Annotated in this window: 32 protein-coding genes, 2 tRNA genes and 1 pseudogene; 20 read left to right on the top strand and 15 right to left on the bottom strand. The window is 75.0% G+C overall.

What is annotated here, in order from left to right; translation table 11 throughout:
- Positions 1 to 179: 179 nt before the first annotated feature.
- From ACIPYS_RS32920 to ACIPYS_RS32905, 4 genes are all read right to left on the bottom strand, one after another.
- The gene (locus tag ACIPYS_RS32920; protein WP_093862030.1) at positions 180 to 896 is read right to left on the bottom strand and encodes a nucleoside/nucleotide kinase family protein; all 717 of its coding nucleotides are present in this window, start codon (positions 894 to 896) and stop codon (positions 180 to 182) included.
- Positions 897 to 905: 9 nt separating this feature from the next.
- On the bottom strand, positions 906 to 1,901 hold the full coding sequence (locus tag ACIPYS_RS32915) for an LD-carboxypeptidase (protein WP_400753111.1): 996 nt from the start codon (positions 1,899 to 1,901) through the stop codon (positions 906 to 908).
- Between the two features lie 123 nt (positions 1,902 to 2,024).
- The gene (trpS, locus tag ACIPYS_RS32910; RefSeq protein ID WP_400753108.1) at positions 2,025 to 3,131 is read right to left on the bottom strand and encodes a tryptophan--tRNA ligase; all 1,107 of its coding nucleotides are present in this window, start codon (positions 3,129 to 3,131) and stop codon (positions 2,025 to 2,027) included.
- 247 nt (positions 3,132 to 3,378) lie between these two features.
- Complete coding sequence (locus tag ACIPYS_RS32905) at positions 3,379 to 4,893, bottom strand: APC family permease (protein ID WP_400753105.1); 1,515 nt, start codon at positions 4,891 to 4,893, stop codon at positions 3,379 to 3,381.
- 404 nt (positions 4,894 to 5,297) lie between these two features.
- On the opposite strand from ACIPYS_RS32905, the gene ACIPYS_RS32900 reads away from it, so the two are divergent.
- Both ACIPYS_RS32900 and ACIPYS_RS32895 read left to right on the top strand, forming a co-directional pair.
- Complete coding sequence (locus ACIPYS_RS32900) at positions 5,298 to 6,416, top strand: ABC transporter substrate-binding protein (RefSeq protein ID WP_231977781.1); 1,119 nt, start codon at positions 5,298 to 5,300, stop codon at positions 6,414 to 6,416.
- A 270-nt stretch (positions 6,417 to 6,686) separates the two neighbouring features.
- A complete protein-coding gene (locus ACIPYS_RS32895) occupies positions 6,687 to 7,670 on the top strand; it encodes a hypothetical protein (protein ID WP_400753101.1) in 984 nt (327 codons plus the stop codon).
- On the opposite strand, the gene ACIPYS_RS32890 is transcribed toward ACIPYS_RS32895, so the two are convergent.
- Positions 7,637 to 8,173, bottom strand: coding sequence for an NUDIX hydrolase (locus ACIPYS_RS32890; RefSeq protein WP_030394120.1), 537 nt, complete (start codon positions 8,171 to 8,173; stop codon positions 7,637 to 7,639). The two genes, ACIPYS_RS32895 and ACIPYS_RS32890, sit on opposite strands and share 34 nt — an antisense overlap.
- Positions 8,174 to 8,392: 219 nt before the next feature.
- Here ACIPYS_RS32890 and ACIPYS_RS32885 point away from each other — a divergent pair, with 219 nt between their 5' ends.
- Positions 8,393 to 9,451: an ATP-grasp domain-containing protein gene (locus ACIPYS_RS32885; protein ID WP_400753097.1), complete on the top strand. Its 1,059-nt coding sequence runs from the start codon at positions 8,393 to 8,395 to the stop codon at positions 9,449 to 9,451.
- Positions 9,452 to 9,578: 127 nt separating this feature from the next.
- Here the strand turns inward: ACIPYS_RS32885 and ACIPYS_RS32880 are convergent, their stop codons facing one another.
- Positions 9,579 to 13,526, bottom strand: coding sequence for an ABC transporter ATP-binding protein (locus ACIPYS_RS32880; RefSeq protein ID WP_400753120.1), 3,948 nt, complete (start codon positions 13,524 to 13,526; stop codon positions 9,579 to 9,581).
- A gap of 536 nt (positions 13,527 to 14,062) precedes the next feature.
- A complete protein-coding gene (locus tag ACIPYS_RS32875) occupies positions 14,063 to 14,797 on the bottom strand; it encodes a TetR/AcrR family transcriptional regulator (RefSeq protein WP_400753094.1) in 735 nt (244 codons plus the stop codon).
- Between the two features lie 134 nt (positions 14,798 to 14,931).
- Between ACIPYS_RS32875 and ACIPYS_RS32870 the strand changes: the two genes are divergently transcribed.
- The 4 genes from ACIPYS_RS32870 (at position 14,932) to ACIPYS_RS32855 (ending at position 21,476) form a co-directional block, all read left to right on the top strand.
- Positions 14,932 to 16,653 (top strand): carboxyl transferase domain-containing protein, encoded by a 1,722-nt coding sequence (locus ACIPYS_RS32870; RefSeq protein WP_400753091.1) that lies wholly within the window; start codon positions 14,932 to 14,934, stop codon positions 16,651 to 16,653.
- Between the two features lie 114 nt (positions 16,654 to 16,767).
- Positions 16,768 to 19,038 carry an acetyl/propionyl/methylcrotonyl-CoA carboxylase subunit alpha gene (locus tag ACIPYS_RS32865; RefSeq protein ID WP_400753088.1) on the top strand — a complete coding sequence of 757 codons (2,271 nt, stop codon included), beginning with the start codon at positions 16,768 to 16,770 and terminating at the stop codon, positions 19,036 to 19,038.
- A gap of 77 nt (positions 19,039 to 19,115) precedes the next feature.
- Positions 19,116 to 20,078, top strand: a complete 963-nt coding sequence (locus ACIPYS_RS32860; protein WP_400753117.1) for a hydroxymethylglutaryl-CoA lyase — start codon at positions 19,116 to 19,118, stop codon at positions 20,076 to 20,078.
- 210 nt (positions 20,079 to 20,288) lie between these two features.
- Positions 20,289 to 21,476, top strand: coding sequence for an acyl-CoA dehydrogenase family protein (locus ACIPYS_RS32855; protein WP_320436393.1), 1,188 nt, complete (start codon positions 20,289 to 20,291; stop codon positions 21,474 to 21,476).
- An 82-nt stretch (positions 21,477 to 21,558) separates the two neighbouring features.
- Here ACIPYS_RS32855 and ACIPYS_RS32850 read toward each other — a convergent pair whose 3' ends face one another.
- From ACIPYS_RS32850 to ACIPYS_RS32840, 3 genes are read right to left on the bottom strand one after another with little or no spacing between them, the layout of a single operon-like run.
- Positions 21,559 to 21,768 carry a hypothetical protein gene (locus tag ACIPYS_RS32850; RefSeq protein ID WP_400753084.1) on the bottom strand — a complete coding sequence of 70 codons (210 nt, stop codon included), beginning with the start codon at positions 21,766 to 21,768 and terminating at the stop codon, positions 21,559 to 21,561.
- A gap of 5 nt (positions 21,769 to 21,773) precedes the next feature.
- Complete coding sequence (locus ACIPYS_RS32845) at positions 21,774 to 22,169, bottom strand: hypothetical protein (protein ID WP_400753081.1); 396 nt, start codon at positions 22,167 to 22,169, stop codon at positions 21,774 to 21,776.
- Positions 22,170 to 22,223: 54 nt separating this feature from the next.
- A complete protein-coding gene (locus ACIPYS_RS32840; protein WP_093865116.1) occupies positions 22,224 to 22,712 on the bottom strand; it encodes a universal stress protein in 489 nt (162 codons plus the stop codon).
- A gap of 705 nt (positions 22,713 to 23,417) precedes the next feature.
- Between ACIPYS_RS32840 and ACIPYS_RS32835 the strand changes: the two genes are divergently transcribed.
- The 6 genes and pseudogenes from ACIPYS_RS32835 (at position 23,418) to ACIPYS_RS32810 (ending at position 30,613) form a co-directional block, all read left to right on the top strand.
- A complete protein-coding gene (locus ACIPYS_RS32835; protein WP_093865115.1) occupies positions 23,418 to 24,572 on the top strand; it encodes an HAD family hydrolase in 1,155 nt (384 codons plus the stop codon).
- Positions 24,573 to 26,019: 1,447 nt separating this feature from the next.
- Positions 26,020 to 27,186, top strand: a pseudogene (locus ACIPYS_RS32830) (helix-turn-helix domain-containing protein); the annotation flags it as partial.
- A gap of 680 nt (positions 27,187 to 27,866) precedes the next feature.
- Positions 27,867 to 28,469: an oligoribonuclease gene (orn, locus tag ACIPYS_RS32825; protein WP_078880011.1), complete on the top strand. Its 603-nt coding sequence runs from the start codon at positions 27,867 to 27,869 to the stop codon at positions 28,467 to 28,469.
- 158 nt (positions 28,470 to 28,627) lie between these two features.
- Positions 28,628 to 28,703, top strand: a tRNA-His gene (locus ACIPYS_RS32820).
- A 175-nt stretch (positions 28,704 to 28,878) separates the two neighbouring features.
- Positions 28,879 to 29,325 carry a DUF4442 domain-containing protein gene (locus tag ACIPYS_RS32815; RefSeq protein WP_030394133.1) on the top strand — a complete coding sequence of 149 codons (447 nt, stop codon included), beginning with the start codon at positions 28,879 to 28,881 and terminating at the stop codon, positions 29,323 to 29,325.
- A gap of 271 nt (positions 29,326 to 29,596) precedes the next feature.
- On the top strand, positions 29,597 to 30,613 hold the full coding sequence (locus tag ACIPYS_RS32810; protein ID WP_400753075.1) for a hypothetical protein: 1,017 nt from the start codon (positions 29,597 to 29,599) through the stop codon (positions 30,611 to 30,613).
- Between the two features lie 82 nt (positions 30,614 to 30,695).
- On the opposite strand, the gene ACIPYS_RS32805 is transcribed toward ACIPYS_RS32810, so the two are convergent.
- The 3 genes from ACIPYS_RS32805 to ACIPYS_RS32795 form a co-directional block, all read right to left on the bottom strand.
- On the bottom strand, positions 30,696 to 31,166 hold the full coding sequence (locus ACIPYS_RS32805; RefSeq protein ID WP_093862018.1) for a GNAT family N-acetyltransferase: 471 nt from the start codon (positions 31,164 to 31,166) through the stop codon (positions 30,696 to 30,698).
- Positions 31,167 to 31,459: 293 nt separating this feature from the next.
- Entirely contained in the window at positions 31,460 to 32,389 is a 930-nt protein-coding gene (locus ACIPYS_RS32800) for a spermidine synthase (protein ID WP_400753071.1), read from the bottom strand.
- Positions 32,390 to 32,564: 175 nt separating this feature from the next.
- Positions 32,565 to 33,065 carry a hypothetical protein gene (locus ACIPYS_RS32795; protein WP_400753068.1) on the bottom strand — a complete coding sequence of 167 codons (501 nt, stop codon included), beginning with the start codon at positions 33,063 to 33,065 and terminating at the stop codon, positions 32,565 to 32,567.
- Between the two features lie 397 nt (positions 33,066 to 33,462).
- On the opposite strand from ACIPYS_RS32795, the gene ACIPYS_RS32790 reads away from it, so the two are divergent.
- Positions 33,463 to 35,196, top strand: coding sequence for a hypothetical protein (locus ACIPYS_RS32790; protein ID WP_400753065.1), 1,734 nt, complete (start codon positions 33,463 to 33,465; stop codon positions 35,194 to 35,196).
- A 173-nt stretch (positions 35,197 to 35,369) separates the two neighbouring features.
- Here ACIPYS_RS32790 and ACIPYS_RS32785 read toward each other — a convergent pair whose 3' ends face one another.
- Positions 35,370 to 36,026, bottom strand: coding sequence for a histidine phosphatase family protein (locus ACIPYS_RS32785; RefSeq protein ID WP_093862016.1), 657 nt, complete (start codon positions 36,024 to 36,026; stop codon positions 35,370 to 35,372).
- A 322-nt stretch (positions 36,027 to 36,348) separates the two neighbouring features.
- Between ACIPYS_RS32785 and ACIPYS_RS32780 the strand changes: the two genes are divergently transcribed.
- The 6 genes from ACIPYS_RS32780 to ACIPYS_RS32755 all read left to right on the top strand — a co-directional run bounded on the left by ACIPYS_RS32780 (position 36,349) and on the right by ACIPYS_RS32755 (position 42,517).
- A complete protein-coding gene (locus ACIPYS_RS32780) occupies positions 36,349 to 37,674 on the top strand; it encodes a hypothetical protein (RefSeq protein ID WP_400753062.1) in 1,326 nt (441 codons plus the stop codon).
- On the top strand, positions 37,671 to 39,332 hold the full coding sequence (locus tag ACIPYS_RS32775) for a hypothetical protein (RefSeq protein WP_400753060.1): 1,662 nt from the start codon (positions 37,671 to 37,673) through the stop codon (positions 39,330 to 39,332). Before ACIPYS_RS32780 ends, ACIPYS_RS32775 begins: the two co-directional genes overlap by 4 nt.
- Positions 39,333 to 39,340: 8 nt before the next feature.
- The gene (locus ACIPYS_RS32770; protein WP_093865113.1) at positions 39,341 to 40,786 is read left to right on the top strand and encodes an AAA family ATPase; all 1,446 of its coding nucleotides are present in this window, start codon (positions 39,341 to 39,343) and stop codon (positions 40,784 to 40,786) included.
- 324 nt (positions 40,787 to 41,110) lie between these two features.
- Positions 41,111 to 41,518, top strand: coding sequence for a hypothetical protein (locus tag ACIPYS_RS32765; protein ID WP_400753057.1), 408 nt, complete (start codon positions 41,111 to 41,113; stop codon positions 41,516 to 41,518).
- A 213-nt stretch (positions 41,519 to 41,731) separates the two neighbouring features.
- Entirely contained in the window at positions 41,732 to 42,259 is a 528-nt protein-coding gene (locus ACIPYS_RS32760) for a bifunctional DNA primase/polymerase (RefSeq protein ID WP_231977775.1), read from the top strand.
- Positions 42,260 to 42,443: 184 nt separating this feature from the next.
- Positions 42,444 to 42,517 (top strand) — tRNA-Lys (locus tag ACIPYS_RS32755).
- 167 nt (positions 42,518 to 42,684) lie between these two features.
- Here the strand turns inward: ACIPYS_RS32755 and pgi are convergent.
- Positions 42,685 to 44,346 carry a glucose-6-phosphate isomerase gene (gene pgi / locus ACIPYS_RS32750; protein ID WP_093862013.1) on the bottom strand — a complete coding sequence of 554 codons (1,662 nt, stop codon included), beginning with the start codon at positions 44,344 to 44,346 and terminating at the stop codon, positions 42,685 to 42,687.
- Positions 44,347 to 44,546: the final 200 nt, after the last annotated feature.

Below are 44,546 nucleotides of genomic sequence, written 5' to 3'. Positions count from 1 at the left end.
GAAAAGCGAATCCGGCCGCAATCCCCGAAAACAGGCACACCGAATAGACCCTGAGCCGGAACGTATCGAAAGAAATAACGACACGCCTCGGCCCGAAACGGGAAGAGGTGGTGTTTCAGAGGATTGGCCGCCCCGGGACCGTCCGCGCCGATGCGTGTCCGGTGCTCCCTGCCGAGCGACTACAGAACACTACGCCCATTCGGAGGCAAAGGCAAACAGTCCGTGCGAACGATGCGGGTGCAGACGGCACGGCCGGCCTTCACGTACTCGCCGTTGGGGTGGTCGTTGCCGGTGACCCAGCGGCGGGCGGTGGCCTCGTCGCGGCCGCCGGCGCGGTGGCGGTCGAGGAGACGGGCCTCGCGGACCGCGTCGTCGGCCTCGACGTACCAGAGCTCGCGCAGCAGCCGGCGGGCCTCCGGCCAGGGGCGGTCGGCGGAGGCGAGGTAGTTGCCCTCGGTCACGACCAGGCGGGCCCGCGGGTGGACGACGTGGCGGGCGGCCACCGGTTCGTCGAGGCCCCGGTCGAAGTCGGGGGCGTAGATGTCCTGGAACCGCTCGGTGGCGACCCGGCGCAGCAGGGCGACGTAACCGTGCGCGTCGAAGGTGGCGGGTGCGCCCTTGCGGTGGCCGAGGCCGAGGCGGTCGAGCTGGACGGCGGAGAGGTGGAAGCCGTCGAGGGGGAGGTAGGCGGCACTGCCCGGGCCCTCGCGGCGCTCGACCTCGGCGACGAGGTGCCGGGCCAGGGTGGACTTGCCGGCCGCGGGCGGGCCGGCGAGTCCGAGGATGGTGCGGGCCTCGCTTCCGGGGCCTCGCAGCAGGCCGAGGGCGAGGGCCGTCAGGTCGTCGGCGCCGGGGGTGTCCCCCGTGCGGTCCCCGGTGGTGCGGTCCGCGTTCATGGGCGAACCCTACTCAGCGGACCTGTCCCGGCGGACCGGCCCCGGCTGGGCGGGGGCGGCGAGGGCGGGCAGGTCCAGGGTGAGGGTGCCGGCGTCGGCGTCGAGCAGGGCCGGGACGCCGAGCGGGACGGTGAGGGTGGACGGGCAGTGGCCGAAGCCGAGCTCCCAGACGACGGGGACGCCGAGCGGTCCCAGCCGGTCGAGCATGACGTCCCGGACCCGGTCGAGCGGACCGCAGCCCTCCCAGGAGCCGAGGGCGATCCCGGTGACGCCGTCGAAGGCCCCGGAGCGCAGGAACTGCGTCAGGAGGCGGTCGAGCTGGTACGGGTGCTCGTTGACGTCCTCGAGGATCAGGATGCTGCCGGCGTAGGAGGGGCGGGCCGCGGGGGTGCCGCGCTCGGCGGCGAGGACGTGGGTGCAGCCGCCCGCGGTGACGCCGCGGGCCCGGCCGGGGACGAGGGCGGTGGCGGTGGGCGAGGTGATGACGGTGGTCGCGGCGGGGTCGAAGAGGGTGCTGCGCAGGTGTTCGGCGGTGCGCACGTCGCCGATGAAGCCGGCGGTGGCGCTCATCGGTCCGTAGAGGGTGGCGAGGCCGAGGCGCTGGGCGAAGGCCTCGTGCAGGGAGGAGACGTCGCTGAAGCCGATGAGGATCTTGGGCGGGACGGCGCGCATGGCGTCCCAGTCGAGGAGGTCGACCATGCGGTGGACGCCGTAGCCGCCGCGGGCGCAGATGACGGCGTCGACGGTGGGGTCGAGCCAGGCGGCCTGGAGGTCGGCGGCGCGGTCGGCGTCGGTGCCCGCGAGGTGGCCGAGGACGGGGTGGGTGTCGAGGACGTGCGGGGCGACGGTGACGCGCAGCCCCCAGGAGCGGAGGACGGCGGTGCCCGCGTCGAGCCGCTGCGGGTCGATGGGACCGCTGGTGGCGACCACGGCGATGTGGTCCCCGGGGCGGAGGTGCGGCGGGCGGGTCAGCCCTCGGCCGGGGGTGGTCGGGTGCTGGTCCATGGCCGGGTTCCTTCCGGGTCGGGGTGTTCGCGGGGCGCGGTGTTCGCGGGACGGCTGCTCCCGGGACGGGTGCTCCCGGGGCCGGCGCGGGACCGGCCCCGAGAGGTTATGCCCCTGCCGCGTTCACAGCGATCCCATGACGGCCCGCACTTCGGTGAGGGTGGCGTCGGCGATCGCGTTGGCGCGTTCGGAGCCGGTGCGCAGGACCTGGCGGATGTGGCCCCGGTCGGCGGCGAGTTCGGCGCGGCGGGCGCGGATCGGGCGGAGGTGTTCGTTCACGGCCTCGGTGACCGTGCGCTTGAGGGCGGCCGCGCCGCCGTCGCCGATCTCCTCGGCGAGGTCCTCGGGGGCGCGGTCCTGGCAGAGGCCGGCGAGCAGGAGGAGGTTGGCGACCTCGGGGCGGCCGACGGGGTCGTAGGTGATCCGGCGGTCGGCGTCGGTCTTCGCGCCCTTGAGCAGGCGGGCGGTGGTGTCCTCGTCGGCGGCGAGCGGGACGGAGTTGCCGCGGCTCTTGCTCATCTTGCCGCCGTCGGTGCCGAGGAGCAGCGGTGCGGCGGAGAGCAGGGCGCGGGGGCGGGGGAAGACGGGGGTGCCGTCGGGGTGCGGGTAGCGCTCGTCGAAGCGGCGGGCGACGGTGCGGGCGACTTCGAGGTGCGGCAGCTGGTCCTTGCCGACGGGGACGAGGTCGGCCTTGCAGAAGAGGATGTCGGCGGCCTGGTGGACGGGGTAGGTGAGCATCAGTCCGTTCACACTGGCCTGGCTGGAGTGGGCGATCTCGTCCTTGACGGTGGGGTTGCGGTGGAGTTCGGCGACGCTGACCAGGCTGAGGAAGGGCAGGAGCAGCTGGTTGAGGGCGGGGACGGAGCTGTGGGTGAAGATCGTGGCGCGGTCGGCGTCGATTCCGGTGGCGAGGTAGTCGACGACGAGGTTCTCGGTGTGTTCGGCGAGGCGGTCGGCGAGGTCCCGGTCGGTGATGACCTGGTAGTCGGGGATGACGAGGAACATCTCGACGCCGAGGCGCTGGAGGTGGACCCGGTTGCGCAGGCTGCCGAAGTAGTGGCCGAGGTGGAGCGGGCCGGTGGGGCGGTCGCCGGTGAGGACGCGGTGGGCGGCCGGGTCGGCGCGGACGCCCTCGTCGAGCTCGGCGAGCCCGGCCAGGTCGGCGGGGTCGTTCGGGTCGTTCGGGTCGTTCGGGGCGGTCGTGGTGTTCGCGGTGGCCAGGGTGGTCACGGGGCTTCTCCTCGGTACGGCGGTGGTCGCGGCCGTCCGGGGCTCGGGGCCCGTCCCGTCGGAGAAACGCAGCAGGGCCGTCCATCCCGGACGGCCCTGGTCAGGCGTGGCTGGTGGCCGTCCTAGGACGGCCACCAGTCGAGACCTGCGAAGCGCTTCATGGGTTCGAGGGTAGCGGTCACCGGGGCCGGTCCGCCGCCGGATTACGGCTTCCGTGCCGCGGCGTTCCGCGATGCTCCGTCGCCCGTCAGTCCTCGACAACGAGGGCGGGGGTGTCCTGGCGGAGGGTCTCGCCGCGGAAGAACGCGGGCCGGTAGGCGCTGTACACGAACATGAGCACCGCGCCGAGCAGCAGGATCCCGACGCCGATGACGAACACCGAGCCGATGCCGAGGACGGCGCCGCTGCCGTACTCCGGGTCCCAGGCGTCGGTGAGGGTCTGCAGGAAGACCCCGCTCAGCAGCAGGCCGCCCAGCAGCGGGGCGAGGCCCTTGAGCACGAGGTCGCGCAGGCTGTTGCGGAGCGAGTGGCGGAAGTACCAGACGCAGGCGAAGGCGGTCAGCGCGTAGTAGAAGCAGATCATCAGGCCGAGGGCCAGGATGGTGTCCTGGACGACGTTCTCGCTGATGACGCTCATGCCGACGTAGAACACGGCGGTGGCGGCACCGGCGGCGAGGGTGGCGAAGCCGGGGGTGCGGTGGCGCGGGTGGACGGTGCCGAAGCGGGGCGGCACCGCCCGGTAGGCGCTCATCGCGAGCAGGGTCCGGGCGACCGGGATGAAGGTGGTCTGCAGGCTGGCGGCGGCGCTGGCGACGACGGCCAGGAAGAGCAGGATGCTCCACGGCGAGCCGAGGACCGGCCGGGCCAGGGCGGAGAAGACGTTGTCGGCGGTGTCCGGGTTGCCGAGGCCGTTGCCGGTGCTGCCGACGCCGGCGAACATCTGGGCGGCGACGGCGACCAGCAGGTAGGAGCCGACCAGGGTGACCATCGAGATCATCGCGGCCCGGCCCGGGGTCTTGGCGCTGCCGCTGGTCTCCTCGTTCATGGTGAGGCAGGTGTCCCAGCCCCAGTACATGAAGATCGAGAGCGAGAGGCCGGCGGTGAAGGCGCTGAACGAGCCCACTTCGAGCGGGTTGAGCCAGGAGGCGGAGAAGCCGATGGAGTCGGGCAGGTCCCCGGTGGCGGCCTTGCCGATGGCGATGCCCGCGAACAGCAGCAGGACGGCGAGCTGGAGCCCGACCAGGCTGTACTGGAACCACTTGGTGGCCGTCATGCCGCGGTAGCTCATCGCGGTGGCGGCGGCGATCAGGACGACGACGGTGGCCAGATGGACGGCCTTGTTGTCGTTGAGGTCGGCGACGGCTCCGCTGCCGGTCATCTCGCCGAGCATGAGGTACAGGAAGTCGGTGGCCACCCCGGCGAGGTTGGACAGCACGATGATGGTGGCGACCGTCAGGCCCCAGCCTGCCATCCAGCCGACGCGGGGGCCGAAGGCCTTGACCGTCCAGGTGAAGGACGTGCCGCAGTCCGGGAAGTCCTTGTTCAGTTCCTTGTACGCGAACGCGACGAGCAGCATCGGCAGGAAGCCGGCCAGGAAGACCGCGGGCATCTGGACACCGACGGCGGTGACCGTCGGTCCCAGGGTGGCGGTCAGGCAGTAGACCGGGGCGACCGTGGAGACGCCCAGGACCACGCTGCTCAGCAGGCCGACGGAGTTTCCCCGTAGACCCTTGTCCCCCGCTGCCCCCGTCGCCCCCGCCACCCCCGTGTCGGGGGCTCCACCACTGGCACCACTGACCGGGGCACCCTGCGGAGCGGCGGGCGCCGTTGCCCGGCCGCTGCTTCCGTGCTCTGAGAGCTGCTGATCAAACACCTGCGCACCCTAGGTGCGGGTACCGAAGGTTGAGTAGGCCAACCCTTGGTGATTTGAACCACTCCCTTCGATTCGCCCGAGCAAAGCTGAGCGTTGGCCGATGATGCATGGGTCATAAGGGCGTGTACCTTTATTTCAAAGGGCTGTGACGGAATCGATTCGCCCGCTGTGTCACGTTTTGAGACGTTTTGACATCGACCCCGCGGGCCCGACGGGCGCGGCGCGGGACCCTTCGGTGACGTCGGATAGGTTTGCCTTGCCTAACCGACATTCCACCCCCGAAGGAGCGCCGCGTGTCCCCCACCCCCGGCCACCCGACCACCCCCCGCCCCGGCCGACGGGCCCTGCTCACCGCGGCACTCACCGGCGGCGCCGTGCTCGGCCTCGGCGGACTCCTCACCGCCTGCGGCAGCTCGGACGGCTCCGGCGGGTCGACCGGACCGGGTGGCTCCGGCGGCACGGCGAAGCCCTCCGGCGGTTCCTCGCCGGACCAGAAGTCCGTCAAGCAGGGCGGCGACGACTACGCCACCGTGATCGAGAAGATGAAGGGCTTCGGCACCGACGCCGCCCCCGGCGTCTACCCGCGGACGATCCGGCACGCGCTGGGCGAGACCGTCGTCCCGGCGAAGCCGACCCGGGTCGTCGTCCTCGACACCGGCGAGCTCGACAACGTCGTCTCGCTCGGCATCCAGCCGGTCGGCGTGGTCCACACCGACGGCTCCAAGACCATGCCGTCCTACCTCAAGGACAGGGCCGGCAACCCCGCCGCCGTCGGCACCATCAACAGCCTCAACCTGGAAGCCATCGCCGCGCTCAAGCCCGACCTGATCCTCGGCAGCCAGCTGCGCGCCCAGGACCAGTACCAGCAGCTCTCCAAGATCGCGCCGACCGTCTTCTCGCTGCGCCCCGGCTACCCGTGGAAGCAGAACTTCGTGCTCAACGCGAGCCCGTTCGGCCTGGAGGCGGAGGCCAGGGCCCAGCTGGACGCCTACCAGGCGGCGGCATCGGCGATCGGTGCCGCGCTCGGCGACAAGCGGCCCACCATCACGCCGCTGCGCTTCATGCCCGGCAAGACCCGGCTGTACGCGGAGCTGTCCTTCATCGGCACCGTCCTCACCGACGTCCGGCTGCCACAGCCCGCGATCGAGCAGGTCAAGGAGCTCGCGGTGGAGATCGGCCCCGAGCAGATCGACAAGGCGGACGCCGACTGGATCTTCTACGGGGTCTACGGCACCCCCAGCTCCACCAACCAGGACGCGGTGCTCGGCGGGGCGCTCTGGAAGACCCTCGGCGCGGTCAAGTCCGGTCAGGCGCGGCCGGTCCCGGACGAGACCTGGTTCCTCGGGCTCGGCGTGGCCGCCGCCAACGTCGTCCTGTCCGACCTGAAGGGCTTCGTGGCGCCCGGCGCCTGACCGGCTCCCTCCCGGGGGGGGAGGGCCGGGGCCGGGGGTCGGGGCCGGGGGCCGGTGAGGCCCGTACGGGGAGCGGCCGGGCCCCGGCAGCCGGGTCGGGAACCGGGGAGCCCGATGGGACGTCAGGCTGTTGTGCAGGTGGGACCGGTGGTACGAGGGGGACTCGTGGGGCATGACGGTGTTGTGGGGCGCAGGGGGCGGAAACCCGCTTGGAGCACGTCGCCCGGTACGGAAGGATCGACGGGACCGTACCCCGAAGGGCCCGTGCCAATGACCACGCTCGACCGGACCGCCGCCGACCGGACGCCGTCCGCCCCACCCGTTCCCCCGGCGATCGACGCCGCCCCGGTGGACGGGGTGGCCCGCTGCTGCTCGGTCACGGCGGCGGTCGCCGACGGCCGGACGGGCGGTGCGACCGGCGTTCTGACGGGCGGCTCCGTGCCGCGGCCGCGCGGCGGCGAAGCCGACGGCGGGTCCGGGTCCTCCGGCTGGTCCGTGACCGCCGAGACGGGCGGAGCCGGCGGGTCGGGCAGGAGCGGCGGGTCGAACGGTTCGGGCGGTTCGGGCGAGGCGGGTGAGGCGTTCCCCGGGCTCCGGCAGCCGGCGGCCGTCCAGGAGTCGACGGTCCCGGTACTGCGGGCGTCCCAGGAGGAGTCGCGCGCCGCCTTCGGTCGACGGCCGTCACCGTCGCGCCGCCTCCGCCTGCTGCATCCGGGGACGGCCGCCGCCCCCGTCCGGCCGGACGGCGCACGCACCGCTCCGGGGCCGGTCACCGGTACGCCGGTCGTCCCCGGACCGCGCTCCGACGGCGACCGGGACGCCTCCTGGCCGGGGTCGGCAGCCGAGCCCCCGCTGGGCGTGCTGATCGGTGGCACCTCCCAGCTGCCGGAGGCCGGTGGACGCCCGGGCCGCGCCGAGGAGCGGCCCGCCGCCCGGATGACCGCCGAGATCCTCCGGCTCGGCCGGGGGACCTGTCTGGTCGTGCTGCCCGCCTGGCGGCCCGCGATCGCCGTCTCGGTACCGATCGAGCAGTTGCTGAGCGCCACCGGCCTCACCCGGGAACAGCTCGCGGAGGCCCGGCTCTCCGTCGTGATCAACCCCGGTGCCCTGCACGACCGGGAGCTGGAGCTCCGGGACTGGCAGGTCGGCCCGCCCGGGCGGCCGGGCCGACGCGGCCGGCGCCGCCCGCTCCAGGCGTTCGGGGCCGACGGGAGTACCGCTCAGGAGCGGACGGATCCGCCGTTCGGGATGTAGCCGAGATCGACGGGCCGGGGTTCGCGCCGCTCGGTGAGCCAGCCCTCGCGGACCTCGGCCAGCAGCTCCGGCAGCCGGGGCGGCCAGAGGGCGTCCGCGTTCTCGTCCGCGAGGTCCGCCGGGGTCCACCAGCGCCAGTCGAGGATCCGGTCGGCGGCGTGCACCGCGCTGACGTCGCCGACCGGACCCCGGTGCGGACCGTCGGTGAGGTAGATGTGCTCGTGCTGGCGGACCGGCGTGCCGTGCCAGGTGAAGTCGTGCTCCCAGGTGCAGAGCAGCGGGCCCGGTTCGAGGTCCGACCAGCCGGTCTCCTCCCAGAGCTCGCGGCGTGCCCCGGCCCACGGCGTCTCGTCGGCCTCGATGCCGCCGCCCGGCATGGTCCAGTGCACGCCGACCTCGCTGTTGTCCGAACGCAGGAGGAAGACGGAACCGTGCTCGTCCAGGACGACCGTCCTGGCGGCCCGGCGTGGGGTCCTTCGCGCGTTTCGCCACAGGTTTCGCATCGGGTCACTCTGCCAGCGGTGCGCTCCGGCCGTCGAACGGATTCCGCCGGCCTTCCGGCCCGCGGGCGCGACGGCCCTGCCGGTCGGCGCGACGGGCCCTGCCGGTCGGCGCAACGAGCCCGACCGGTCGGCGCAACGGGCCCGACCGGGCCGGTCAGGGCTTGTGGCGTCGGGGTTTTGACGGCTCGACGGGCTGCCCCTGGCCGTACCCTGACGCCCATGCCCGCACCCGCGTTCCTCCTCCCCTCCCATCCGCTGGACCCGCGCCGGATCGATCCCCAGTTCGTCCGGGAGGCCCGGCTGCTGCGGGACCTGGGTGGCGAGCACCACCTCGTCGACCACGACGCGCTGCTCGCAGGCGACGCCCGCGCGGCCGTCGACCGGGTGCCGGCGGGCCGTGGACCGTTCTGGTACCGGGGGTGGATGCTCCCCTCGGACCGCTACGCGGCCTTCGCCGCCGCCCTGGCCGAACGCGGCGGGCATCTGCTGACCAGCCCGCCCGGGTACGCGTCGGCGCACGAACTGCCGGGCTGGTACGGGGTGTTCGAGGGGGCGACGCCGCAGAGCGTCTGGCTGCCGTTGGCGGGGGCCGGCAGCGGCAGCGGGGCCGGGAGCAGTGGTGGGGACGGGAGCAGCGGCGGGGACGGGGCCGGCGGCGGTGGGGACGGGGCCGGGATCGCGCCGCCCGGTCCGGAGCGGTTGGCCGCGGCCGTCGCCGAGCTCGGCGGGCGGGGACCGGCGATCGTCAAGGACTACGTGAAGTCCCGCAAGGACGAGTGGGGCGAGGCCTGCTTCGTCCCGGAGCTGGCGGACCTGCCGGCCGTGGCCCGGGTGGTCGCCCGGTTCGTGGAACGGCAGGGCTCCTACCTGGCCGGGGGTGTGGTGCTGCGGCGGTTCGAGGAGTTCACCCGGGTGGTGTGGGACGCCGAGGGGACGCCGTCCGGCGGGACCGGACGGGAGCGGGCCCGGGACCCCGGGCTGCCGGACGACGGCCGGGGCGGGCGGCGGCGGGCCGTGGAGTCCCGGGTGTGGTGGCTGGACGGCGAGCCGGTGCTGGTCGGACCGCATCCGGACCTGCCCGGCTGCCCGGCCGCCCCCGACCTCTCCGGGGTGCGGCCGCCGGTGCGGACGCTCGGCTGCCGGTTCGTCACCACCGACCTGGCCGAGCGGGCGGACGGCTCCGGCTGGCGGGTGGTCGAGGTCGGTGACGGGCAGGTGAGCGAACTGCCCCGGGGGATCGATCCGTCGAGGCTGCTGATCGCACTGCTCGCGGCGTGAACGACCGGGGCAGCAGACCCCGGCGGGCGCGGCGCGGGTTGTCCTGAGGACGCCCGCGCCGCCCCGGCCGCCGACGGTCCGGCGCTCGAGCCCCGGCGGTCACGGTCCGGCCATCACGATCCGGCGGTCACGATCCGGCGATCGCGTCCGGGACCGGGGCGGACGGCGTCCCGGACCGGTGGTGACCCTCCGCCACGAACGCCTGCCAGAGCCGGGTGTACGCCCCGCCCCGCGCCAGCAGTTCCTTGTGCGTGCCGTCCTCGACCACCCGGCCGTGGTCCAGCACGACCACCCGGTCCGCACGCTCGGCCGTGGTCAGCCGGTGCGCGATGACCAGGGTGGTGCGGCCGCCGCTGAGCCGGTCCGCGGCACGGTTGACCGCCGCCTCGGTGGCCAGGTCGAGCGCCGCGGTGGCCTCGTCCAGCAGCAGGACGTCCGGATCGACCAGTTCGGCCCGGGCCAGCGCGATCAGCTGACGCTGACCCGCCGAGAGGTTCCGCCCCCGGCCGGCGACCTCGTGCTCGTAGCCGCCGGACAGCCGGAGGATCATGTCGTGCGCGCCGACGGCGCGGGCCGCCGCCTCCACCTCGGCCGGGGAGGCCCCCGGTCGGCCGTACGCGATGGCCTCGCGCACCGTCCCGGCGAACAGGTAGGCCTCCTGCGGCACCACCCCGAGCCGGTGCCGGTACTGGGCGAGGTCGTAGCGGGTCAGGTCGACGCCGTCGACCCGGACGGTGCCGGACGTCGCGTCGTAGAACCGGGCGACCAGCTTGACCAGGGTCGACTTGCCCGCCCCCGTCTCGCCGACCAGCGCCACCGTCTGCCCGGCCGGGATCCGCAGGCTGATGTCGGTGAGGACGTCCGGGGCGCCGTCCGCGCCGCCGTTGTAGGCGAAGCCGACCCGGTCGAACTCGATCTCGCCGCGGAGCCCGGCCGGGACGGGCACCGGGTCGGCCGCCTGCGCGGTGCTGGTCGGGGTGCGCAGCAGCTCGCGGATCCGGCCGAGGCCGACCGCCGCCTGCTGGTAGCCGTCGAACACCTGGGAGAGCTGGTTGACCGGCGCGAAGAACAGGTCGATGTAGAGCAGGTAGGCGACCAGCGCGCCGACGGTGAGCGTCCCGGCGTCCACCCGCGACGCACCCATGATCAGCACCAGCGCGGCGGCGACGCTGGAGAGGAACTGCACGAACGGGAAGTACAGCGAGATGTAGAGCTGGGCCCGGACCCTGGCGTCCCGGTAGGCGATGCCCCGGGCGACGAAGCGGTCCGTGTTGGCGTCCAGCCGGCGGAACGCCTGGACGATCCGCATGCCGGCCACGTTCTCCTGGAGGTCCGCGTTGACCGTGCTGATGAGGTCCCGGGAGATCTCGTACTGGGCCTTGGACTTCCGGCGGAACACCAGGGTCGCGACCGCGAGCAGCGGCAGCACCGCGAAGACCGCCAGGGCGAGTCCGGCGTCGATCACCAGCAGGGCGGCGAAGATGCCGAGGAAGGTCAGCAGGCTGACCACCGCCGTGACCACGCCGGTCTGCAGGAACGAGGTGAGCGAGTCCAGGTCGGTGGTCATCCGGGTCATGATCCGGCCGGACAGTTCACGTTCGTAGTAGTCGAGGCCGAGCCGGTTGAGGTGGGCGAAGATCTTGAGCCGGAGCGAGTAGAGCACCCGCTCGCCGGTGCGGCCGCTGACCCGGTTCTCGGCGCCCTGCACCAGCCAGTCCAGCAGGACGATCACCAGGGCGGCGAGCGAGGCGGCGACGACTCCGGTCATGACGCCCTTGCTGACGCCGTCGTCGATGCCGTGCCGGATCAGGATCGGCAGGACCAGGCCGGCGCCCGCGTCCAGGGCCACCAGGAGCAGCGCCAGGGTGAGCGGGACCCGGAAGGGGCGCAGCAGGCGGCGGAGACTGAAGTCGGGGTCGCCCCGCTCGGCCTCGGCGCGGGGGATCGCCGGGTGGTCGGTGGCCGGTGGGAGGGCGGCGACCCGGGCGAGCAGCTCGGGTGCGGCGGTGCGGGCGGCCTTGGCCAGGGCCGGGGTGGGCATGGCCGGGATGGGAATGGCGGGGGTGGGGGTGCTCGCGCCGGTGACGTCGGTGTCGGTGTCGGCGGCGTCGGCATCGGCATCGGCATCGGCGGTGGTACCGGTGTCCTGGGTGGACTCCGTACCGGTGGCCGTGGGCGGCTCGGTCGCTCCGGGTGCCGCCGGGGGTGCGGCGGGGGTGGTCCGGCCGGCCTCGGGGTCGGTGATCAGGGCCCGGTAGCGGGGACATCGGGCCTCGAGTTCCTCGTGGGTGCCGATGTCGAGCAGGCGGCCGTGGTCCAGGACGGCGATCCGGTCGGCCAGTTGGAGGGTGGAGCGGCGGTGCGCGATCAGCAGGGTGGTGCGGCCGGCCATCACCGAGCGCAGCGCGTCGTGGATCTCGGCCTCGATCTGCGGGTCCACGGCCGAGGTGGCGTCGTCGAGCAGCAGGATCCGGGGGTCGGTGAGGATCGCCCGGGCCAGGGCGATGCGCTGGCGCTGGCCTCCGGACAGGGTGAGGCCCTGCTCGCCGACCTTCGTCGCGTAGCCGTCGGGCAGCGCCCGGACGAACTCGTCGGCCTGGGCGGCGCGGGCGGCCGCGACGATCTGCTCGTCGGTGGCGTCCGGGCGGCCGTAGGCGATGTTGGTGCGGACGGTCTCGGAGAAGAGGAAGCTCTCCTCGGGCACGATGCCGACGGCCGACCGGACCGAGTCGAGGGTCAGGTCGCGCAGGTCGTGGCCGTAGAGGCGGACGGCGCCGTCCGCCGGGTCGTAGAAGCGGGGGACCAGCTGCGCGACGGTGGACTTGCCCGAACCGGAGGAGCCGACCAGGGCGAGGGTCTCGCCGGGGGCGAGGCGGAGGTTGAGTCCGTGCAGGACCGGGGCCGGGTGCTCGGGGTCGTAGCGGAACTCGACCCGGTCGAACTCCAGCGCCACCTCGGTGGTGAGCGGGCCGACCACGCGCGGACCGGTGGTCGGACCTGCGTCCGGGGTGGTCCGGGGTACGGGGGCGCCGGCGTCCGGGGTGGTCTCGGGCACGGCGGCGCCGGCCGCCGGGGTGGCGTCGGGCAGGGCGGCGTCCGGGCCGGCGGCCAGGTCGAGGACGACCGCGTCCGGGCGTTCCCGGACCAGCGGCCGCTCGTCGATCAGCTGGAGCACGCGTTCGACACCAGCCCGGGCCTGCTGGCCGACCGTGATGACCATGGTCATCATCCGGACCGGGCCGGTCATCTGCGCGACGTAGGTGGAGAAGGCGACGAAGGTGCCGAGCGAGACCCGGCCCTCGACCGCCAGCCAGCCGCCGAAGGCCAGTACCGCCACCTGGGCGAGCGCCGGGACGGCCTGCATGGCGGGGTTGTAGCGACTGTTGAGCCGGATCGAGCGCAGTCGGGCGGCGAAGAGACTGCGCGAGGCCGTCTCCAGCTTGTCCAGCTCCTGCGCCTCCTGCCCGAAGCCCTTGACCACCCGCACGCCGCCGATCGCCTCGTCGACCACTCCGGCGACGGCCGCGGCCTCCTGCTGGGCGGCCCAGGTGGAGGGGAACAGCCGCTTGCGGCTGAGCGTCGAGACCCACCACAGCACCGGGGCCATCACCAGCGCGACCAGGGTGAGCGGCGGCGAGAGCCAGACCATCACGCCGAGCGACATGACGAACATGAGCAGGTAGCCGGTCATCATCGGCAGCATCGAGAGCAGCCCGTTGACCAGCTGGAGGTCGGAGGTGGCGCGGCCGACCACCTGTCCGGTGTCGAGCCGGTCCTGGCGGTGGCCGTCGAGTCTGCCGAGCGAACGGAAGAGGTCGGCGCGCAGGTCGTGCTGGACGTCCACGGCCAGCTGCCCGCCGTAGTAGCGGCGGACCTGGGTGCAGCCGAACACGACGGCGGCGGCCAGCAGCAGGACCACGGCCCACGGGGCGAGCGGCCGGGAGTGCGCGGTGATGACGTCGTCGATGATCAGCTTGGTGACCAGGGGCACCAGGGCGGTGACGGCCATGCCGAGCAGCGAGGCGCCGAAGGCGAGCAGCACGCTGCGCCGGGAGCGCCAGCAGTAGCCGAGCAGCCGTCGGAGCCAGCCCGCGGTGTCGGGGCCGTCGGCGCCGACCGGCGTGCCGGAGTCGTCGGGGGCGGTCGTGGACGGTCCGGGCGTCCGGTCCGGTCGGTCAGGCCCGTCCCCGGGCTTGTCCGCCGAGGTGCCCGCGTCGCTCTTGGCGCCGTCCGCGCCCGCAGCGCCGGCTCGGGTGCTGCTCGGAGAAAGCTCCACCGTAGATCCGTGAGTCTCAGGCATATTTAGGGATGCTAACCATTCCGTCGGGTGACCGCCATGGATTTTTCAGGCCAGGACGTGCCGGGGCCCCGGCCCGACGGACGGGGCAACAGCCCGCAGCCTGCGGTGATTCCCGCCGGACCGGACCGGCGCTCGTTACCAGGGTCGCCGACGGAGCGGGAACCGCCCACCGCCCACCGACGCAGGGGGCGGACCTCCCTTGGTCCTAGGTCGGGCGCCTGACCCGGTCTGCCCCGAACGGAGCAACGGCCCTGCGGGAGCGGCGGGCCCGCGGGGACGGCGGGCCTGCGGGGACGGTACGGGCCCGCGGGTCAGGCCCGCGCAGTGTCGGAGGCGGCGGTGTCGGAAGGGGCGGCGTCGGAAGCGGCAGTGCCGGAGGTCGCGGTGTCGGTAGCACGGGCGTCAGCCCCGGCGGCGACGGAGGCGGCGGCCGCCGAGAACGCGCCGTGGGCGAGGTCGTGCAGCAGTGCGGCCATCGCGTCGCGGGTGAGCCCGGCCCGCTCGTCGCCCTGGGCGGGATTCGGGCCGTGACTGTGCGGGGTCGAGTTGATGAGCCCGAAGACGGCGTGCACCGCCGCCCGGGCGACCGGCTCGGCGGTCGGGGCGGCGAGCGGCGGAAAGGCCTGGCGGACCACCTCCACCCAGAGCTCCACGTAGGCGCGCTGGAGCCGGCGGACGGTCCTGCGGTCCTCGTCACGGAGGTTGAGCAGTTCGCGGTCGTGCAGCGTGATCAGGTCGCGGTCGTCGAGCGCGAAGTCGACGTGGCCGCCGATCAGCGCGTCCAGCGCGGCGGCCGGGCCCTCGCTGCCGCCCGCACGGCGGCGCCCCTCCTCCAGCAGCCGCTCGCTGATGCCGACCAGCAGGTCGGCGAGCATCGCGTCCTTGCCGGCGAAGTGCCGGTAGAGGCCGGGGCCGCTGATGCCGACGGCCTTGCCGATCTCGTCGACGCCCACGCCGAGGAAGCCCCGGGCCGCGAAGAGTCGGGCGGCCTCCCTGCGGATCTGGTCGCGGCGTGCGAGCCCGGAGGCGGATGGGACGTTCGGCATGCCGACCATCGTAGACAGTCGCGTTATCGGTGGTTAACCTGGGCGACGGAAGTTAACGTTCATTAACGTGTGGGGGTCGCGGGCTCACCGGCCCTGTCGGCCCACCTGCCGCCGAGGGCAAGGGAGCTCTTGGGATGGTCATCTCCACTGTCGGCGCACCCACCGGCATCAATGGCAGCGCGGCGGCCGGTACCCCGGCGGGCGGCGCGGCCCACGGCCGCGGCGCACCCGGTGCGGCCGCGCCGGCACCCCGGCTCGACACGGCCGCCGACCCCGGGTCCGAGGCGTTCCGGACGAACACCGCCGCCCACCGGGCCCTGGTCGCCGAACTCCGCGAGAAGCTCGGCACGGCCGCGCTCGGGGGCGGTGCCAGAGCCCGCGACCGGCACACCGCGCGCGGCAAGCTGCTCCCCCGCGACCGGGTGGACACCCTGCTCGACCCGGCCTCCCCCTTCCTCGAACTGGCCCCGCTGGCAGCCGACGGGATGTACGACGGCGCCGCCCCGGCCGCCGGGGTGATCGCCGGCATCGGCCGGGTCGCCGGGCGCGAGGTGGTGGTGGTCGCCAACGACGCCACCGTCAAGGGCGGCACCTACTACCCGATGACGGTCAAGAAGCACCTGCGCGCCCAGGAAGTGGCGCTGGAGAACCGGCTCCCCTGCGTCTACCTGGTCGACTCCGGCGGTGCCTTCCTCCCGATGCAGGACGAGGTCTTCCCGGACCGCGACCACTTCGGCCGGATCTTCTACAACCAGGCGCGCCTCTCCGCCGCGGGCATCCCGCAGATCGCCGCCGTGCTGGGCTCCTGCACGGCGGGCGGCGCGTACGTGCCGGCGATGAGCGACCAGGCCGTCATCGTCCGCAACCAGGGCACCATCTTCCTCGGCGGACCGCCGCTGGTGAAGGCGGCGACCGGCGAGGTGGTGACCGCCGAGGAGCTGGGCGGCGGCGACCTGCACTCCCGGACCTCCGGTGTCACGGACCACTTGGCCGAGGACGACGCCCACGCGCTGTCCATCGTCCGCACCATCGTCGCCGGGCTCGGCCCGCGCACCGCCCGCCCGTGGCCGCTCGCCCCGGCCGAGCCGCCGGCCGTCGACCCGGCCGGCCTGTACGGGGCCGTCCCGGTCGACCCGCGCACGCCGTACGACGTGCGCGAGGTGATCGCCCGACTGGTCGACGGCAGCCGGTTCGCCGAGTTCAAGGCCGAGTACGGCGCGACCCTGGTGACCGGCTTCGCCCGGATCCACGGCCACCCGGTCGGCATCGTCGCCAACAACGGCGTGCTGTTCGCCGAGTCCGCCCTCAAGGGCGCCCACTTCATCGAGTTGTGCGACCAGCGCGGAATCCCCCTCCTCTTCCTGCAGAACATCACCGGCTTCATGGTCGGGCGGCAGTACGAGGCGGGCGGCATCGCCAAGCACGGCGCCAAGATGGTCAACGCCGTCGCCTGCACCCGCGTCCCGAAGCTGACGGTGGTCATCGGCGGCTCCTACGGGGCCGGCAACTACTCGATGTGCGGCCGGGCCTACTCACCCCGCTTCCTGTGGATGTGGCCGAACGCCAAGATCTCGGTGATGGGCGGCGAGCAGGCCGCCTCCGTGCTGGCCACCGTCCGCCGCGACCAGTTGGAGGCCCACGGCGAGGAGTGGGCCACCGAGGCGGAGGAGGAGTTCAAGCGCCCCGTCCGCGAGCAGTACGAGCGCCAGGGCAACGCCTACTACGCCACCGCCCGGCTCTGGGACGACGGCGTGATCGACCCGATGGACACCCGGACCGTGCTCGGCCTCGCCCTCACCGCATGTGCCAACGCCCCGCTCCCGGAGCCCGGCCCCTTCGGCGTCTTCCGCATGTAGCGCTCCTCCAGGGGCGGCGGCCCACCCGCTCCGCCGCCCTCCCCGGTGCCCGGCACCCACCCGGTGCCCACCACCTCCTTCGTACGGCCCCCTCGACCCGGAGGAACGCCTCCCATGTTCGACACAGTCCTGGTCGCCAACCGCGGCGAGATCGCCGTCCGGGTGATCCGCACCCTGCGGCGGCTCGGCGTGCGCTCTGTCGCCGTGTTCAGCGACGCCGACGCCGACGCGCCGCACGTCCGCGAGGCCGACGTCGCGGTCCGGCTCGGCCCGGCCGACCGCAGCGACAGCTCCGCCGCCGAGACCTACCTGCGGACCGACCAGATCCTCGCCGCCGCCCGCCGGACCGGCGCCCAGGCCGTCCACCCCGGCTACGGCTTCCTCGCCGAGAACGCCTCCTTCGCCCGTGCCTGCGCCGACGCCGGCCTCGTCTTCATCGGTCCTCCTCCCGCAGCGGTCGAGCTGATGGGTGACAAGATCAACGCCAAGGAGGCCGTGCGGTCCGCCGGCGTGCCGGTGGTCCCGGGCAGCCGGGCCACCGCGCCCACCGACGAGGACCTCGTCGCGGCGGCCGCCGACATCGGCTACCCCGTCCTGCTCAAGCCCTCCGCCGGCGGCGGCGGCAAGGGCATGCGCCTGGTCCGCGACCCGGCCGAGCTGCCGACCGAGATCGCCGCCGCCCGGCGCGTCGCCCGCACCGCCTTCGGTGACGACACCCTGCTGCTGGAACGCTGGATCGACCGGCCGCGCCACATCGAGGTGCAGGTACTGGCCGACGCCCACGGCAGCACCGTCCACCTCGGCGAGCGCGAGTGCAGCCTGCAGCGCCGCCACCAGAAGCTGATCGAAGAGGCTCCCTCCGTCCTGCTCAATGCCGAGACCCGCGCCGCCATGGGCGCCGCGGCCGTCCGGGCCGCCGAGTCCTGCGGTTACACCGGCGCCGGCACCGTGGAGTTCATCGTCCCCGGCATCGACCCGGACTCCCCCACCTCCACGGAGGGGGTGCGGGACTTCTTCTTCATGGAGATGAACACCCGTCTCCAGGTGGAACACCCCGTCACCGAACTCGCCGTCGCGGTGGCCGGCTCGGGGCGGCTCGACCTGGTCGAGTGGCAGCTGCGGGTCGCCGCCGGTGAACCCCTCGCCTTCGCCCAGTCCGACATCTCCTTCCAGGGCCACGCCATCGAGGCCCGGATCTGCGCCGAGGACCCGGAACGGGACTTCCTGCCCACCGGCGGACGCATCCTGCTCCTCGACGAACCCCGGGGCGAGGGCATCCGGGTGGACTCCGGGGTCGCCCCCGGGACCGTGATCACCAGCTCCTACGACCCCATGCTCGCCAAGGTCATCGCCTACGGGCCCGACCGTCCGACCGCGCTGCGGCGCCTGCGCGCCGCCCTCGCGGACACCCGGATCCTCGGCGTCACCACCAACACCGGCTTCCTGCGACGGCTCCTCGCACACCCCGAGGTCACCGCAGGACGACTCGACACCGGCCTGGTCGAGCAGACGGCGCAGCGGGAGCCCGGGCTGCTCGCCTCCCCGTACTCCCCGGCCACCGCGGCCGCGACCCCGGCGACGACGCCCGGGACCTCGGCGACGGCCCCCGGCACCTCCGACCCCCTGCCGACGGAGGAACCGACCCCGGCCCACCTCCTCTACTACGCGGCCGCGCTCGCGCGGCACCTGGACCTCACCCCCGCCGCCGACGCCGACGGCTGGACCGACCCGTTCTCCCTTCCCTCCGGCTGGCGCCTCGGCGGCGCCCCCGCCTGGACCACCCACCGGCTCCGCGTCCCCGGCCAGGACCCGGTGTCGGTGAGCGTTCGCCCGATCACTGCGAGCAACGTAGCCGAGGCCACTGACAATCCGTCCGGGACCGCCGCCGAGGTCGAGATCCGGCTCGGCTCCGGACCGGTCCACCGCGCCCGGGCCGACCGCTCCGACGACCGCCTCCGGCTCACCGTCGACGGCCTGCGGACGGGCTTCGCCCTCGCCGAGGACCGGACCGCCGCGACCGCCGGCCCGGTGACCTGGCTGGGCGTCGACGGCGACGCCTGGCCGGTGCACGGCCACGACCCGGTCGGCGAGGGCGCCGCCGACGGCGCCGCCCACCACGGCGCCCTGACCGCGCCGATGCCGGGCACCGTGACGGTCGTCAAGACCACCGCCGGGGAGTCGGTCCGCAAGGGCCAGCCCCTGCTCGTCCTGGAGGCCATGAAGATGGAGCACGTGATCTCGGCCCCGCACGACGGCACGGTCAGCGAGCTCCGGGCCGCCGCCGGCGCCACCGTGGCGATGGAGGAACTGCTGGTCGTCGTGACCCCCGCCGAGGCCGCGTCCGGCCCGGCGGCCGACGGGCCCGTCCCGGCGGTGCGGTCGTGACCGCCGCCGCGCCGAGAGGCGCCGGCCCCGCTGACGGCCCCACGGCCGACCCCGCGCGCGAACCCGACGCCCTCGACCTGGGGCTGCCCGCCCCGGTCCGCGCCCCCGGCCTGCCCGAGGAGGTGCGGATCCACGAGGTCGGTCCGCGCGACGGGCTGCAGAACGAGAGCGCCCTCGTCCCGGTCGAGGTCAAGGCCGAGTTCATCGAGCGGCTGGCCGCCGCCGGGCTGCGCACCGTCGAGGCCACCAGTTTCGTCCACCCGAAATGGGTGCCCCAGCTCGCCGACGCCGAGGAGCTGATGCCCCGGCTGGCCGGCCTCCCGGACCGCCGGCCCGGTCTGCGGCTGCCGGTGCTGGTGCCCAACGAGCGCGGGCTCGACCGCGCGCTGGCCCACCACGCCACCGACGTCGCGGTGTTCGCCAGCGCCACCGAGACCTTCGCCCGACGCAACCTCAACCGCTCGGCGGACGAGGCGATGGCGATGTTCCGTCCCGTGGTGGAACGGGCCTCGGCCGCCGGGGTCCCCGTCCGCGGCTACCTCTCGATGTGCTTCGGCGACCCCTGGGAGGGACCGGTCCCGGTCGCCCAGGTGGTCCGGTCCGGTCTGCGGCTGCTGGAACTGGGCTGCGCCGAGCTGAGCCTCGGCGACACCATCGGCGTGGCCACCCCGGGCCAGGTCACCGACCTGCTCGACGGGTTCGCGGCGGCGGGCGTCCCCGTCGACCGGCTGGCGGTGCACTTCCACGACACCTACGGCCAGGCGCTCAGCAACACGCTGACCGCGCTGCGCGCCGGGGTCACCACCGTGGACGCGTCCGCCGGCGGACTGGGCGGCTGCCCCTACGCCAAGAGCGCCACCGGCAACCTGGCCACCGAGGACCTGGTGTGGATGCTGCACGGCCTCGGCATCCGGACCGGCGTCGACCTGCGCGCCCTGGTCGCCACCAGCGGCTGGATGGCCCGCCGGCTCGGCCGTCCGAGCCCGTCCCGCACGGTCCAGGCCCTGCTCGGCTCCACCGGGGCCGGGGCCCCGGACTGACCCAGGACCGACCCGCACCGACCGTCCCGCCCGTCGGCCGGGCGACTGCCCGCCCGGCCGGCACCACCGTGGACCCGGCCCTTCGACCGCCGGCCGGTCCGCCCCCGTTCGTCCGCTCTTCGCACCGCCCGCCGTCCGTCACACCCGCACCGACGGCGGCCGCCCCGACCACGCCCGCGCCCACCCCGGCGGGGCCCCAGGAGGATCACCATGCTCGACCACCGGTTGAACACCGAGTACGAGGAACTGCGGCGCACCGTGGCCGAATTCGCCCAGGACGTGGTCGCGCCGAAGATCGGCGAGTACTACGAGCAGGGCGAGTTCCCCTACGAGATCGTGCGGGAGATGGGGCGGATGGGCCTGTTCGGCCTGCCGTTCCCGGAGGAGTACGGCGGCATGGGCGGCGACTACTTCGCGCTCTGCCTGGTGCTGGAGGAGCTGGCCCGGGTCGACTCCTCGGTCGCGATCACCCTGGAGGCGGCGGTCTCGCTCGGCGCGATGCCGATCCACCGCTTCGGCACGGAGGAGCAGAAGCGGGAGTGGCTGCCCCGGCTGACCTCCGGCGAGCTGCTCGGCGCGTTCGGCCTGACCGAGCCCGAGGGCGGCTCCGACGCCGGGGCGACCCGCACCACCGCCCGCTACGACGAGGCCACCGACGAGTGGGTGATCAACGGCACCAAGTGCTTCATCACCAACTCCGGCACCGACATCACGGGTCTGGTCACCGTCACCGCGCTCACCGAACCGATCGCTCGTTCGAGTGAAGAGGGCGAATTCTCCTCGCCCCGGCGCGAAATCTCCTCCATCATCGTGCCCACGGGGACCCCCGGGTTCCAGGTGTCGAAGAAGTACTCGAAGGTCGGATGGAACGCATCCGACACCCGCGAACTGTCCTTTACCGACTGCCGCGTTCCCGCGGCCAACCTGCTGGGCGAGCGAGGTCGCGGCTACGCCCAGTTCCTGCGGATCCTCGACGAGGGACGCATCGCGATCGCAGCCCTGGCCACCGGCCTGGCCCAGGGCTGCGTCGACCAGTCCGTCCTCTACGCCGGTACCCGCCGCGCCTTCGGCCGGCCGATCGGCGCCAACCAGGCCATCCAGTTCAAGCTCGCCGACATGGAGATGCGCGCCCACACCTCCCGCCTCGCCTGGCGGGACGCCGCATCCCGGCTGCTGCACTCGGAACCGTTCAAGAAGGAGGCCGCGATCGCCAAGCTGTACTCGTCGGAGGCCGCCGTCGACAACGCCCGCGAGGCGACCCAGATCCACGGCGGGTACGGCTTCATGAACGAGTTCCCCGTCGCCCGCTTCTGGCGGGACTGCAAGATCCTGGAGATCGGCGAGGGCACCTCGGAGGTGCAGCGCATGCTCATCGCACGCGAGCTCGGCGTCTCCTGAGGCTGCGACAGGTCTCTTGTCCCGCCCTCCGCGTCGCCCGTCGGGGACGACGCGGAGGGCGGGCGACACGGCGGTGAGGCGCTCAGCGGAGCGCCCCGAAAGAGGAAGGAGCAATGACGGGCCCGCCCGAGTCGATCTGGCCGTACCGGGTCAGTGCGAGTTCGAACGCCGTCGGCGCGACCCCGACGGCACCGTCGAACGGGCCGCCGAGCTGGAACACCACACTGACCGCGAAAGCCACCGAGGCCCCCACGAACACCATCAGCACCAGGTTGCGGCCGCTGGCGGTCAACGCGATCACCGGCGGCGTCGCCGGACGTCCGTCAGACCTCTCAACACATCTGCCTTTGCCGCGAGTTCGGACGGATCCTGGCTCCGCACCGCGTCCACCGAGATCCTGATCCGGTCCGCCGCCACCCATGCCTCGGCACTGCCGTGGCCCCGACCCATCTGCGCCCACTCTCCCCCGATCTCTCCCCCGATCACTTGCCTGGTGCGGTCCCGCACCCGCTGCTGGACGACCGGTCGCTCCGGCTCGGGCAGCAACCGCGCCGCCCGGTACACCTCGGTAAGGGCACGGGACTCCTCGTGGGTGTGCCGGCGGGCCGTGTTGAGCTGCTGCCAGGCCCCGGCGACGGCGAAGCCGGTGAAGAGCGCGAAGAAACCGAGCACCGCCGCGCCCGGTCCGCCCACGTCCCACGCCGCGGCCACCCGCGACGTCGCGGTCCGGCAGCAACACCTCGGAGCTCAGGGGATCACGATCACCGGGCGGTTGGCGCGGCGGGCGAGACGGCCGGAGACCGAGCCGAAGATCTTGCCGAGCAGGCCGTGGGTGGTGCCGACCACGATCGCGTCGGCGGCGAACTCCCGACCGACCTCCTCGATCTCGTGGCAGATGTCGCCGCCCCGCTCGACCAGGATCCAGGGCACTCCGGAGAGGAAGTCCGCGCAGGCGAGTTCCAGGCCGAGCACCTCCGTCCGGTGGTCGGGGAGGTCCACGAAGACCGGCGGTTCGCACCCGGCCCACACGGTGGCGGGCAGCCGGTTGGCGACGTGCACGATCACCAGCCCGCACTGGGAGCGGCGGGCCATGCCCACCGCGTAGGCGAGGGCGCGCTCACTGGACAGCGATCCGTCGAAGCCCACCACCACACCGTGCTGGAAGGCGGGGTCACAGGACTTGGCGGGCGCTTCCCGGACGGCCGCCTCGCCGGCCGCGCCGGGCGGGCCGGCGATGTCCGGGCGGTCGGCGCCCGGTCCCGGCCGGCCGGTCACCGCGGGCTCCTGGGGGCCGGAACGCCGAGCGTCCCGCCGCTGGCGGGAGCCGGAACCGGAACGACCGCGGCGCGCGAGATTGCGAAGGGGTCGGAAACCACCGCTCCGGGCGTCCGCGCCCGGTTCCCCCGGTCGGGAGTGCTCAGAACCAGCCATGGCACAGGGCTCTTCGAAGGAGATGGGCCTACAGGAGAGGACAACGCTGCCCGAGCGGCAGGCCCGCCCACGGGAAGTCGTCGGTCTGCACCGAGCACCACCGTTTGTGACCTGTTCCTTTCAGAGTACGTCGGGCGGGGCGTACCGCCCAGCCACGCGGCCTCGGGGCGACACTCTTCCCGCGAACGAGGGATGCGCGTGCCGACGGCCGTGCGCCCCTTGTCCGAGCGCGAGAACGCCCCTCCGGCGAAGGAGGTTCCCTGGAGCTTGACTGAGCGGACCGGGCGGCGCAACAGGACTCCGGGACACCGTGACCGGACTGTCATGGATCGATGACGATCCGTCGCGGGCCCGTCACCGGGCAGTGAGGCGGCTGGGATCGCCGCCCATCCGTGGGGCCGTGCGGAGCCGAACGGTCCCGGCACCCCGTTTCAGCCAATACGTACGGGTTCGCGACGGCGCCCGGCATTTGCCAGATGCATAGGCGCACCCGCTGGCACCATGCTCGACATGCCCCTGCTCCTGCTCGACCTCGACAACACGCTGCTCCCCAGGGACGCCGCATTCCGGGCCTGGGCTCAGGATTTCCTGCTCGAACGGGCCCTGCCGCCCACCGACGTCGAGTGGCTCGCCACCATCGACGGCGGCGGCTACGTGCCGCGCAGCACCGTACTGTCCGCCGCCCGCCGCCGCTACGGCCTGGACGAGTCGCTCGACCGGCTGCTCGCGCACTACCGGCGCGGTATCAACGCCCACATCCACTGCCCGGCGCGCAACCTCGACGCGTTGCGGGCCGCGCGCGCCGCCGGGTGGACGCTGGGCATCGTCAGCAACGGCAACACCGGGGCCCAGCTGGAGAAGATCCGGCGGACCGGCCTCGGACCGATGGTCGACGGCTGGGTGATCTCCGAGGAGGCCGACTGCCTCAAGCCGGACCCGTTGATCTTCGAGATCGCGGCGCAGCGGTGCGGCATCGCACCGACCGGGGACTGGGCCACGCACACCTGGATGGTCGGGGACCACGCCCCCGCCGACATCGCCGGCGCCGAGCTGGCCGGGCTGCGGAGCGTCTGGCTGCACCACGGCCGCCCCTGGGCCGAGCCCGGCTACCGTCCCACGCTCAAGGCGGCCGGTCTGCCGGAGGCCGTCGGACAGGTGCTGGCCGCCCGCGGTGCCCCGTCGCCCCGGCCGGCGGTTCGGGCCGGGGCCACCAGGTCGACCGGGGCCCGGCGCGGGGCGGTCGCGAGTGGGGCACTCGCGGGCGGTGCTCTCGCCACCGGGGCACTCGCCACCGGGACGGTCGCGGGCCGACCGGTCGTGCACGGAGTCGTCGCAAGCGGAGTCGCGCGCGGAGTCGTCGCGAGCGGGGCGCGGGGCGGAGCACCGGTGGAACCGGGACCGACGGCGCAGATCGGCGCGCACCACGGCGTGCAGTCCTTGCCGTCCGCCCCGGACGACGGGCATGCGCCTTCTGTCGCGCACACCGACGCCGATGCCCCGGCCGCCGCGGCGGCCGGATCCGCTGTCCGAAACCGGTCCGGCGGGTTTGCCCGGCAGCCCGACGGCCACTCCGGAGCGACGCCGCCGCCGGTCCCGCTCCCCGGCCGACCGTCGTCTCCGCCGGCTCCGGACGCCCCAATGCCGAGTCCGGCCCGCGCCGGGTAGCGCATCACGGGTCCCGGCGGCCCCCGGAGCCCATCAACCGTTCGAGCTCCCGACCGGACCCGCCGCCGGTCCACCGTCACCCGCCGGCCCGGGGGCGGCTCATCTCACCCTCAGTCAGCAGTTCGATCCGGAAGCGGTCGGGGGCCCGGCGCCGGGCCCGGGGGTCGCACCGGCGCCGGCAGGCGGGGCGGGGCCCGGCCGGACCAGGTCCGCCGAGCGCCTTCCGACTGGAGGATCGGCACCGTCAGTTCCGGTTTCTGTACGGCCTGTTCGTGCACGGGCGGGACGATCCGAAGCCGACCCCGGCCGCACGCCGGCCCCCGCCCGGCCGTCACGGCCGGTCCGACGACCGCACGGGGCCGCCGCTGTTGGCCGGTTCGAGCCGGCGGCGATCTCCGCGGAAGCTCGGTGACGCGACGTCACCGGTTCCCGTTTCCCGGCCCGGGCACTGGCCGGATGAAGCCTGGGAGGCGCATGCTCCGGGGCTGTGCGCCCCTCATGTGCACCGCCTATTTTCGGTCAATCTCGCCCGGGTCCCCTGCCCTTGGGCAAATCCGCAGCCCAGGCGCACCGGCCGGGTACGTCGGAGCCGGACGCCCCAGGACCCGTCCCGCGACAACCAGCCACCGTTGCACCGACCCTCTTCCCAGAAGGGTCGACGGGTGCCACGCTTCGTGATCGAATGCATCACGCCAAATTGCCATGTCGACATAGCGTCGGATGGTGAACTTGTCACAACGGCAACGGTCCACCCGATAGATTCGATCTTGGCCAGCAGTGCCGCACCACCACACCACACCACCGAGGGGGCTTGAGCGCCTTGAGCAGGGTGAGCAGGAGCGACGCGGGTCCTGACAGCGGCCAGCCCGTGGCCGGCATCGTGGGTCGTTCCACGAGAGGCACCGGCTCCCAGGCCTCCACCGCCAACACCCGTCACTCCGGCACCGCCTCGTACCCCTCCTATTCCACTGCGGTCCCGACAGCCCCTGGCGCACCATCCGCACCAGGCGCACCGTCCGGTCCGGGCACACCGTCGGGCACGGGTTCCCCGTCCTTCCCGGTCACCCCGGAGCACGGCGGACGCCCCGTCGGTCGATCCGGCGTCAGCCACGGGGGCGGGTACGGAGCGGGTCCGGACGGCCGGGCCGGGGCGTCGGTTACCGGCCATTCCGGAAGTCACCAGGGCGGGCACCAGAACGGGCACCAGAGCAGCCACCAGAACGTCGGCGGCCACCCCGGCAACGGATACGGCCCCACCGGACCGGACGCCGGCTACGCGACCTTCGCCGCGACGGGCGCACCCGGCCAGGGCCTCGGCGCGGTCCCCCACGGCATGGTCGGCGCGGCCGCCGCCGGGCTCGGCGCCGCCGGGCTCGGCGCCGCGGGACACGGCGCCGGCGGTCACGGGGGCACCGCGGCCGGTCTCAACGGCTCCTCGACGCCGGCGATGGCCTCCTCCCCGCGCAAGCTGTCCGGCCGTCGCCGCCGGGAGACCGTCGCCGTCCTGATCTTCGGCGGCGCACCGATCTTCGAGAGCTCGATCCCGCTCTCGGTCTTCGGCGTCGACCGCCAGGACGCCGGGGTGCCCCGGTACCGGCTGCTGGTCTGCGCCGGCGAGGAGGGCCCGCTCGCCACCACCGGCGGCCTCACCCTCTCGGCCCCCTACGGGCTGGAGGCGCTCGCCCGGGCGGGCACGATCGTGGTGCCGGCCTGGCGCTCGATCTCCCAGCCGCCGCCGGTCGAGGCGATCACCGCGCTGCGCAAGGCCCACCACGAGGGCGCGCGGATCATCGGCCTGTGCACCGGCGCGTTCGTCCTGGCCGCCGCCGGCCTGCTGGACGGCCGCCCGGCGACCACGCACTGGATGTACGCGCCGACCCTGGCCAAGCGCTACCCGCGGGTCCACGTGGACCCGCGCGAACTGTTCGTCGACGACGGCGACGTGCTGACCTCGGCCGGCACGGCCGCCGGGATCGACCTCTGCCTGCACGTGGTGCGCAGCGACCACGGCGCCGAGGCGGCCAACGCGCTCGCCCGCCGCCTGGTGGTGCCGAGCCGGCGCAGCGGCGGAGGACAGGCCCAGTACATCGATCAGTCTTTACCTGAGGAGATCGGCAACGACCCGCTGGCCGAGGTGGTCACCTGGGCGCTGGAGAACCTCAACCAGCAGTTCGACGTCGAGGTGCTGGCGGCCCGCGCCTACATGAGCCGACGGACCTTCGACCGCCGGTTCCGGACGCTGACCGGCAGCGCCCCGCTGCAGTGGCTGATCACCCAGCGAGTGCTGCAGGCGCAGCGGCTGCTGGAGACCTCGGAGCTGTCGGTGGACGATGTCGCGCGCCGGTGCGGCTTCCGCTCGCCGGTGGCGCTGCGCGGGCACTTCCGCCGTCAGCTCGGGGTCTCGCCGGCCGCGTACCGGACCAGCTACCGGGCCCGCCGGCCCGGCTCGTCGGCCCAGGTCCCGGCCGTGCCGGCCGGCGGTGACCTCCGGCCCAGCGGTGCGATCGCCTCGGCGGCCGCCCTCGGCGGGACGGTGCCCGGCCAGCACGGCGCGCTCGGCGGGCATCCGGCGCTCGGCGGCCACGGGCTGCCCGGCGGGCACGGTGCCGCGCCGGCCCCGGGCTTCCCGGGCGGGTCGGGCGGCGCCGCGCACCCGGGCCAGCACGGGCAGCCGTCCGGCCAGGGCGTCCACGCGCGGGCCGGGCAGCCGTACCCGCACCAGGCGGCCGGACATCAGGCGCACCCCGGGCAGCCGGGGGCCGGGCGCGGTCCGGCGCGGCCGCCGATCGTCCCGGCCCAGCCGGGTCCCGGCGCGGGCCGGCCACCCCGGACGGCGGAGCACGCCGCCGCCGAGGACGGACTCCCGCAGCCGGGGGCGCGCGGTCAGGGCCAGGGGCACCGGAGTACGGCCGACCGGCCGCAGGACGAGTCCCCGGCGGGTGGCTCCGGCCGGGCGCACGGCGCACCCGGCGGGCGTCTGCCGGCCGCTGGCCCGGGCGCGACGGCGGAGGCCCGGGCCCGGCAGGCCCGGGCGGGTCAGCTGCGCCCGCAGGTCGGCCGGAGCACCTCGGCCGAGACCAGGGAGCCCCGAGAGGCGCGTCCCGGCCGGGACGGCCGACCGGTGCACCCGGGCGGCCACCCCGGCCGGGACGCGAGGGACGCCCGGGACGCCCGCGAGGTGCGGGAGGCGGACGGCCGCACGCCGGACGAGCACGGTTCCGAGGGGTACGCCCCGGCGCCCCGCTCGGCTCCATCGGTGCCCGCGGCGCGTGATCGCGCCGTAGGGTGAGTGGCGTGAATGACCGTTTGGTATGGATCGACTGTGAAATGACAGGCCTCGACCTCGACCGGGACGCCCTGGTCGAGGTCGCGGCGCTGGTGACGGACTCCGAGCTGAACATCCTCGGCGAGGGTGTGGACGTCATCGTCCGCCCGCCGGCGGAGGCGCTGGCGAACATGCCGGACGTGGTGCGGGCGATGCACACCTCGTCCGGGCTGCTGGACGAGCTGGAGCACGGCGTCACCCTGGCGGAGGCGGAGGCGCTGGTGCTCGCCTATGTGCGCGAGCACGCGCCGGAGGCCGGGCGCACGCCGCTGTGCGGGAACTCGGTGGCCACCGACCGGGGCTTCCTGAGCCGGGACATGCCGGCCCTGGAGGGGCACCTGCACTACCGGATCGTGGACGTCTCCTCGATCAAGGAGCTGGCCCGCCGCTGGTACCCGAAGGCGTACTACAACAGCCCGCAGAAGGGCGGGAACCACCGCGCGCTCGCCGACATCCGCGAGAGCATCGACGAACTGCGCTACTACCGCGAGGCGGTGTTCGTCGCCCAGCCCGGCCCGGACACCGACACCGCGCGCGCGATCGCCGAGAAGTTCCAGCCCCCGGCGGGCTGACCCACCGGCCGCGGCCCGTCCCGGTCGGACGTCCGGACACCCGGAGGTCCGACCGGAGCGGGCGAGCGGAAACCCTGGCGCGAGCACCCTTCCGGATCCTGTAGAGTTCTTCTTGTCGGAGCGGGAACGCCGAAAAGCGCGAACGGTCCGGACTGATGGTGGGTGTAGCTCAGTTGGTAGAGCACCTGGTTGTGGTCCAGGTGGCCGCGGGTTCGAGTCCCGTCACTCACCCCATGACCCCGGGGGTCGGTTTCGTCAAGAGACCGGCCCCCGGGGCTTTTTCGCGTTCCCTCACATCCGCAGCGAGGCCGGGGGCTGTGCGACGCGGACCGCACCGTGGCCCGCGTCTCATCTTTTTCCCCGGTCACAGGCCTGCCGCCGAAAGCTACCGGCTAGTAACGTTGCCGCCATGACGACACCTTCGATCGGCCAGCTGCTCGACTCCACCGTGCCGATGGCGCGGACCCTCAAGCTGGAGTACCTGGAGACCTCCCCCGAGCGTGCCGTGCTCCGGCTGCCGGACCAGCCCGAGTACCACAACCACGTGGGCGGCCCGCACGCCGGCGCGATGTTCACCCTCGCCGAGTCGGCCAGCGGCTGCATCGTCCTGGCCGCGTTCGGCGACCAGCTCTCGCGCGCGGTGCCGCTCGCGGTGAGCGCCGAGATCGCCTACAAGAAGCTCGCCATGGGCGTCGTCACGGCCACCGCGGTGCTCGGCCGGCCCGCCGCCGAGATCGTCGCCGAGCTGGACAAGGGCGAGCGCCCCGAGTTCCCGGTGACCGTCGAGATCACCCGCGCCGACGGCGCCGTGACCGGCGTCATGACGGTGATCTGGACGCTGCGTCCGAACTCCTGAGCACCGGCACCACCTGACCGCCGGGCCGGGAACGGGCCCGGCGGACACCGGAGGCGAGCACGGCGGACGCACCGCACGGGCGGGGGCGGCGCGGATCGCGATGACCGTCCGTGACGGTGCGGCCGTGACCTCACGGCCCGTCCGCTCGTTGTCGATCCACGTGCGAGCCAATCACGCGACCAGTGGCCCGGAACCCGCCCGACGGCCCGTCGGCGGCCGGTGGCGGTCGGCCGGGTGGCGTACGGCCGGTCTGCGGACGGCCCGGGGGTGGTTGCCGGGCCCCCGGGCCGTGGCGGCCGGCGGGGCCCTGCTCGCGCAGCTCTGGGGGTTCGGCGCCCCCGGCGCCTGTGCGGTCGGCGCCGAGGCGCTCCCGGAACCCGCCAGCCGGACCGTCGGCCGGACGCTGTCCGGCGGCGGGGCACCGGCCGCAGGAGCGTCGACCGGACCGTCGACCGCGCTCCCGGGCGGAGTCCGGGGCGGTGGTGCCGCGGACGGCGGTACGCCCGGCACCGCGCCCGGTCCGGGGCCGACGCCCGCTCCCAGGCTCCCGTCCGGCTCACCCGGCCCCTCCCCCACCCCCGGCCCGGCTCCCGGGCCGGCCCTGCCGGGACAGGACCCGACCGCCGGACTGATCGACCGGATCACCGGCCCGGCTCCCACGGACGCGTCCGGGGCGGACGGCACGAGCACCGGCCTCACCACCGGCGGCGCCGTACCCGAGCTGGACGGCGCGACAGCCGTCGTCGGCAGCGCGCTCCAGGACCGGATCCGGGCCGGCGGGCTCCCGCTGCCGGGGCAACGGGCGGCCGTGCCGGACGCGTTCGCGATCGCCTCCGGACTGCTCGGCACGGTGCCCGCCCAGGCCCGCCCGGCCGAGGCGCGCGCGACCCGCGGCGAGGCGGCCGCCGGTCCGGCCGGCGGCTCCGCCCGGACCGGCGGGAGCGCCGGAACCGGGCGGTCCGACGGCGACCAGCGCCACCCCGCCGCCCCGCCCCCGGCTCCCGCCTCGTCGGACCGGCCCCAGTACCCCGCCCCCGGGCATCCGGGCAGCAGCGGCACCGGCGGCAGCCCGGCGGCCGGACCCGCACCCGGTCGGCCCGCCGACGGCACCCCGGCGTTGGCCGAGGCCGCCCCGGCCACCCCTCGGGCCGCCACCACGACGGCCGTGGTCACCGTCGCACACGATGCCGCGGGCACCGCGACCGCCGTCCTGGCCCCGATCGCGGCCGGGCTGGCCCTGACCGCCGCCGCGATGTACAAGCACCGGGGCCTGCCGAAGGGACACTGAGCACGGCCGGCGGGGCCAGGACCGGGGCCGGGGGCAGGACCGCGGGACGCCCCGCGCCCGACCGCCCCCCGGCCCGTGCCGGTCAGCGCCCGGGGGCCGCTCCGGTCAAGTGCAGGGTGAGGACCGGCAGTTCCCGGCCCGGGATGGAGCCGGACGCGACGGTACCGGTACGGACCGCACCCACGGCCAGGTAGAACGGCTCGGCGTTCGGGTCGGACTCGACGACGATCCGGCTGAAGCCCAGGGCAGCGGCCTCCGCGCACAGGTGCTCCACCAGTCGGCGGCCGATCCCCCGGCCGACGGCGTCCGGTTCGACGAAGAGCATGTCCATCTCGCCCTCCGGCGGCACCCCGGTGAGGGTGACGAAACCCAGCACCCGACCGTCGTCCTCGGCGACGGTCGTGCGGTCGGCCTCGATCTGCCCGGGATCCAGGGTGAGTTCGGCCCGGCAGGCTTCCATGAAGGCGGCGTCGTAGCCGAGATGGGCCTTGGATCGCAGGGCCAGCGCACTGAGTGCCGCCGCCTCGCTGGGTCGGGCCGGTCGGATCGGCATGACGTGCGCCCCTCCTGGTCGGGTCGGCGCGACCGGGTCCGCGCCGCGCCGGTCCCATTCTCGGCGGCCCGACGGCGTGACGGCCAATTGGGCGTCAGGCCAACTGTGCGCCAAGCCAATTGGACATCGGCCCAACTGTGCGGAACAGTCAATTGGGCATCAGACCAATTGACTGTCAGCACAATTGGCCAATTGCCCAATAAAACGCCGCGCGACCGGAAGTCGGGCCGAACAGGACCCGGCCCGGCCGAACAGGAGGGCGGCAGCAACCCGTCCGGCAACGCCGCCGCGCCCTACCGGAAGACACCCGGGGGCGGGGCCGGGGACGGAGCGGCGGCAGCGTCCGTCACCGGAGCCGCCCCGGCGGCGAAGTCGGCCAGGGCACGGCCGTGCTCGACCCGGCCGATGGCCGCGTCGGAGGCCACCCGGCGGGTGAGGTCGGCCAGCGGGAGCGGGGTGTGCGCGGCGGCCAGGATCAGATTGCCGAACCGCTTGCCGCGCAGCACCGCCGGGTCGGCGACCAGGCAGAGTTCGGGGAAGACGGCACCCAGGGTGGCCACCTGGGAACGGGCAAACGCCAGCGTCGAGCCGTCGGCGATGTTGACGGCGTACCAGCCGCCGGGGGCCAGGGCGCGCGCGGCCAGCGCCGTGAACTCGACGGTGGTGCAGTGGGCGGGCACCCGGGCGCCGGAGAAGACGTCGGCGATCACCAGGTCCACGCCGCCCTCTGGGGTGCGCTCCAGCACGACGCGGGCGTCGGCGCCGCGCACCTTGACCTGCCAGCCGCGCTCCAGCGGGAGTTCGGTGCGGACCAGGTCGGTGAGCGCGGTGTCGATCTCCGCGACCTGCTGGCGCGAGCGCGGTCGGGTGGCGGCGACGTAGCGGGCCAGGGTGAGGGCGCCGCCGCCGAGATGGAGGACGGTGAGCGGACGGCCGGGCGGGGCGACCAGGTCGACCAGGTGGCCGAGCCGGCGCTGGTACTCGAAGCCCAGGTGGGTCGGGTCGGCGAGGTCCACCAGCGACTGCGGCGCGCCGTCGACCAGCAGGGACCAGGCGGCGGGGCGGTCACGGTCGGGACGGAGCTCGGCGAGGCCGGAGTCGACGGCACGGGTGAGCGGCCCCTGCGCGTGGGTGCGGCCCCCGGGGCCGGTGGCGGCCGGGTCGTCCGCGGCGGCGGTGCGGCCCCGCTCCGTGGTGCGGCCGGCTCGGTTGCTTCGTCCCATACCGGCCATTATCGCCGCCCCTCGGCACGGTCGGCAGCGACCCCGGCGCCGACGGCAGCGCCCCGGCAAGGGTCGGCATCACCCCAGGAACGGTCGGCAACGCCCCCGGAACGATCGGCAACAGCTTCAGAACGGGCAGCGAGCGGCCCGGAACCCGGAACGGACGACGGCGGCCTCAGAACGGCCCGAGGCCGCCCGCGGTGAGGGTGCAGGCGGCCTCGCAGAGCGCCGAGCGGAGGACCCAGGCGTCGGTGGGACGGGCGGCGCAGTCGGCGCCGGCCGGGGGCATCACCCAGCGCGGGTCCGTGGCGGGCGGCAGCTGGGCACCCGCGGTACAGGAGCTGCCGGGAAGGTGCCAGGTCGCCGAGGTCCCGGCCGGGACGAGGAAGGAGACCGTGGCGCCGTTGCGGCTCTGCAGGACGGCACCGCAGGCCCGCCGCAGGCGCAGGATGTCGACCGCCTCCAGCCCGTGCCGCAGGGCGACGGTCACGGTGTCGTGGGCGGCGGCCGGGGCGCGGTCCCGGTCGCCGGCCGGACGGCGGGAGGGGCCGCCGCCGGACAGCGGCCGGGCGGAGCCGCGGTCGTCGGCGGACTCGGGCAGCAGGGCGGGGGCGGCGGCGGCCGGCATTCCTCCGGCGACCAGGCGGCGGTACTGCGGTACTCCAGTGGCCGGCATCGGCCCTCCTGTCACCTCGTCGGGGGTGGAAGCCGCGCCGCCCGGCGTGGGGGGGGTGCCGCTGGGGCTGCCACCGGGGGGTGCGGCAGGGACGGCGGACGGGGCTTCCACGTAACAGCACAACGCCGGGCGGGCCCCGGAGGCCACGGGGCGCCCTACAGCAAGGCATGGCATTTCATGGCGGATCCCGGCAACTATGCCCGGTTTGCCCGCAATTGGTGGCACATCATCCCCCAACGCACTGTGGCCGAGCAGTGACTCCGGGTACTGTCGTGCCGCGCCCGGCGGTCCGTCGGGCCACCGACAACGCCCCGGCGGACCCGTTCGCGGCCGGGCGCCCCGCGCCCCACCGCCGCCCGACCCCGCACCACCACCCCGCACCACCACGGAGCGCACCATGGCAGCCACCCCACCGGCCGAGCCGAACCGCCCGTCGCCCAACACCGTGATGCGCGCCCTGCGCGGCGACCGCTCACCGGGCGAGTTCGCCATGACGGTGCGCCGGGCGGCCCGTGAGATCGGCGAGCACGTCTCCTGCGACGCGCGGTACGTCGGACGGGTCGAGTCCGGCGAGATCCGCTGCCCCAACTACGCGTACGAGCGGGTGTTCCGGCACATGTGGCCGGAACGGTCGCTCGCCGAACTGGGCTTCGCCCCCCGTACCGCCGTCCGGCGCCGCTCGACGGACGGCGGCACGGGGGGCGGGGGCGACGGCCGCTCCCGGCCCGACGGCACGACCGGCCCCGAACGGGAACCCGGGCCGGACCCCGGACACCGCCCGGGCCGGTCCGCCGCACCGGACGGCGGACCGCCACCGCTCCTCCACCCCCCGTTCCCGCCCCTGCCCGCCCCCCGCTCTCCGCTCTCCACCCGACTCCCGTACGCTGCCTGGCCGTACGCGGAACCGCCCGCACCGGAAGGGCCCCCGGTACCGCGGTCCGCGACGGCGCCCGGGGGGTCCGCCGAACCGCACCATCCCGACGAGGAGAACGACGACGTGCGTCGCCGTACGTTCCTGGCCGGCGGCCCCGCCGCGCTGGCCACCGTGATCGGCATCGACCGGCCCGCCCCGGCCGCCGCAGCCGCCGCGGCCGATGCCCCCCGCACGGCGGGCGGCCACCCGGTCCCGGGCCCCCGCCCCGGCGACGGCGTCGTCCCCGCCGATCGCGTCGCCCCCGGCAACGGCTTCGTGCCCGGCCGGCCCCGAGCCGTCCCGCCGCCCCGCAAGGTCGGCACGGCCGAGGTGCTGGGCGTCGAACAGGCCGTCCGGGACATCCGGTTGGCCGACGACGCGCACGGCGCCGACGCGCTGTTCGAGCAGGCGGGCCGCTCACTGCGGGCCGCCTACGTCCTGCTCGACGCGTGCGAGTACTCCACCGAGACCGAGCGCAGGCTCCAGGCCGGCGCCGGCGAACTGGCCGTCTCGGTCGGCTGGTTGGCCCACGACTCGAACCGGCTCGCGGACGCCCGCTCGTACTACGCCGAGGCGCTGGCCACCGCGCGGATGGCCGGGGACGCCGCACTGGAGGCGCATGTCTTCTGCAACAGCGCCTTCCTCGCCCGCGACGCCGGCCGGCCCCGGGAGGCGCTGCGCGCGGCCCAGGCCGGGCAGTCCGCCGCCCGGGCGCTCGGCTCGGACCGGCTGCTCGCCCTGCTCGCGATGCGCGAGGCCGGCGGCTGGGCGCTGCTGCAGGACCGCGCCGCCTGCGAGCGGGCGGTCACCCGGGCCTGCCGGCACTTCGACCGGGGCCCGTCCGGGACCGACCCGGAGTGGATGTCCTTCTTCGGCGAGGCCGAACTCGCCGGGCTGCAGGCCCAGTGCTGGTCCGCCCTCGGGGACTGGGAGCGGGCGAGCGAGCGGGCCGGGCTGGCCATAGCGCTCCAGCAGCCGCACTTCGTCCGCAACCGGGTGCTGTACACCGCCGAACTCGCCCACGACCGGCTCGGCCGCGGTGATCTGGCGGGCGCGGCCGAGCACGGCTCGGCCGCCGTGGCACTGTTCGACGACGTGCGCTCGGCGCGGATCCGCTCGATGCTCGCGGACACCGCGCAGCGGCTGCGGCAGCACCGGCGGGTGCCGGAGGTCGGGCGCTTCCTGGACGCGTACGGCGCGGCGACGGCGGCCGCCTGACACCCGGCCCGCCCGCCGCGGCCCGGCCCGGCCCGCCGTCCGCCACCCCCTCGGGACCGGAGCGACGCACCGGAACGACGGACCAGCAGGACGGACCTGAGCGAGGACCGGGACGACGGACCGGGACGACGGACCGCCCGGACCGCCCGGGCCGCCCGGGCCGCTGCCCGGGGTCAGGACCCGTGCGTGAGGGTCTCCAGGTGGCCCTGGTCGTTCCAGAGCTCGACCGCCGGGGCTCCGTACTCCCAGGAGAGGATGCAGAGCGCGGCCGTGCCGAGCTTGAACCGCTGGGCGAACTCGGGCGGCAGGCCCAGCCAGCGGGCGGTCAGGATGCGCAGCAGGTGGCCGTGGGCGAAGAGCACCACGTCGCGGTCGGCGCAGTGCATGACGGTGGTGTCCGGCTCCGGCACGCCGTGCTCGTCGTTGAGGTCGGCGAGCAGGGCGTCGACCCGGGCGGCGACGTCGGAGAGCTTCTCGCCGCCGGGGACGCCGTCGCGCCAGATCAGCCAGCCGGGGTGGTCGGCGGCGCGGATGTCGGCGCCGGTGCGGCCCTCGTAGCTGCCGTAGTCCCACTCCATGAGCTCGGGGCGTTCGACCGCCCGGTCGCCGAGTCCGGCCAGCGCGCAGGTCTCCTTGGCGCGGTCGAGCGGACTGGTGAACACGAGGGCGTCGGGCAGGCCGTTCCAGGGCGCCGCGGCGAGGCGGACGCCGAGCGCCCTGGCCATGGCGCGGCCCTCCTCGGTGAGCGGGATGTCGGTGCGACCGGTGTGGCGGCCGGTCGCCGACCATTCGGTCTCACCGTGGCGGACCAGCAGGATTCGGGCGGGCATGGCAGGCTCCTCGCGATCGGGGCGGGTGTCGATGTCGGCCTCGCCATCGAGCACCGGCTTCCATGATCCCCCACCGGCGGGACGCCCACGATCCCGGCCTCCGGCTCCTGCGCCGTCGGGTCCGGCGCCGGGTCCGGCAGCGGACCCGACGGCCGCCCGTCGGCCGCCCGACAACCGCCCGACGACCGCTCCTCCGTCGCCCGACGGCCGCCCGTTCGCCCCCCTGGTGACCGCCCCTCCGTCCCCCCGGTGCCCGCCCGTTCGTCACCAACGGCCGGTTCCGGCCGGATTGTCGGAGCCGGATGCGACACTGGGCCGCACCATGAACGTCTCGACGAACGCCCCGCTCCGCGGGCCGGCGGAGCCGCTCGCCCAGCGGCTCGCCGAGCTGCGCGGACCGGCGCCGCAGCGCAGTCTGAACGCCCGCGCCCTCGCCGCCCTGGCTGCCAATCCCGGGTGCCACCGCCGCGCCGTACTGGACGCGGCCGGGGTGGACAAGACGGCGCTGGCCGCCCGTCTCGGCCGCCCCGCCCCCTTCGGCCGGTCTCCGCTCGCACTGGCGCGCGGCGTCGTGTTCGAGGCCCGGCTGAAGGAGAACGGCTACGCGGCGCTGCTGGAGCCGCTGCGCCGCCGGCTCGGGCCGGCCGGAGAGGACGGCCCGCTGCTCGTGCCGGACCTGCTGCGCTCCTCCGGTCCGGCCGTGCGGGCCGACCGGACGGCGGCGGCACTGGCGGAGGCGGCCGCCGAGGAGCACGCCTGGACACTCCTGGACCATCCGCTGCTGCGGCTGGACGTGGCCGGCTCGACCGCCTACCTGGAGCCGGACGCCGTCGTGGTGCACGGCGGCCGCTGCACCGTGGTCGAGATCAAGTCCTTCCCGGTGCTGGACGGCACCGCCGACCCGGGCAAGGTGGGCGCCGCCGCCCGGCAGGCGGCGGTCTACGTGCTGGCGCTCCAGGAGGCCGCGGCGGCACTGGCGGGGCGGACGGTGGATCCCGACCCCTACGCCGAGCAGCGGCTGCCGGGCAGCCCCCGGACGACCGTACTGCTCGTCTGCCCGGAGGACTTCGGCAGCCGGCCGACCGCCGTGCCGGTGGACGTCCGCCGCGAGCTGGCGACCACCCGCCGCCAGCTGAGCCGGATGACCGGCATCGAGCGGCTGCTGGCGGTGCTGCCGCCGGGGGCGGACTTCGACCTCTCCCCCGACGCGGACGGCGCCCCCGTCCGCTCCGCCGAGGAGCTGGAGAAGACGGTCGGGACGGTCCCGGCCGCGTACAGCCCGGACTGCCTGTCGACCTGCGAACTCGGCTTCCACTGCCGGGCCCAGGCCCGCTGCGGCGACCGGGTCGAGCAGCTCGGCCGGGGTGTCCGGGGGGAGCTGGGCAGCATCCGCACGGTGGGCGAGGCCCTGGCGGTGGCCCGGACCGGGCCCGTCGGCGACGGCGGCCGCCCCGGCGGCGAGCACGACGACAGCGACCACGACGACAACCAGGACAACGAGGACCGCCGCAACGAGGACCGCCGCAACGAGGACGGCGACGACGGCAGCGGCGCCGACGAGGCCGCGGCCCGGCTGGCCTACGCCGCCGCCCTGCGCGCCGAGGCGCTCGGCCGCCCCCACCCGGCCGGCCCGGAGGGCGGGCGATGAGCCTGCTGACCACCCTGGCCCGGCTGGAGGCCGTCCGCGGCGGCCGCGCCGAGCCGCTGGCCACCGTCCGCCACCGGCACCTGTCGGAGCGCCCGATGGTGCTCGTCCCGCTGACCTCCGCCGGGGAGGACGGCGCCCCGCTGGCCGTGCTGCTCGGCACCGACCGGGACGCGCCGGCGCTGCACATCGTGCCGCAGCCGCTCAACCGCACGCTGCGCTCCGAGTTCCTGGCCGACCTGGCCGCCGACCTGCTGCCCTACCTGGAGTCCTTCGGCGACGAGGTCGAGCTGATCGAGGGCTCCGAGAAGGACCCGGAGACCGGTGAGAAGTCCCCGGTGGTCCGCGAGCTGTGCGCGGACGCCCCGCAGCTGGTCGTGCCGAACACCGGCGGTGTGCGCCACCTGGCGCTGCTCGGCCGCTCGACCCGGTTCCGCCGCACCGCCGAGGACGAGGACCCGGGCCCGTTCCCGGCCCCGGCCCGGGTGCCGCTGCTCGGCCGCTGGCTGACCCACCTGGCCGAGCGTTCGGCCGTGCCCGGGTCCAGCCTGCTGCTGCCGATGACCGGGCTGCTCGCGCGGCACTGGGCCACCGGCCAGAGCCACCTCGAGGACCAGCACCTGGCCGCCCTGCTGGCCTGGCACGCCCCGCCCGAGGGGCAGACCGGCGCGGAGGCGGCCGAACGGGCCGAGACCGAGCGCAACGCCGAGGGCCGGCTGGTCCGCCCGCCGGCCGGTCCGACCACCGACCCGGTGTTCGACACCAAGGTGCTCGCCCCGGCGATCGCCCGCTACGACGCGGCCGCGACGGCCCTGCGCGAGGCCGAGGGCCCCGGCGGCGGGGACGTCGCGGCGGCCGCGGAGGCCGTCCGGGTCTCCGTCGACCGGCTGCGCGCCGTGCTGCGCGCGGAACTGCTGCCCGCCTGGCACGACGTCTGGCACGGCCTGGACCTGCTGCGGGCGCTGCCCCCGGCCGGCCACCTGGCCGAGCGCTGGACCGGCGACCGCTGGTCGTACACCGGCCACCGGGACCGGCTGGCGGCCGGGGAGCCCCCGCAGCCCCGGGTCGACGACGCCGTGACGGCCGCCCGCAAGCTCGCCCAGCGCGAACGCGAGCAGACCCGGCTGGACGTCCAGGAGGCGCTGGACGACCCGCTGGCGATGGCCGAGCACCGGCTCTCCGGGGAGGCGTTCAGCGGAGTGGTGACCGAGGTGGTACCGGACTACGACACCACCGGCCGCTCCCCCAAGCCGCGCCCGCTGGTGACGGTGCGCACCGGCGACCGCCCGCACGCCGACGCGGGCCGGGAGGTGCACCGGGTCCGGGCCGCGCCGGGTCCGGAGGCGGGGCCGGCGCCCGCTGCGCAGAAGGCGGTGATCGCCGCCGTCGACCCGGAGGCGGGCACCGTCACCGTGCGGGTGCTGTCCGGCATGGGGCGGAAGAAGGAGCCCGAGCCGGGGAGCCTGCCCGAGCCGGGCGAGCGGGTGACCTTCACCCTGTTCGAGCTGACGGTCCGGCAGGCCGCGCCGCTGCCCGATCCGGACGACACCCCGTGGACGCACGGCGGCCCGCCCGGGGCCGTCGTCACCGTGCTGCCGGCCGGCGCCGGCACCGACCCCGCCGCCGGCGCCGACAGCGGCGCCGCCGAGGACTGGGAGTGATCCGGCCGATGAGCAGCACCGAGCAGTCCTCCCGACCGTCCGACCCCGGCGACCCGGTCCCCGGCGCGGCCGCCGCCGACCTCGCCGACCCGGCCGATCTCGCCGACCCGACCCCCGGCGCGGCCGCCGACGCCGCGGTGGCCCGGATCCTGGAGGCGACCGTCCGCCCGGCCGTCGGCGCGCCGCGCGGCGTCGTCGTGGACTCGCCGCCCGGGGCCGGAAAGTCGACCCTGGTGGTGCGCGCCGCCCGGGAGCTGGTGGCCGCCGGGGAGCGGCTGATGATCGTCGCCCAGACCAACGGCCAGGTGGACGACCTGGTCGACCGGCTGGCCGCCAAGGCCCCCGACCTGACGATCGGCCGGCTGCACGCGGCGGACGCCCGCCCGGGCCCCGAGGTGCTGCGCCACGCCAACGTGACGCCCTCGGACAAGGTCGCCGAACTCGCCGAACTGGACGTGGTGATCTCCACCTCGGCCAAGTGGCAGTGGGTGCGGGCCGAGCAGCCGTGGCGGCACGCGATCGTCGACGAGGCGTACCAGATGCGCTCGGACGCGCTGCTGGCCGTGGCCCGGCTGTTCGAGCGGGCGCTGTTCGTCGGCGACCCGGGCCAGCTGGACCCGTTCACGGTGGTCGGCACCGAGCAGTGGGCGGGCCTGTCCTACGACCCCTCGGGCAGCGCGGTGGTCACCCTGCTCGCGCACAACCCGCAGATCCGGCCGCACCGGCTGCCGGTGTCCTGGCGGCTGCCGGCCAGCGCGGCGCCGCTGATCTCCGGCGCGTTCTACCCGTTCACACCGTTCCGGTCGGGCACCGGGCCCGGGGACCGGCGGCTGACCGCGGCGGTGCGGCCGGACGGTTCGGCCCTGGACGCGGCGATCGACCGGGCGGCCGAGCACGGCTGGGCCCTGCTGGAGCTGCCCGCCCGGCACACCGTGCGCACCGATCCGCAGGCGGTCGCGGCGGTCGCGGCGACGGTGCGGCGGCTGCTGGACCGGGGGCTGACCGCCCACTCCGAGCAGGGGTCGGCACCGCTCACGGCGGACCGGGTCGCGGTCGGCACGGCCCACCGGGACCAGGCGGCGGCCGTCCGGGCGGCGCTGGTCAAGGTCGGGGTGCCGGTGGACGGGGCGGCCGGCCCGGCGGTGACGGTGGACACCGCGAACCGGCTGCAGGGCCGGGAGTACGACGTCACGGTGGTGCTGCACCCGCTCTCCGGGCGGCCGGACGCGACGGCGTTCCATCTGGAGACCGGCCGGCTGTGCGTGCTCGCCTCCCGGCACCGGCACGCCTGCATCGTGGTGGCCCGGGCCGGGATCGCGGAGCTGCTGGACGAGCATCCGGCCACCGAACCGGTGCAGTTGGGTGTTCCGGTCGCCTTCCCCGACGGCTGGGAGGCCAATCACCGGGTGCTGCACCACCTGTCCGGGCACCGGGTGCGGCTGGGACGCTCCTGAGGCGCGGCGGCCCGGCCCGTCCGGCGCCGCCGAAGGGGTGCGGCCGGGGTGCGGCCAGGGTGCGGGCGGTCCTCGCCGAGGCACGGTGTGCCGACGACGGGCTGCCGTCGGGCCCGCTGCGGGCCTACTGCGCGCCCGCTGCGGGCCGACGGCGGCCGCACGGTGGACGCACGCCCCCGGCGCGTCCGACGGGAATAGCGCCCGGACGCGCACCGTTCCGTTACCGGCCGCCGGCGCGAGACAATGGACGACGGCCACGACCGGGCGGCGCCCGTCCCGAGCAGCCGTCGCCCGCCCCCATCGAGCACCCGGAGGTGTCCGTCCATGCCCGACTCCCAGGCGCAGGCGTCCGACCCGAGCGGCCCCGCCGCGGCGGCCGGTCCCGGTGCGGGCGCCGGTGCGGCGCCCGGCCGGCGGCAGCGTCCGGTGCAGCTGCTGTTCGAGCCGCAGGCCGACGAACCGGAGCCGGAACGGTTCTTCGACCTGGAGTCGATCGACGACCCGGCCGAACTGCTGCGCCGCTCCACCGAGCTGGCCCTGGCCTTCCGGGCCGCCGCCGAGCGGGCGACCGACTTCCAGGCGGTCGCGGCCGCGCAGCTGGCGGATCCGCGCCGCTTCGACGCGCTGCCCGAGGCCGAGATCGCGTCCCGGGCCGACTGGACCCCGGACTACGCGGCCAAGATGATCGAGTACGGCCGCCGCCTGCTCCGGCCCAGGCGGCACGAGGACTGACCCGACCCGGGCGACCACGAGGACCGACCCGGCCCGGGAGGCCACGCGGGCACCCGGTCCCGGCGGCCGTCCGCTCCCGCACCGCCGCAGTCGGCGTCCGACGCCCCTGGCATATGCCGGAGGAAGCGGAAGGGTACGCCCGTGCCCGCCCCGCTGTCCGGCGAACCGGAGTTTCCCTCCCGGCCACGGACCGGACACCCCAGGCTGCTGTCCGTGGACATCTGGACCTATCAGTCGGTGGAGTACGTGACCGTGGCCGGGGAGGCCTGGCTCGCCTCCGCCAGCGAGTACCCCCGCAGCATGCGCGCCCTCTGGGAGTCCCGGCCGTGGGCGCCCTCGGTACTGCCCTGCGGCCGGGCCTTCGACGTGATCAGCATGCCGTCGCTGTTCGGCCGCCGGGTGCTGGACGAGCTGTGGGCGTCCGGTCCCGGCTGCGGGCCGGTGGCGGTCTTCCGGGGGCGGACCCTGCTGTTCGTGCAGCCCGGCGCGGCCCCCCGGCTGCGCCGCCTGCTGGCCTGGGAGGAGTGGGCCCGGGACGTGCCGCCGCTGCTCTGCCACGGCAAGGGCGACACCGTGACCGTGCCGCCGGTGCAGCGGATGCTGAACAGCCCGGACTCGCCCGGTCTGGGGGCCGGGCGGTGGATCGTCGCCCCGGAGAGCCGGGAACCCTGGCTGCCGGGCGCCTCCGTCGTCCTCTGGGCCTGCGTCCGGGCGGCCCGCGAGCCGGTCGGCGCGGTCTGACCGTCGACGCCGGCCCGGACCCCGGGAGAACGGCCCGGAACACAACGGCCCGGACCACGCGACCCGGAACGCAACGCCCCGGAACACGCGACCCGGAACACGGCCCGCAACGGCCGCCCGGGAGGTGCGGGTATTCGATTTTGGCCGGACCGCGCCCCGCTGCTAGAGTCCTCTCTGTCAGCAGGCGCCGCTAGCTCAGTTGGTTAGAGCAGCTGACTCTTAATCAGCGGGTCCGGGGTTCGAGTCCCTGGCGGCGCACAGACAGCCGAAGGCCCCCTCGCAGCAGCGAGGGGGCCTTCGGCGTTCCCGTGCACTCCTCGGACATCGCCGGACGGCGACCGGGCCGCCCCTCCCGGGCCGCCCCTCCCGGGCCGCCGCCCGCCGGAGCGGACGACGGCCCGGGAGATCCGGCCGCGGGAGTCGGCTCAGCGGCCGCGCAGCTCCCGGTAGCGGGCCACCAGCGCGGCGGTGGAGCTGTCCAGCCGCTCCGCACCCTCACCGGTCAGCAGCACCGGCTCGATCCGCTTGGCGAGCACCTTCCCCAGCTCGACGCCCCACTGGTCGAAGGAGTCGATGTTCCAGATCGCGCCCTGCACGAACACCTTGTGCTCGTAGAGGGCGACCAGCTGGCCGAGCACCGAAGGGGTCAGCGCGCGGGCCAGCACCGTGGTGGTCGGGTGGTTGCCCCGGAAGGTCTTGTGCGGGACCAGCTCGGCCGGCACGCCCTCGGCGGCGACCTCCTCCGGTGTCTTCCCGAAGGCCAGCGCCTGGGTCTGGGCGAAGAAGTTGGCGAGCAGCAGGTCGTGCTGGGCGACCAGGCCCGGCAGCAGGTCGGCGACCGGCTCGGCGAAGCCGATGAAGTCCGCCGGGATCACCTTGGTGCCCTGGTGCAGCAGCTGGTAGTAGGCGTGCTGGCCGTTGGTGCCGGGGGTGCCCCAGACCACCGGGCCGGTCTGCCAGCTCACCGGCTTGCCGTCGCGGTCCACCGACTTGCCGTTGGACTCCATGTCGAGCTGCTGGAGGTAGGCGGTGAACTTCGACAGGTAGTGCGAGTACGGCAGCACCGCGTGCGCCTGGGCGTCGAAGAAGGCGCCGTACCAGACCCCGAGCAGACCGAGCAGCAGCGGGACGTTCTCCTCCGGCGGGGCGGTGCGGAAGTGCTCGTCGACCAGGTGGAAGCCGTCGAGCATCTCCCGGAACGCGTCCGGGCCGATGGCGATCATCAGCGAGAGGCCGATCGCCGAGTCGTAGGAGTAGCGGCCGCCGACCCAGTCCCAGAACTCGAACATGTTGGCGGTGTCGATGCCGAAGTCCGCGACGCCCTCGGCGTTGGTGGAGAGCGCGACGAAGTGCTTGGCGACCGCTTCGGTTCCGGCGCCCAGCTCGGCGAGCAGCCAGTTCCTGGCCGAGACCGCGTTGGTGATGGTCTCGATGGTGGTGAAGGTCTTGGACGCGACGACGAACAGCGTCTCGGCGGCGTCCAGGTCGCGGACGGCCTCGTGCAGGTCGGCGCCGTCGACGTTGGAGACGAAGCGGACGTCGAGGTCGCGCCGGCTGAAGGAGCGCAGCACCTCGTGGGCCATCGCCGGGCCGAGGTCGGAGCCGCCGATGCCGATGTTGACGACGGCGCGGATCCGCTTCCCGGTGTGGCCGCGCCACTCGCCGCCGCGGACCTGCTCGGCGAAGGCGGCCATCTTGTCCAGCACCGCGTGCACGGCGGGGACGACGTTCTCGCCGTCGACCTCGATCACGGCGTCGCGCGGGGCGCGCAGCGCGGTGTGCAGGACGGCGCGGTCCTCGGTGGTGTTGATCCGGTCGCCGCGGAACATCGCGTCCCGCAGGGCGGCGACACCGGTGGCCGAGGCGAGTTCGCGCAGCAGCGCCAGCGTCTCGTCGGTGACGAGCTGCTTGGCGTAGTCGACGTGCAGGTCGCCGACCTGGAGGGTGTAGCGGCGGCCACGCTCCGGGTCGGCGGCGAACAGCTCGCGCAGGTGCGTGTCGCCGAACTCCTCCCGGTGCTTGGCGAGGGCGGCCCACTCCGGGGTGCGGTCCAGCGGGGTACGGGCGTCGGCGCGGGTCTCCGACATCGGTGGCTCCTCGTTTCCTCGGGTGCGGATACCGGCAGGACCGGGCGGGAGGGTTGTCGCGCGGCCGTGCGAGTCCTGGGGGGTGCGCCGACTCCGTTGACGGCCTTGCCCGGGATCAGCCTATGCAACGCCGGGGGCCCCGGCGCACATTCCGTTCGTCGGCGTCCGGTCGGGGTTCCCGCTGTTCGGGCGGGCTTCGC

Origin of the sequence: Kitasatospora sp. NPDC089913 (assembly GCF_044748625.1) — a bacterium.
Taxonomy (GTDB): domain Bacteria; phylum Actinomycetota; class Actinomycetes; order Streptomycetales; family Streptomycetaceae; genus Kitasatospora.
Note: the sequence above shows the minus strand (reverse complement) of the source record. Positions and strands in the feature narration are given on the sequence as shown.

Excerpts from the sequence above, each read along its gene's own strand:
- ACIPYS_RS32835 (WP_093865115.1), top strand. The coding sequence starts at position 23,418 with ATGCCCCTGCTCCTGCTCGACCTCGACAACACGCTGCTCCCCAGGGAC.
- ACIPYS_RS32765 (WP_400753057.1), top strand. The coding sequence starts at position 41,111 with ATGCCCGACTCCCAGGCGCAGGCGTCCGACCCGAGCGGCCCCGCCGCG.
- ACIPYS_RS32790 (WP_400753065.1), top strand. The coding sequence starts at position 33,463 with ATGGCAGCCACCCCACCGGCCGAGCCGAACCGCCCGTCGCCCAACACC.
- ACIPYS_RS32780 (WP_400753062.1), top strand. The coding sequence starts at position 36,349 with ATGAACGTCTCGACGAACGCCCCGCTCCGCGGGCCGGCGGAGCCGCTC.
- ACIPYS_RS32770 (WP_093865113.1), top strand. The coding sequence starts at position 39,341 with ATGAGCAGCACCGAGCAGTCCTCCCGACCGTCCGACCCCGGCGACCCG.
- ACIPYS_RS32800 (WP_400753071.1), bottom strand. The coding sequence starts at position 32,389 with ATGGGACGAAGCAACCGAGCCGGCCGCACCACGGAGCGGGGCCGCACC.
- ACIPYS_RS32795 (WP_400753068.1), bottom strand. The coding sequence starts at position 33,065 with ATGCCGGCCACTGGAGTACCGCAGTACCGCCGCCTGGTCGCCGGAGGA.
- ACIPYS_RS32920 (WP_093862030.1), bottom strand. The coding sequence starts at position 896 with ATGAACGCGGACCGCACCACCGGGGACCGCACGGGGGACACCCCCGGC.
- ACIPYS_RS32785 (WP_093862016.1), bottom strand. The coding sequence starts at position 36,026 with ATGCCCGCCCGAATCCTGCTGGTCCGCCACGGTGAGACCGAATGGTCG.
- ACIPYS_RS32890 (WP_030394120.1), bottom strand. The coding sequence starts at position 8,173 with ATGCGAAACCTGTGGCGAAACGCGCGAAGGACCCCACGCCGGGCCGCC.
- ACIPYS_RS32875 (WP_400753094.1), bottom strand. The coding sequence starts at position 14,797 with ATGCCGAACGTCCCATCCGCCTCCGGGCTCGCACGCCGCGACCAGATC.
- ACIPYS_RS32895 (WP_400753101.1), top strand. The coding sequence starts at position 6,687 with ATGACCACGCTCGACCGGACCGCCGCCGACCGGACGCCGTCCGCCCCA.
- ACIPYS_RS32775 (WP_400753060.1), top strand. The coding sequence starts at position 37,671 with ATGAGCCTGCTGACCACCCTGGCCCGGCTGGAGGCCGTCCGCGGCGGC.
- ACIPYS_RS32805 (WP_093862018.1), bottom strand. The coding sequence starts at position 31,166 with ATGCCGATCCGACCGGCCCGACCCAGCGAGGCGGCGGCACTCAGTGCG.
- ACIPYS_RS32870 (WP_400753091.1), top strand. The coding sequence starts at position 14,932 with ATGGTCATCTCCACTGTCGGCGCACCCACCGGCATCAATGGCAGCGCG.
- ACIPYS_RS32885 (WP_400753097.1), top strand. The coding sequence starts at position 8,393 with ATGCCCGCACCCGCGTTCCTCCTCCCCTCCCATCCGCTGGACCCGCGC.
- ACIPYS_RS32865 (WP_400753088.1), top strand. The coding sequence starts at position 16,768 with ATGTTCGACACAGTCCTGGTCGCCAACCGCGGCGAGATCGCCGTCCGG.
- ACIPYS_RS32815 (WP_030394133.1), top strand. The coding sequence starts at position 28,879 with ATGACGACACCTTCGATCGGCCAGCTGCTCGACTCCACCGTGCCGATG.
- ACIPYS_RS32915 (WP_400753111.1), bottom strand. The coding sequence starts at position 1,901 with ATGGACCAGCACCCGACCACCCCCGGCCGAGGGCTGACCCGCCCGCCG.
- pgi (WP_093862013.1), bottom strand. The coding sequence starts at position 44,346 with ATGTCGGAGACCCGCGCCGACGCCCGTACCCCGCTGGACCGCACCCCG.
- ACIPYS_RS32855 (WP_320436393.1), top strand. The coding sequence starts at position 20,289 with ATGCTCGACCACCGGTTGAACACCGAGTACGAGGAACTGCGGCGCACC.